At 53.6% G+C, this 57,671-nt stretch carries 57 protein-coding genes (2 of these 57 running past the window's edge); 39 read left to right on the top strand and 18 right to left on the bottom strand.

Features of this window, described 5'->3' with window-relative positions:
* On the top strand, positions 1-166 hold the 3' end of the coding sequence (locus A4308_RS11730; protein ID WP_063308531.1) for a glycosyltransferase family 2 protein. 1,292 nt of this gene lie to the left of the window's left edge; only the last 166 of its 1,458 coding nucleotides appear in the window; its start codon lies beyond the left edge, outside the window; its stop codon occupies positions 164-166.
* A gap of 133 nt (positions 167-299) precedes the next feature.
* Here A4308_RS11730 and A4308_RS11735 read toward each other — a convergent pair whose 3' ends face one another.
* The gene (locus A4308_RS11735; RefSeq protein ID WP_057992063.1) at positions 300-551 is read right to left on the bottom strand and encodes a hypothetical protein; all 252 of its coding nucleotides are present in this window, start codon (positions 549-551) and stop codon (positions 300-302) included.
* 163 nt (positions 552-714) lie between these two features.
* On the opposite strand from A4308_RS11735, the gene A4308_RS11740 reads away from it, so the two are divergent.
* The 23 genes from A4308_RS11740 to A4308_RS22765 all read left to right on the top strand — a co-directional run bounded on the left by A4308_RS11740 (position 715) and on the right by A4308_RS22765 (position 23,173).
* Positions 715-1,305, top strand: a complete 591-nt coding sequence (locus tag A4308_RS11740; protein WP_063308770.1) for a hypothetical protein — start codon at positions 715-717, stop codon at positions 1,303-1,305.
* The gene (locus A4308_RS21835) at positions 1,305-1,661 is read left to right on the top strand and encodes an HNH endonuclease (RefSeq protein ID WP_071890829.1); all 357 of its coding nucleotides are present in this window, start codon (positions 1,305-1,307) and stop codon (positions 1,659-1,661) included. Before A4308_RS11740 ends, A4308_RS21835 begins: the two co-directional genes overlap by 1 nt.
* A gap of 820 nt (positions 1,662-2,481) precedes the next feature.
* Positions 2,482-2,955, top strand: a complete 474-nt coding sequence (locus tag A4308_RS11750; RefSeq protein ID WP_045332660.1) for a phage terminase small subunit P27 family — start codon at positions 2,482-2,484, stop codon at positions 2,953-2,955.
* On the top strand, positions 2,955-4,691 hold the full coding sequence (locus A4308_RS11755) for a terminase large subunit (RefSeq protein ID WP_016063095.1): 1,737 nt from the start codon (positions 2,955-2,957) through the stop codon (positions 4,689-4,691). Before A4308_RS11750 ends, A4308_RS11755 begins: the two co-directional genes overlap by 1 nt.
* Positions 4,691-5,995, top strand: a complete 1,305-nt coding sequence (locus A4308_RS11760; RefSeq protein ID WP_063308532.1) for a phage portal protein — start codon at positions 4,691-4,693, stop codon at positions 5,993-5,995. The genes A4308_RS11755 and A4308_RS11760 overlap by 1 nt, the downstream gene beginning before the upstream one ends.
* A 13-nt stretch (positions 5,996-6,008) precedes the next feature.
* Positions 6,009-6,857 carry a head maturation protease, ClpP-related gene (locus tag A4308_RS11765; RefSeq protein WP_047717738.1) on the top strand — a complete coding sequence of 283 codons (849 nt, stop codon included), beginning with the start codon at positions 6,009-6,011 and terminating at the stop codon, positions 6,855-6,857.
* Positions 6,858-6,866: 9 nt separating this feature from the next.
* Positions 6,867-8,078 (top strand): phage major capsid protein, encoded by a 1,212-nt coding sequence (locus A4308_RS11770; RefSeq protein ID WP_063308533.1) that lies wholly within the window; start codon positions 6,867-6,869, stop codon positions 8,076-8,078.
* A gap of 40 nt (positions 8,079-8,118) precedes the next feature.
* On the top strand, positions 8,119-8,415 hold the full coding sequence (locus tag A4308_RS22420) for a DUF7210 family protein (protein WP_063308534.1): 297 nt from the start codon (positions 8,119-8,121) through the stop codon (positions 8,413-8,415).
* Complete coding sequence (locus A4308_RS11780) at positions 8,415-8,741, top strand: head-tail connector protein (protein ID WP_059362068.1); 327 nt, start codon at positions 8,415-8,417, stop codon at positions 8,739-8,741. Before A4308_RS22420 ends, A4308_RS11780 begins: the two co-directional genes overlap by 1 nt.
* Positions 8,738-9,082 (top strand): phage head closure protein, encoded by a 345-nt coding sequence (locus tag A4308_RS11785; RefSeq protein ID WP_032665834.1) that lies wholly within the window; start codon positions 8,738-8,740, stop codon positions 9,080-9,082. Before A4308_RS11780 ends, A4308_RS11785 begins: the two co-directional genes overlap by 4 nt.
* Positions 9,063-9,446, top strand: coding sequence for a hypothetical protein (locus A4308_RS11790; protein WP_032665836.1), 384 nt, complete (start codon positions 9,063-9,065; stop codon positions 9,444-9,446). Before A4308_RS11785 ends, A4308_RS11790 begins: the two co-directional genes overlap by 20 nt.
* A 2-nt stretch (positions 9,447-9,448) precedes the next feature.
* Complete coding sequence (locus A4308_RS11795) at positions 9,449-9,853, top strand: HK97-gp10 family putative phage morphogenesis protein (RefSeq protein ID WP_032665838.1); 405 nt, start codon at positions 9,449-9,451, stop codon at positions 9,851-9,853.
* A gap of 32 nt (positions 9,854-9,885) precedes the next feature.
* Positions 9,886-10,338 (top strand): major tail shaft subunit, encoded by a 453-nt coding sequence (locus A4308_RS11800; protein ID WP_032104401.1) that lies wholly within the window; start codon positions 9,886-9,888, stop codon positions 10,336-10,338.
* 63 nt (positions 10,339-10,401) lie between these two features.
* The gene (locus tag A4308_RS11805) at positions 10,402-10,764 is read left to right on the top strand and encodes a phage tail protein (protein ID WP_032665840.1); all 363 of its coding nucleotides are present in this window, start codon (positions 10,402-10,404) and stop codon (positions 10,762-10,764) included.
* 238 nt (positions 10,765-11,002) lie between these two features.
* On the top strand, positions 11,003-14,332 hold the full coding sequence (locus A4308_RS11810; RefSeq protein ID WP_032665842.1) for a phage tail tape measure protein: 3,330 nt from the start codon (positions 11,003-11,005) through the stop codon (positions 14,330-14,332).
* 2 nt (positions 14,333-14,334) lie between these two features.
* A complete protein-coding gene (locus A4308_RS11815) occupies positions 14,335-14,673 on the top strand; it encodes a phage tail protein (protein ID WP_032610603.1) in 339 nt (112 codons plus the stop codon).
* Positions 14,670-15,425, top strand: a complete 756-nt coding sequence (locus tag A4308_RS11820) for a phage minor tail protein L (RefSeq protein WP_032610602.1) — start codon at positions 14,670-14,672, stop codon at positions 15,423-15,425. The genes A4308_RS11815 and A4308_RS11820 overlap by 4 nt, the downstream gene beginning before the upstream one ends.
* 1 nt (position 15,426) lies before the next feature.
* A complete protein-coding gene (locus A4308_RS11825; RefSeq protein ID WP_032610600.1) occupies positions 15,427-16,137 on the top strand; it encodes a C40 family peptidase in 711 nt (236 codons plus the stop codon).
* A 28-nt stretch (positions 16,138-16,165) separates the two neighbouring features.
* Entirely contained in the window at positions 16,166-16,513 is a 348-nt protein-coding gene (locus A4308_RS11830) for a hypothetical protein (RefSeq protein WP_032610599.1), read from the top strand.
* 26 nt (positions 16,514-16,539) lie between these two features.
* A complete protein-coding gene (locus tag A4308_RS11835) occupies positions 16,540-17,130 on the top strand; it encodes a tail assembly protein (protein WP_032610598.1) in 591 nt (196 codons plus the stop codon).
* Between the two features lie 54 nt (positions 17,131-17,184).
* A complete protein-coding gene (locus A4308_RS11840; RefSeq protein ID WP_063308535.1) occupies positions 17,185-21,018 on the top strand; it encodes a phage tail protein in 3,834 nt (1,277 codons plus the stop codon).
* Position 21,019: 1 nt separating this feature from the next.
* The gene (locus tag A4308_RS11845) at positions 21,020-21,985 is read left to right on the top strand and encodes a DUF6453 family protein (RefSeq protein WP_063308536.1); all 966 of its coding nucleotides are present in this window, start codon (positions 21,020-21,022) and stop codon (positions 21,983-21,985) included.
* Between the two features lie 60 nt (positions 21,986-22,045).
* Positions 22,046-23,173, top strand: a complete 1,128-nt coding sequence (locus A4308_RS22765; protein WP_231867139.1) for a tail fiber domain-containing protein — start codon at positions 22,046-22,048, stop codon at positions 23,171-23,173.
* Positions 23,174-23,304: 131 nt separating this feature from the next.
* Here the strand turns inward: A4308_RS22765 and A4308_RS11855 are convergent, their stop codons facing one another.
* Positions 23,305-23,571 carry a DinI family protein gene (locus tag A4308_RS11855; RefSeq protein WP_023296458.1) on the bottom strand — a complete coding sequence of 89 codons (267 nt, stop codon included), beginning with the start codon at positions 23,569-23,571 and terminating at the stop codon, positions 23,305-23,307.
* A 424-nt stretch (positions 23,572-23,995) separates the two neighbouring features.
* Between A4308_RS11855 and pepN the strand changes: the two genes are divergently transcribed.
* On the top strand, positions 23,996-26,608 hold the full coding sequence (pepN, locus tag A4308_RS11860; protein ID WP_045281288.1) for an aminopeptidase N: 2,613 nt from the start codon (positions 23,996-23,998) through the stop codon (positions 26,606-26,608).
* A gap of 102 nt (positions 26,609-26,710) precedes the next feature.
* On the opposite strand, the gene ssuB is transcribed toward pepN, so the two are convergent.
* The 5 genes from ssuB to ssuE are packed head-to-tail and all read right to left on the bottom strand — an operon-like array spanning position 26,711 to position 30,951.
* On the bottom strand, positions 26,711-27,481 hold the full coding sequence (ssuB, locus tag A4308_RS11865) for an aliphatic sulfonates ABC transporter ATP-binding protein (RefSeq protein WP_014883237.1): 771 nt from the start codon (positions 27,479-27,481) through the stop codon (positions 26,711-26,713).
* The gene (gene ssuC, locus A4308_RS11870) at positions 27,478-28,269 is read right to left on the bottom strand and encodes an aliphatic sulfonate ABC transporter permease SsuC (protein WP_014883238.1); all 792 of its coding nucleotides are present in this window, start codon (positions 28,267-28,269) and stop codon (positions 27,478-27,480) included. The genes ssuB and ssuC overlap by 4 nt, the downstream gene beginning before the upstream one ends.
* Before the next feature lie 9 nt (positions 28,270-28,278).
* The gene (gene ssuD / locus A4308_RS11875) at positions 28,279-29,424 is read right to left on the bottom strand and encodes an FMNH2-dependent alkanesulfonate monooxygenase (protein WP_032637061.1); all 1,146 of its coding nucleotides are present in this window, start codon (positions 29,422-29,424) and stop codon (positions 28,279-28,281) included.
* The gene (locus A4308_RS11880; protein WP_014883240.1) at positions 29,421-30,383 is read right to left on the bottom strand and encodes a sulfonate ABC transporter substrate-binding protein; all 963 of its coding nucleotides are present in this window, start codon (positions 30,381-30,383) and stop codon (positions 29,421-29,423) included. The genes ssuD and A4308_RS11880 overlap by 4 nt, the downstream gene beginning before the upstream one ends.
* Positions 30,376-30,951, bottom strand: coding sequence for an NADPH-dependent FMN reductase (gene ssuE / locus A4308_RS11885; protein WP_045281287.1), 576 nt, complete (start codon positions 30,949-30,951; stop codon positions 30,376-30,378). Before ssuE ends, A4308_RS11880 begins: the two co-directional genes overlap by 8 nt.
* 249 nt (positions 30,952-31,200) lie before the next feature.
* Between ssuE and pyrD the strand changes: the two genes are divergently transcribed.
* Together pyrD and zapC are read left to right on the top strand one after the other, a co-directional pair.
* Positions 31,201-32,211 (top strand): quinone-dependent dihydroorotate dehydrogenase, encoded by a 1,011-nt coding sequence (gene pyrD, locus A4308_RS11890; protein WP_014883242.1) that lies wholly within the window; start codon positions 31,201-31,203, stop codon positions 32,209-32,211.
* A 165-nt stretch (positions 32,212-32,376) separates the two neighbouring features.
* Entirely contained in the window at positions 32,377-32,919 is a 543-nt protein-coding gene (zapC, locus tag A4308_RS11895; protein WP_014883243.1) for a cell division protein ZapC, read from the top strand.
* Here the strand turns inward: zapC and A4308_RS11900 are convergent.
* Entirely contained in the window at positions 32,916-34,025 is a 1,110-nt protein-coding gene (locus tag A4308_RS11900) for a YcbX family protein (protein ID WP_045281286.1), read from the bottom strand. The two genes, zapC and A4308_RS11900, sit on opposite strands and share 4 nt — an antisense overlap.
* 98 nt (positions 34,026-34,123) lie before the next feature.
* Here A4308_RS11900 and rlmKL point away from each other — a divergent pair, with 98 nt between their 5' ends.
* The 6 genes from rlmKL (at position 34,124) to rmf (ending at position 42,051) form a co-directional block, all read left to right on the top strand.
* Positions 34,124-36,232, top strand: coding sequence for a bifunctional 23S rRNA (guanine(2069)-N(7))-methyltransferase RlmK/23S rRNA (guanine(2445)-N(2))-methyltransferase RlmL (rlmKL, locus tag A4308_RS11905; protein ID WP_063308537.1), 2,109 nt, complete (start codon positions 34,124-34,126; stop codon positions 36,230-36,232).
* Positions 36,233-36,244: 12 nt separating this feature from the next.
* The gene (locus A4308_RS11910) at positions 36,245-38,152 is read left to right on the top strand and encodes an ABC transporter ATP-binding protein (protein ID WP_014883246.1); all 1,908 of its coding nucleotides are present in this window, start codon (positions 36,245-36,247) and stop codon (positions 38,150-38,152) included.
* A 13-nt stretch (positions 38,153-38,165) separates the two neighbouring features.
* Positions 38,166-39,419 (top strand): membrane integrity-associated transporter subunit PqiA, encoded by a 1,254-nt coding sequence (pqiA, locus tag A4308_RS11915; protein ID WP_014883247.1) that lies wholly within the window; start codon positions 38,166-38,168, stop codon positions 39,417-39,419.
* Between the two features lie 4 nt (positions 39,420-39,423).
* The gene (gene pqiB, locus A4308_RS11920) at positions 39,424-41,064 is read left to right on the top strand and encodes an intermembrane transport protein PqiB (protein WP_014883248.1); all 1,641 of its coding nucleotides are present in this window, start codon (positions 39,424-39,426) and stop codon (positions 41,062-41,064) included.
* The gene (pqiC, locus tag A4308_RS11925) at positions 41,061-41,627 is read left to right on the top strand and encodes a membrane integrity-associated transporter subunit PqiC (RefSeq protein ID WP_014883249.1); all 567 of its coding nucleotides are present in this window, start codon (positions 41,061-41,063) and stop codon (positions 41,625-41,627) included. The genes pqiB and pqiC overlap by 4 nt, the downstream gene beginning before the upstream one ends.
* 256 nt (positions 41,628-41,883) lie before the next feature.
* Positions 41,884-42,051, top strand: a complete 168-nt coding sequence (gene rmf, locus A4308_RS11930; protein WP_013097261.1) for a ribosome modulation factor — start codon at positions 41,884-41,886, stop codon at positions 42,049-42,051.
* Between the two features lie 71 nt (positions 42,052-42,122).
* Here rmf and fabA read toward each other — a convergent pair whose 3' ends face one another.
* A complete protein-coding gene (fabA, locus tag A4308_RS11935) occupies positions 42,123-42,641 on the bottom strand; it encodes a bifunctional 3-hydroxydecanoyl-ACP dehydratase/trans-2-decenoyl-ACP isomerase (protein WP_000227926.1) in 519 nt (172 codons plus the stop codon).
* 68 nt (positions 42,642-42,709) lie between these two features.
* Positions 42,710-44,470, bottom strand: coding sequence for an AAA family ATPase (locus A4308_RS11940; RefSeq protein WP_014883250.1), 1,761 nt, complete (start codon positions 44,468-44,470; stop codon positions 42,710-42,712).
* 186 nt (positions 44,471-44,656) lie between these two features.
* On the opposite strand from A4308_RS11940, the gene matP reads away from it, so the two are divergent.
* On the top strand, positions 44,657-45,109 hold the full coding sequence (matP, locus tag A4308_RS11945) for a macrodomain Ter protein MatP (protein WP_023332611.1): 453 nt from the start codon (positions 44,657-44,659) through the stop codon (positions 45,107-45,109).
* A 64-nt stretch (positions 45,110-45,173) separates the two neighbouring features.
* Here matP and ompA read toward each other — a convergent pair whose 3' ends face one another.
* Both ompA and sulA read right to left on the bottom strand, forming a co-directional pair.
* Positions 45,174-46,229, bottom strand: a complete 1,056-nt coding sequence (gene ompA / locus A4308_RS11950) for a porin OmpA (protein ID WP_014883252.1) — start codon at positions 46,227-46,229, stop codon at positions 45,174-45,176.
* Between the two features lie 355 nt (positions 46,230-46,584).
* Positions 46,585-47,094 (bottom strand): SOS-induced cell division inhibitor SulA, encoded by a 510-nt coding sequence (sulA, locus tag A4308_RS11955; protein ID WP_014883253.1) that lies wholly within the window; start codon positions 47,092-47,094, stop codon positions 46,585-46,587.
* A gap of 217 nt (positions 47,095-47,311) precedes the next feature.
* Here sulA and A4308_RS11960 point away from each other — a divergent pair, with 217 nt between their 5' ends.
* On the top strand, positions 47,312-47,938 hold the full coding sequence (locus tag A4308_RS11960) for a TfoX/Sxy family DNA transformation protein (RefSeq protein WP_032637053.1): 627 nt from the start codon (positions 47,312-47,314) through the stop codon (positions 47,936-47,938).
* On the opposite strand, the gene yccS is transcribed toward A4308_RS11960, so the two are convergent.
* Both yccS and A4308_RS11970 read right to left on the bottom strand, forming a co-directional pair.
* Positions 47,895-50,057, bottom strand: a complete 2,163-nt coding sequence (gene yccS / locus A4308_RS11965; protein ID WP_023332614.1) for a YccS family putative transporter — start codon at positions 50,055-50,057, stop codon at positions 47,895-47,897. The two genes, A4308_RS11960 and yccS, sit on opposite strands and share 44 nt — an antisense overlap.
* A 19-nt stretch (positions 50,058-50,076) precedes the next feature.
* A complete protein-coding gene (locus A4308_RS11970) occupies positions 50,077-50,523 on the bottom strand; it encodes a YccF domain-containing protein (protein WP_014883256.1) in 447 nt (148 codons plus the stop codon).
* 123 nt (positions 50,524-50,646) lie between these two features.
* Between A4308_RS11970 and helD the strand changes: the two genes are divergently transcribed.
* Complete coding sequence (gene helD / locus A4308_RS11975; protein WP_045281285.1) at positions 50,647-52,701, top strand: DNA helicase IV; 2,055 nt, start codon at positions 50,647-50,649, stop codon at positions 52,699-52,701.
* Positions 52,702-52,759: 58 nt separating this feature from the next.
* Here helD and mgsA read toward each other — a convergent pair whose 3' ends face one another.
* Positions 52,760-53,218, bottom strand: a complete 459-nt coding sequence (gene mgsA, locus A4308_RS11980) for a methylglyoxal synthase (protein ID WP_008499922.1) — start codon at positions 53,216-53,218, stop codon at positions 52,760-52,762.
* 80 nt (positions 53,219-53,298) lie between these two features.
* On the bottom strand, positions 53,299-53,961 hold the full coding sequence (csgI, locus tag A4308_RS11985; protein WP_023332617.1) for a curli synthesis inhibitor: 663 nt from the start codon (positions 53,959-53,961) through the stop codon (positions 53,299-53,301).
* A 173-nt stretch (positions 53,962-54,134) separates the two neighbouring features.
* On the opposite strand from csgI, the gene A4308_RS11990 reads away from it, so the two are divergent.
* On the top strand, positions 54,135-54,548 hold the full coding sequence (locus A4308_RS11990) for a CoA-binding protein (RefSeq protein ID WP_014883259.1): 414 nt from the start codon (positions 54,135-54,137) through the stop codon (positions 54,546-54,548).
* Positions 54,549-54,584: 36 nt separating this feature from the next.
* Here A4308_RS11990 and hspQ read toward each other — a convergent pair whose 3' ends face one another.
* Positions 54,585-54,902, bottom strand: a complete 318-nt coding sequence (gene hspQ, locus A4308_RS11995; protein ID WP_008499919.1) for a heat shock protein HspQ — start codon at positions 54,900-54,902, stop codon at positions 54,585-54,587.
* A gap of 60 nt (positions 54,903-54,962) precedes the next feature.
* Positions 54,963-56,153, bottom strand: a complete 1,191-nt coding sequence (gene rlmI / locus A4308_RS12000) for a 23S rRNA (cytosine(1962)-C(5))-methyltransferase RlmI (RefSeq protein ID WP_045134648.1) — start codon at positions 56,151-56,153, stop codon at positions 54,963-54,965.
* A gap of 174 nt (positions 56,154-56,327) precedes the next feature.
* Between rlmI and A4308_RS12005 the strand changes: the two genes are divergently transcribed.
* Complete coding sequence (locus A4308_RS12005; RefSeq protein ID WP_032637048.1) at positions 56,328-56,885, top strand: kinase inhibitor; 558 nt, start codon at positions 56,328-56,330, stop codon at positions 56,883-56,885.
* Between the two features lie 70 nt (positions 56,886-56,955).
* Positions 56,956-57,671: the 5' portion of an AraC family transcriptional regulator gene (locus A4308_RS12010; RefSeq protein ID WP_198923225.1), read on the top strand. Its footprint extends 13 nt past the window's final position; only the first 716 of its 729 coding nucleotides appear in the window; the start codon lies at positions 56,956-56,958; its stop codon lies off the right edge, out of view.

Here is a 57,671-nt window from a genome sequence, read left to right on the forward strand (position 1 = left end):
TCGTTTCTGGAAGAAAGAACAGGCTGGCGCCGCGGTAGGTGACATGCTGGCGTTCGGTATCGTTGCGCAGTCATTTGCTGACAGGCTGGTCACCGGCCCTCTGGTTCACACCGTTTTCAAAACTGAGGGCATCGGCACAGAGTGCGCCTGGTGGAAACATAAATAAGTGAGGATAGTTATGAAGCAAAACAAAGATATTGATGTATCTAAAAAAAATGAACATCCGCAAAAAGCGGTCCAGGATCGGACCGCTTGCATGCAAATCTCTAAAGATGAGATTTTAATCAAAATTAACAGTGTTAATTTTGTCCGTCTGTTAAGGTTTTAATCATAAGTCCAATTTGAGCTAATACATTTTGTGTTGCTGCCTGACCTTCATTCTGAACGTATACACGGTCAATATTGGTTAAAAGTTTCTCAGCAAACCCTGGCATCTCGTCATTTAATGTTCTTGCCAAGACTGCGTAAGCAGCTTGCATAGAATATATGGCGGTTTCGTTATCGGGCAGAGGCATTGTGGTGGAAATTAATTCTTCAAACCTGTAAGTCATTTCATTCCCTTAAAAAGAGGTAATCAGCCATCCCTCTTCATTGAGTGCGCCAGTGTCCCACCACTGACGGGCTGAATGCTTACCTTAACCAGGGTTAATGCAAAGTAACACCCTGATATTCAAACAGTAGCCGCCATCGTGCGGCTTTTTTTATGGAGATTTGCTGGTGGCTGAAGAGATTAAGTTTGTGGTGGTAGGTCATCACGCCAGACGGCAGCAGGCTGAGGCGTTGGCCTCGGCTTTAGGCGCACATTTGCTGATTGATGACGGTAACCACGGTGCGAACTGGAATCATCGGCGTGCGCTTGAGTGGACAGCAGAACAAACCTGCCGGGTAGTTGTTGTTGAAGATGATGCGATGCCAGTGGACTTGTTCTTCACTTCAGTCACGAGCTGGCTTAACCGCTTCCCGGAATCGCTGGTGAGTTTTTACCTGGGCACTGGCCGACCACCACAGTATCAGATGCAGGTAGCCGAACGTCTGATTGTTGCTGACAAGACACGGTCTGACTTCATCACGCTGCCGCGCCTTATACACGGCGTGTGCTACAGCGTACCGCCTCAGCATATTGAACGAGTCCTTTCTCGATGGGACAGCAGTAAGCCAGCCGACTATGCAGTCGGGGATGCCTATGGCGGCGCGGTGGTTTATCCGTGTTACTCGCTCGTGGATCATGCTGATGGTGAGCCTGTTGAGCGTCACCCTGACTCAGCGCCACGTACAGAACGCCGCCGGGCGTGGAGGTTAGCTTGATGCCTGCGTTAATACCGAGAGCATGCCGCAAGCGTGGCTGCCCTGGCACAACCACTGATCGCTCAGGCTATTGTCCCCAGCACCTTAACGAAGGCTGGCAGCAGCATCAGCGAGGACAGAGCAGACATCAGCGAGGCTATGGCAGCAAATGGGACAGGCTGCGCCCAATCGTTCTCGACAGAGACAAATACCTTTGTCAGGAATGCCTGCGAAATGGAAGGTATACACCCGCTGAGACGGTGGACCACATCAAGCCGAAAGCTCACGGCGGTACTGACGATCTCTCTAATCTGGAATCAATTTGCCGCGGCTGCCATAAAGCCAAGACAGCACGCGAGCGCCTGAACAGAAATTAAGTAACGAGGTGAAGATGACTGAATCGAAACATGGTTCAGGGCTTCCGCACGCCCATGCTGCCTGCATAGTGGATGGATGCGAATTATCGGTACGATCCCGTAACAGCCACTACTGTGAAAAGCACTACATGCGCGTCCGGCGTCATGGAACGACAGAGAAGCTCAGCACAAGAAAGGATGGCAAGCTGGAGCACACTGGCGGATATCTGCTGGTGTATGCGCCCGATCATCCTTTGGCATGTGGGAGTCCTCGTGTTTACGAGCACCGGAAAGTCTATTACGACAAACATGGGGCTGGACCGTTCCGTTGTCACTGGTGTGCAAAAACCGTTGGCTGGGACACCCTTCACATCGACCACCTCGATGACTGTAAGACCAATAACGAGCCTGACAATCTTGTGCCAAGTTGCCCTGTGTGCAATCAGAAGCGAGGCGTAGACAAGATGAGAAGGACAATGCGAGAGAAATCCGATCGCAGATATACCGCTCATGGTAAGACGATGTGCCTTAACGAATGGGCTGATTACCTGGGGATTTCGAGAAACTCGATTGAATATCGACTGAAGGCGGGCTGGGACATCAGTAAGGTGTTCAGCCCACGGATTGGTAACAGTGGTCCCCCGAGCCGGAAACTGGCGAAAATCGTGCCTGAGTCGGTTAAATGATATCAGCTCTCATTTGCGCAGTCTGGGGGAGGGCGGGTAAAAACCTCAGGGAAATCAGCCTAAAGGACCGCCGCCTAACCTCTTTTCACATCGCCGCAGGTTAGAAAACTTTTTTATGGGGTCCCCCATTCGATGATTAATAGGAGTTTTCGATTATGTCTGGACCACCGAAAACCCCGACCCATCTACGTTTGGTGAGGGGTAACCCATCTAAACGCCCGATCAATGAGAACGAACCAAAACCCCCTTCAGGGGTACCCCCAACGCCGAAGCATTTCGACAAGCAGGGCAAATACTGGTTTAAACGGATGGCCGACGAGCTTGATGCTATCGGTGTGATGTCTCAGCTTGATGCCAGAGCCCTTGAGCTGCTGGTTGAGGCCTATACCGAATACCGGCATCACTGCGACACGCTTGAAGTTGAGGGCTACACCTACCGGACCGAAACGCAGAACGGTGATGTGCTGATCAAGGCTCATCCCGCCGCCATCATGAAAGCTGATGCCTGGAAACGTCTGCGCGCCATGCTTGGTGAGTTCGGTATGACGCCCGCCAGTCGCTCGAAAGTGAATGCAAAAGGCCCTGATGCGGTTGATCCGCTGGCCGAGTTTATGAAAGCGAGGGATTAATGGCTAAGGTTGCAGAAGGCATCCGCTACGCCGAGAGGGTAGTGGCGGGGGAAATTATTGCCTGTGAGTATGTGCGCCTTGCCTGTCAGCGTTTTCTTGACGATCTGGCACACGGCGAAGAGCGCGGTATTTTCTTCAGTGAACCGCGCGCGCAGCACATTCTGAATTTCTATAATTTTGTACCTCACGTAAAAGGCGCACTGGCAGGGCAGCCTATTGAGCTGATGGACTGGCACGTTTTCATCCTGATTAATATTTTTGGTTTCGTGATCCCGCTGGTTAACGAGGAAACGGGAGAAACCGTTTTACGTAACGACGGCAGCGGTCGTCCAGTAATGGTTCGGCGCTTCCGTACAGCAGATGTTGAGGTGGCCCGTAAAAATGCCAAATCAACGCTTTGCTCCGGCGTGGGGCTTTATATGGCTGGTGCCGACGGCGAGGGCGGTGCGGAGGTTTATTCCGCTGCAACCACCCGTGACCAGGCACGAATTGTTTTTGAAGACGCGAAGAATATGGTCAAGAAGGCGAAAGCCACGCTTGGGCGGATCTTCGAATTCAACAAGCTCGCTATTTACCAGGAGCAAACGGCCTCTAAGTTCGAGCCATTGTCATCAGATGCGAACAACCTCGATGGTCTGAACATCCACTGCGCTATCGTCGACGAGCTGCATGCTCACAAAACCCGTGACGTCTGGGACGTTCTGGAGACGGCAACCGGCGCACGTCTGCAATCGCTGCTTTTCGGTATCACCACCGCCGGTTTCAACAAAGAGGGCATCTGCTACGAATTGCGTGATTACGCCATCAAGGTGCTGCGTGGGCTGGTAAAAGACGATACGTTTTTTGCCATTATCTACACCTTAGATGAAGGTGACGATCCCTTTGATGAAAAAGTCTGGCAGAAGGCGAATCCGGGGCTGGGTATCTGTAAGCGCTGGGATGACCTGCGCCGCCTGGCTAAAAAAGCGAAAGAGCAGGTTTCGGCCAGAATTAACTTTTTCACCAAGCACATGAATATCTGGGTTACCGCTGAGTCAGCCTGGATGGACATGATGAAATGGGAGAAATGCGAGTTTATCGCCCCGCAGCACGAACTTAAAACCTATCCTTCCTGGGTGGGCGTTGACCTGTCAAACAAAATTGATATCTGTGCGGCCGCGAAAGTCTGGCGGGCGCCAGATGGCCACGTTCATGCGGATTTCAAATTCTGGCTACCGGAAGGACGCCTTGAGAAATGTTCACGCCAGATGGCAGAGCTCTATCGTAAGTGGGCCGGGATGGACAAGCTGATCCTTACCGACGGTGATGTAATCGACCATGCTCAGATTAAGGAAGAGCTACAGCTGTGGGTTGCTGGCGAGAGCCTGAAAGAAATTGGCTTCGACCCGTGGAGTGCGACGCAGTTCAGCCTTGCGCTGGCAGAAGAAGGGTTGCCGCTGGTGGAAGTGCCGCAGACGGTTCGCAATTTCTCTGAGGCGATGAAAGAGGTCGAAGCGCTGGTATACGGTGGCCGCTTCCATCACAGCGATCACCCGGTGATGAACTGGATGATGTCCAACGTAACCGTCAAACCTGACCGGAACGAGAACATTTTCCCGAATAAGTCCACACCAGAGGCCAAAATTGATGGCCCTGCGGCTTTGTTCACAGCAATGAGCCGCGTTCTGGTTAACGGTGGCAACGACCAGCAGGATCTCTCCGGATTCTTCAATAATCCCATCATGGTAGGTTTCTGATGAAAAAAAACAAACGGCCAGGCAGGGTTAAAAGTGCTCTGCTTAACTGGCTTGGTGTGCCTATCAGCCTGACTACCGGCACATTCTGGGAGGAATGGTTTGGTACCAGCAGCAGCGGAAAGGTGGTAACGGCCGATAAAGCCATCCAGCTATCGGCTGTGTGGGCATGTGTAAGACTGTTAAGCGAGTCTATTTCAACCCTTCCGCTGAAAATATACGTTCGACAGCCTGACGGTTCGCGTAAAGCGGCAACCGATCATCCGGCCTATTCGATACTGTGCCGCCGACCCAATTCAGAAATGACACCATCACGCTTTATGTTGATGGTGGTCGCCAGTATTTGCCTGCGCGGGAACGCCTTCATTGAGAAGAAATTCATCGCAAACCGCCTGGTTTCGCTGGTGCCTTTGCTGCCGCAGAACATGGTGGTTAAACGTCTCACGACCGGGGCGCTGGAATACAAATACACTGAAAACGGTAACGAGCGCGTCATTCCCGTCAAAAACATCATGCATATTCGCGGGTTCGGTCTGGATGGCGTTTGCGGCATGATGCCGATGAAGACTGGACGGGATGTGATCGGTTCTGCGATGGCGGTAGAAGAGTCTGCGGCAAAAATATTCGAGCAAGGGTTACAGAGTTCTGGCTTCCTGACAGCGGAGCAAGCATTAAACGATGAGCAGAGGGAAAGGCTCCGGAAATACATGGCAAAGTTCACCGGTTCAAAGAATGCCGGAAAAATAATGGTGCTGGAGGGAGGGCTCAAGTACCAGGGCGTTACCATGAATCCTGAAGACGCCCAGATGCTGGAAAGCCGCTCATTCAGTATTGAGGAAATCTGCCGCTGGTTTCGGGTGCCTCCTTTCATGGTTGGCCACACCACGAAACAAAGCAGTTGGGCATCTAGCCTTGAGGGCATGAACCTGCAGTTCCTGACTCATACTCTTCGACCGCTGCTGGTGAATATTGAGCAGGAAATTGGCCGGTGTTTACTCGACAGCGATGATGAAGTGTTTGCAGAGTTCTCTGTTGAAGGTCTACTGCGAGCCGATAGTGCAGGTCGCGCGGCATACTATACCAGCGCGCTTCAGAATGGCTGGATGTCCCGTAATGACGTTCGTCGTCTTGAGAACATGCCACCGATTGAAGGGGGCGACATTTACACGGTTCAGCTCAACCTGACGCAACTGAAAAACCTTGAAAGCAACAACCCTGCTGTTCAGGCCCTCGCCCTGCGAGAGCTGCATAACCACGTATTCCCTGACATTTCCTTTGAACAATCTCCGCTGAAACAGGCCGCTTAGGAGCACTTTCCTGATGAGCAAAAAACAACTTCCGGTAGCACCGGCGGGTCGCCCCTGCGCGCGCGTTACCTGTGAAACATTACCGTCCGCACTGGACCGCTGGGACGGCGGAATCAAAGCGGCGGCCACCGACGATAACAGCATTTCTGTTTTTGATGTTATCGGGCAGGACTACTGGGGCGAAGGGGTAACAGCTAAACGTATTGCCGGTGCGCTTCGGGCAATGAACGGTGCCGACGTCACGGTGAATATCAACTCGCCGGGCGGCGACATGTTCGAGGGGCTGGCTATTTATAACCTGCTCCGCGAATACGAAGGCCGTGTAACGGTGAAGGTGCTGGGCATTGCCGCCAGCGCCGCCTCAGTCATTGCGATGGCCGGGGATGATATTCAGATCGGTCGTGGTGCCTTCCTGATGATCCACAACTGCTGGGTCTACGCGATGGGTAACCGCCATGACTTTGCGGAACTGGCACAGTCTCTGGAGCCATTCGATAACGCTATGGCAGACATCTACGCGGCGCGTTCCGGCCTTGATATGGCAGCTGTTCAGAAACTGATGGATGCCGAGAGTTATATCGGTGGCAGTGACGCTGTGGCGAAGGGACTGGCAGACAGCCTTCTTTCTGCTGATGCGGTCAGCGATGGCGATGAATCACCCGCGGCCGCGCTTCGAAAACTTGATGCGCTGCTGGCTAAAACCAACACCCCGCGCTCTGAGCGCAGAAAACTCATTAAAGCCTTATCCGGTGGCATGCCTGGCGCTGTCACCACCAACGACGGTACGCCGGGCGCTGCCGAAGATATCAAACCTGAAACCCTCAATTCACTTGAAAGCGCTCTTGCGGCGTTAGTCAAATAAGGACCCTTTATGTCTGAAGTAAACGAAATTCTGAAAAAAGTCACTGCCAGCATTGAAGATGCAACCAGCAAATTCAACGCGAAAGCAGAAGAGGCACTGACCGAAGCGAAAAAGAATGGTCAGCTCTCAGCTCAGACCAAAGATGTTGTAGATAAAATGGCGACAGAGCTCAATGCTCTTAAGGAAGCTGAAAAAACCCTTAAGGCCAGCCTTGGTGAGCTGGAACAGCATGTTGCCCAAATGCCATTGAACAACGCTGCTAAAGTTACCGAAACTGTTGGACAGGTGGTGATTAATAGCGAGGCGTTGAAGGCCTTTGCCGCGAGCGTTGAAGGCAATAAGCGCGTAAGCGTCCCAGTTCACGCGGCCTTGCTTTCTACAGATGTTGCAGATGGCGTGGTTGAACCACAGCGACTGCCTGGCATCGACACTGCACCAAAACAGCGTCTCTTCATTCGTGATCTGATTGCGCCTGGACGCACATCTTCACCGGCTATTTTCTGGGTGCAGCAAACGGGCTTTACCAATGCAGCGAAAGTCGTTGCAGAGGGGACTGCCAAACCTTACAGCAATATTGAATTCGCGACTAAAATCACGCCGGTGACAACCATCGCGCACATGTTTAAGGCATCCAAGCAGATCCTTGACGATTTCGCTCAACTCCAGTCTACGGTTGACGCTGAGATGCGTTACGGCCTGAAATATGTTGAGGAACAGGAAATCTTGTTCGGCGACGGAACTGGTGTGCACCTGCACGGCATCGTTCCTCAGGCCTCAGCATTCGACCCGGCATTTTATGTTGAGAGCCAGAACGGGATTGATGATCTGCGCCTGGCAATGCTTCAGGCTCAACTGGCTCGTTTCCCTGCATCTGGCCACGTTCTGCACTTCATCGACTGGGCGAAAATTGAGCTCACGAAAGACAGTCTGGGCCGCTATATCCTGGCTAACCCGGCATCTCTGACTGGCCCTACGCTTTGGGGGCTTCCGGTGGTAGCAACTGAGGCAGCAGCTTTCCAGGGCAAATTCCTGACAGGCGCATTCAATGCCGCAGCTCAACTGTTCGATCGTGAAGATGCCAACGTGGTTATCTCCACCGAAAACGCCGACGACTTCGAGAAAAACATGATCTCCATTCGCTGCGAAGAACGTCTGGCGCTGGCTGTGAAACGCCCTGAGGCGTTCGTGTACGGTTCATTCAGCACCGGTTCCGGTAGCTAATAAACACTGCGGCCTTCGGGCCGCTTTTACAGGTGGGAAAATGAAACTGATTGCACTCAAACCGATTTATTTCGGCGGTACCGTCGTTACTGAAGGGCTTCCGCTGGAAACTCTGGAACAGCACGGGCGTGAACTCATTAAAAAAGGTTATGCGATGCTCGATGAATCAGATAATCCTGCAGAGCAGGAACAGCAGCAGGAACAGCAGCAGGAACAGCAGCAGGAACAGCAGCAGGAACAGCAGCAGGAACAGCAGCAGGAACAGCAGCAGGAACAGCAGCAGGAACAGCAGCAGGAACAGCCGGAAGTAAAAGTGGAAAAGAAGGCGAAAAAATAATGGTCGATCTTGATGTGGTGAAACAGCACTGCCGCATTGATACCGATTTTTCCGGAGACGATGCCCTGCTGACTTTATACACCGGTGCGGCTGCGCGTTACGTCCAGACATGGACAAGGCGAACGCTCTATGAAAATCAAAGTTCCCCTGGCTACGCAGACGACCCGGACCCGATTCTACTGAATGATGATGTTAAAGCGGCCATGTTACTGCTGATAGGTCACTGGTACGCGAATCGTGAATCTGTGGTTATCGGTGAGACAGTGGCTCAGGTTCCCTTCGCCGTAGAAGCTCTTCTTCAGCCTTACAGGATTTATGGCCTATGAGTTCTTTACGTGCTGGCGAGCTTAACAAACGCATCAGATTAGAGAAACTGGAAATTCAGCGAGGGCCGCTTGGCGAACCTCTCCCGTCAATCGCGGTGGTGGTTGCGACTGTATGGGCAAAGGCTGAAAACGTATCCAATCGAAAAATCCGCACAATCGACCAGCAGCAAGTAGTTGAAACCTGGCTATTCACGATCCGGGTTCGTCCAGACATTCAGGCTGACTGGAAAATAACGTGGAATGAAGAGGTCTTCACCGTACGCGCTGTTGACCGTAGCAATCCTGATCGATGTGTAATTACGGCTGAAAGGGATATACGACATGATAGAACAGGCAATTAAAACTTCGCTTGAACGTCTGTCCGGAATGGCTGTTTATCCTCTCCTGCTGCCAGACAACGAGCAAAACGGCATTACTTTTCAGCTGATTTCAGATCCGGATATCGAAAACGGCATGGTGCGCACAGGACTGATAGCTGGCCGCTTTCAAATCTCTATGTACAAAGTGGGTGATTACACCGGGCTGGTAAAACTGGATAAAGCTATCTGGACTCACTGGAAAGGCATTATCCACGGAGAGCTTGAAGGTTATCCGGTTCAATATGTTCAGCGTGGAAATATTCTGCAGGACAAGGTGACCCTTACCAGCAACCAAGTTCAGTACAGGCTCATCCGCGATTACGTACTTTATTTTTATGAGGAGTAATCATGATCCGCATGGAGGTGAAAGGGCTTCATGAACTCGAACGTCAACTCCTTGCCCTTGGTGAAAAGGTTGGTACGCAGGTTTTGCGGGATGCCGGGAAAGCGGCTCTTGAGCCTGTTCTTGAGGATATGAAAGCGCATGCTGGTTATGACGAATCAGCAAAAGATGAGCACATGCGCGATTCAATAAAAATCCGCTCATCTTCTTCGAAAGCTAAAGGCAATGCGGTTGTTTATCTTCGTGTTGGCCCGAGCAAAAAACACTTCATCAAAGCGCTGGCGCAGGAGATGGGGACCGTTAAGCAGGTCGCCAACCCCTTCATTCGTCCAGCGCTGGATTATCAGAAAGCGAAAGTTCTACGCATCCTTGCGATAGAAATACGCGACCGCATTGAAAACCATCGGTAGCGCTCGCTGCCACCTTCAAAGAGAGAGAAATTATGGCTGACAAAACTTCGCCAGAGTACGCGATGCTGCCTGCTGGCACCGTCGTTATGTGGGGCGCCGCGGGCAGCGACGTAGCAACAATGAAACCCCTCATCAACTGTAAAGCACTGGGTGCTACAGGTCAGACGGGCAGCTTTGTAGACTGCACTACGCTGATTGATACCAGCAAACAGTTTATTTCTGACCTGCCTGAAGGCCCGGAAAAATCGCTGGGCTTTATCGACGATCCAGCCAATCAGGACTTTGCCGATTTCCTCAACGCAGCAGAAAACCGAGAAACCGTACAGTTTTACGTTGAACTGCCAAACGGACGAACAGCGAATATGATCCTGGCGCTGTCCGGCTGGCAGATGAATGAAATCACCGCCCCGGCAAGTGAAGTCATTCAGATTACCGTTCAGGGAAAACAGAACAACATCACCTGGGGTACTGCAGCGGGCAGCTGATTACCAAAATTTTTATTGGCCGCCTTCTGGCGGCTTTTTATTATCTAACTCTCAGGAAAAACTATGTCTACTATCGATGTTTCTGCACTGAAATCAGCTCTTCTGAAGCCTAAAAGCGCCGTTGTTACCACAGAAATTTTTGGGACCACCGTTCATCTTCGCCGAATGACTGCTGGCGAACTTATCGATCATGAAGAAGCGCTGCGTGACAGTCAGATCGCTGAAGATGCCCGCAAAGCTTCAGAGCTCAGCGTACAGCTGATTGTCGACTGCCTCGTTCAGCCTGACGGCAGCCTTATCGCAACTGAAGACAAACCAACTGCAGCAGAGCTGCTGCAAGCGCACGACAACGTGGCGCTGCTGGACGCAATTGCCACCGTTAAAAAGCATGCTCTGGGCAAGCTTGAGGATGCGGAAAAAAACTAACCAACTCGCCCTGGCTTGAGCTGATTTTCTGGCTGGCTGACCGCTGGGGCGAGCCCGATCCGTCAAAGATAGCTTCACTCCCGGTAGAAACTCTCTACCACTGGCGCGCGTATTTCCTGCGTACCGGTGCTATTAGCCGTCCAGGCGAGGAGAGTGGGCCACCCCCTGAAACCCCGCCTCCCGCTGCAGTCAGTAATGTTGACGATCAGTGTGCGGCCGTTATGAGAGCATTAATGTAATGGCTGACGTTGCCTCCCTTGCCGTCGGGCTGCATCTCAACGCAGCCAATTTTAAATCTCAGCTGATGGGCGCATACGGCGATGCTGAGAACTCCTCAAAGCGTTTCAACCGTAACGCGCAAGAAGATGCTAAAAAGACAGACGAAGCCTATGCCAGGATGGGTAAAACCATTACCGGTGTTGCTGGTCGTCTGGCAGGTTTTGCTGGTGCCGGTTTGTCTCTTGGCGCAATCATCACGACAACCCGGGAATACGGGCAGGCTCTGTCCGATCTGTCAGCCATCACTGGTGCGACGGGAACTCAGTTAAAGACGCTCGATGAAGCGGCTCAGGAAATGGGGCGCAGCACTGAATACAGTGCGAGCCAGGCTGTGGAAGCTCTGAAGTTGATGGCGTCCGCTAAGCCTGAACTTCTTCAGACCGCAGGCGGGCTTACTGCGGCGACAAAGAGCGCGCTTACGCTTGCTCAGGCCGCAGGCTCAACTTTGCCTGACGCAACCCGTACTCTCGCCCTTTCACTTAATCAGTTCGGAGCAGGGGCTCAGGAAGCTGACCGTTATATCAACGTGCTGGCAGCTGGCGCCAAGTTCGGGGCATCCGAAATCGCAGATACAGCCGCAGCCATCAAAAATGGCGGTGTGGCCGCTGCACAGGCAGGAGTCGGCTTTGAAACGCTGAACGCAGCGATTCAGGTTCTTGCAGAGCGTGAAATCAAAGGCGGTGAAGCTGGTACCGCGTTAAGAAACGTGATCCTGTCCCTTGAGAAAGGCACTGACAAAACACTGAAACCTTCAGTCGTAGGTCTCAGTGGCGCGCTTGAAAACCTGTCGAAGAAAAATCTTTCTACCGCACAGGCTGTAAAGCTTTTCGGGGTTGAGAATATCAATGCGGCCTCCGTGCTGGTGGACAACCGCAGCAAACTTGATGCATTAACCCAGGCCCTCACCGGCACCCAGACTGCGCATGAGCAGGCCGCTATTCGCGTAAATAACCTGAATGGCGACATCATGGGACTGACCAGTGCGTTTGAAGGCATGATCATTAAGATTGGTCAAAGCAGTACTGGCCCCCTGCGCTCAGGCATTCAGTCAGTAACCGATGGAATAAACCTGCTCACAGATAATTTCAATGCTGTTGCAAGCGTAGCTTTGTACACATTGATCCCCGTTCTCTCGACAAAACTAACTGCAGGTCTTCGTGAAAACGTAAGCGCCTGGCAACAAAATCAGGCAGCTGTAAGAGCTGCGGCTGCGGCCCAGGCTGACGGTGCACGCAAAACGCTTGAAGCAACTGCCGCCACACTTAAGCGCAATGATGCCGAGTTTGGGTACTACCGCCAGATGGAGAAGACCGCCAGGCAACAAGGCCTGAACGTTAATTACCAGGGGGAGTTTAACCGGTTAATTCGAGAAGAAACCGAGCAAACGAATCTGGCAACCCGAGCGAAAATGCAGCTGGCTGCAGCAAATCGCCAGGTCTCAGTATCTGCTCGGGCTGCCTCGGTTGCCGTTGGACTTGCTCGCGGGGCTTTAGCACTGGTTGGTGGACCGTTCGGCGCAGCAATGCTGGCGGGTTCGGCGCTACTGTATTTTCATCAGCAGGCGAAGGATGCCCGGCAGTCAGCAATTAACCTCAAGGATGCTGTTATTGAGACTACTGCTGCGCTGATGCAGATGTCTGATAAACAACTGGCCGTTAAGCAGATTGACCTGCAAGACCAGTATGAAAATCAGGTCACCCAGCGCAACCAGCTGATCAAGGAGATTCAGGACGCAGACAGCAGGCTTGATAGTCTCGGTGGTTTTGACCCATTCCGACAGAAAAAAGGCGTAGAAGACAGTAAAAAACGAGCTGAAGCTGATCTCGAATCTGTGAATAAGGGGTTAGAAACTACGCAGTCTAATCTCGAGAACGTCAGCAAGGCGCGATTTTTGGTCCAGACAGGGATTGCAGATCAAGCCAAATCGCTTGCAAGTGATATCAAAACTATTTCTGCGGAGACGGCAAAGGCCGGTGAGGGTGTCACTACTCCGTGGACCGGTGAGGATACTCAAAAGGCCAAGAAGGGAACGGTTAATCAGTACCTTCAGTTGCGCAGGGAGATAGAAGAAGCTCATGCAACCAGCCTTGGGAAAATTGATCTTCAGGAAAAAGCCAGCCAGGAAAAACTGATCGCAGCTGCCCGTAAAAATGGAGCCACTGAGCAGGACCTGCAGCGCACGCTGCTGATGAATGCTGAGAATTACCAGAAGCAACGCGCAGAACTTGCTGAGCAGTACTCACCCGCGCGCTCGGCAATCAATCAGGAAAAGGAAGCAAGTCAGGAGCTGAAGTCTCTCTTTGATGCACGCTTGCTTACTGAAAAAGAGTACATGGCTGCGCGTGTCACACTTTCACAGGAAACATCCCGACAAATCCTACAGGCCCAGGCTAATGCTCTATCAGCGCCACGGCTTGAGCTTGCCGGGGACGTTGACCCGCTAGCCCAGCAAAGAAATCAACTCGTACAGCAGCAAAGCTTGATCGAGACCTATTATCGCAATGGAGCAGTAAGTAAGCAGCAGTACGAAATGCTGATGCAGAAGAGTAGTAAAGATTCTGCTGATGCTCAGTATCAGACCGCGCTGGAATTATATCGCTCACAGAGTGACTTCAATAATCTGGCGATCGGTCTGGTGGATGCTACCCGGGAGCGTACCACTAATGTTCTGACGGGGCTGTTGACTAAAACGCAGACCTTTAAAGAGGGCATGATCAACCTCTTCTCCACGCTTACTCAGTCGATAATTCAAAACCTCGTCGACATGGCAGCCCAGGCGTTGCTAACTAATACGATTCTGAGCTCAATCATGAGCGTAGGTTCGAGTGTGTTTGGAGCTGTTGGAGGCGGTGCGGCGGCCAGTTCAGGAACAGCCATTGCCGACTATGGCAGTAACTTCCAGTTCAACGCTAAAGGAGGCGTTTATTCCTCCTCAGATTTGAGCGCTTACAGCGGTCAGGTCGTAGATAACCCTACGTTTTTCGCATTCGCGAAAGGGGCTGGGGTAATGGGGGAGGCGGGACCAGAAGCGATTATGCCTTTGACCCGCGCAGCTGATGGTTCACTTGGCGTGCGTGCTGTAAATAGTGGTGCAGCGGGAGGTGACACGGCACCGAAGGTTTATATAAGCATCGATTCAAACGGTAACACATCGACACAGGCACCTGCAGGTCTGGAACAATTCGGTACCGATGTAGGCCGTTACGTCGATCAGCGATACAAGCAGAATGTCATGCGTGATATCCGACCTGGTGGTGATATCTGGAACGCAATGAAAGGAACCCGATAAACATGGCTATCGAAACTTTTACCTGGAGCCCCAGAGTCAGTCCGACACAAACCGTCTCATTCAGGACGAGAAGCGCCAAGTTTGGGGATGGCTACGAGCAGATCTCCGGCGATGGCCTCAATCCTCGCAGCCAGCAGTGGGAACTGAATTTTGTTGGGACTGAAGAATACGTTCAGGCGATCAAAACCTTTCTTGACAGGCATGGAGGAACAAAATCATTCCAGTGGAAACCTCCGCTTGAGCCGCTTGGGTTATATCGTTGTGCCGAGTATAAGCCCACTCCGATGGGAGGTGAGAACTACTCCCTTTCCGCAACTTTCCAACAGGCATTCAAACCATGAGTCTAAATGAAGATTATCAGAAGCTTGAGCCTGGCGATGAGGTCAGGCTTTACGAGGTCGATGGAACGGCCTTTGGAACAGGCGAGGTTCTGCGGTTTCACAGCTACAGTCTGGCACATACTGAAGCTGAAATTGTCGCGGCCGGGGGTGATGAAGATAAGCTTCCAGCTAAATCAATTTGGTGGCAGGGGGAGGAATACAATGCATGGCCATGTCAGATTGAGGGGATCGAAGCTTCTACTAGCGGGAGCAGCGCGCAACCAAAATTATCGGTAGCAAACCTTGATAGCTCCATCACAGCTCTTTGTCTTGCCTATGACGATATGCTGCAGGCGAAGGTGACTATCCATGACACGTTAGGCAAATATCTTGATGCAAAAAACTTCGCGGATGGCAATGCGACAGCCGATCCCACGCAGGAAAAATTGAAGATTTTCTACATCGATTCAAAGAGTAGTGAAAGTAATGAAGTTGTTGAGTTCACACTCTCAAGCCCGATGGACCTGCAGGGGAAAATGATCCCGACGCGACAGCTTCATTCCCTGTGTACCTGGTGCATCCGGAATAAATATCGCACCGGCGACGGCTGCGACTATGCCGGCACCCGCTATTTCGATAAAAACAACAACCCGGTGAGCGACCCGTCTCTGGACGAATGCAACGGCACGCTGACGGCCTGCAAACTTCGGTTCGGTGAAAATAACGAGCTTTCGCATGGTGGTTTCCCGGGCACGTCTTTGATCAGGAGTTAATATGCGTCAGAAAACCATTGATGCAATTATGGCGCATGCTGCAGCAGAATATCCTCGCGAGTGCTGTGGCGTGGTGGTGCAGAAAAGCCGTGTTGAACGATATTTCCCTTGTCGTAACCTCGCTGCAGAGCCGACGGAACATTTCCACCTCTCGCCAGAGGATTACGCAGCTGCTGAGGACTGGGGAACAGTGATCGCCATAGCTCACAGTCACCCTGATGCCACGACTCAACCGAGCGAACTGGATAAAGCGCAATGCGATGCAACGCTTTTGCCGTGGCACATCGTGAGCTGGCCGGAGGGGGATTTACGCACCATCCAGCCACGCGGAGAACTGCCGCTGCTGGAGCGTCCGTTTGTGCTTGGACACTTCGACTGCTGGGGGCTGGTAATGAGTTATTTCCGGCAAACGCATGGTATTGAGCTCCACGATTACCGGGTGGATTATCATTGGTGGGAAAACGACTATCCGGACAACTTCTACCAAGATTGCTGGTATGAGTGCGGATTCCGTGAATTCGACGGGCCGCCGAAACCCGGCGATATGGTGATCATGCAGGTCCAGGCTGATAAGTGGAATCATGCGGGAATTCTGCTGGAGGGAAATATGCTGCTGCACCACCTTTACGGACACTTGAGCCAACGCGTACCGTATGGAGGCTACTGGCAAGAGAGAACGATGAAGGTACTTCGCCATAAGGACCTGTGCTAACCTTTGCTCAAAACAAAGGAGCGAAACCATGAAACTTGCCTTGAGCATAATATTATTATCAACATCTCTGAATTTATTTGCAGGAACTGTAAACGATTACCTTGATCGCCACTCAGAAATTAAATCTAATTCAGTTGCAGCCACTTACGTTAACCATTACGCATTTATGATTGCGATGATGGAAGCGCAACAGAAGCATAATAGATCTGACAATGAGTTTATCACCGGATTAGTTTCAGACAACGGTGATGTATATGCAAAGCTAGCGGTTAAAAAGCTTGCTAATGACTGTTTAATACAGCGAAGTATCGGTCAATCTGGAGAGTTAAATAATAAAGAATGTAATATTATGATTCGAGCGAATAAAGCGGATTAATAAGCATTTAAAGAATAGAGGGTACGATGCAAGAGGTAATGACGCGAATTGAGCTAAGTGGCGAGCCGGGTAAAATTTTTGGAAAGATCCACCACCGCCTTATCAATAAAGTATCTGAAGCTGGAACGGCCCTCGCTAAAACCATTCCGGGCTTTGAAAGTTATATGATTAGTAGTAAAAGTCGTGGTCTAACCTTTGCCGTTTTCAAAGGGAAGAAAAACATAGGAGTAGATGACCTTGGCTTCCCCGTTACAGGTGAAGTGATCAGAATTGTACCTGTAATCATTGGGGGGAAAAAAGCTGGTGTGCTGCAAACAGTTTTAGGTGCTGTGTTGGTGGCCGCTGGTGCTGTGCTTAGCTTCACTCCATGGGCTGCAGCCTCACCATTTTTATATAAATTTGGTGCTGCAATGATGCTAGGCGGAGTTGTACAGATGCTTTCTCCTCAGCCATCAGGCATAGCCAGCAAACAAAGTGCAGATAACCGCGCATCCTATGCATTCGGTGGTGTTACAAACACTGCGGCACAGGGGTACCCGGTCCCTCTGCTATATGGTAAGCGTCTTATCGGCGGAGCGATTATTTCTGCCGGAATTTATGTCGAAGATCAGCAGTAGATAACTAACCTTTTTTCTGGCCACCTTCGGGTGGCTTTTTTTTATGGGCGCAATATGGCTACAGATAAAGTGTTAAAGGGCCGCAAGGGCGGCAGCTCCAGTTCACGAACCCCTACCGAACAGCCTGATGATCTGCAATCTGTAGCGAAGGCAAAAATCCTCATTGCGCTTGGCGAAGGGGAGTTTGCAGGGCAGCTAACCGGCAAAGATATCTACCTGGACGGAACGGCCCTGGAGAATGCTGACGGCTCCCAAAACTTTAGCGGCGTGACGTGGGAGTTTCGCGCGGGAACGCAGGCGCAAAAATATATTCAGGGTATTCCCGGTACCGAAAACGAAATCAGCGTAGGAACTGAGGTATCAAGCGCTACAGCCTGGACGCGCACCTTTACCAATACGCAGCTTTCAGCAGTTCGCCTGCGTCTGAAATGGCCCTCGCTTTTCAAACAGGAGGACGACGGCGATCTGGTGGGTTATTCGATCAATTATGCGATTGACCTGCAGACGGACGGCGGCACATGGCAGACGGTACTCAATACCAGCGTGACCGGCAAAACGACGTCTGGTTATGAGCGCAGCCACCGTATCGATTTACCGCAAGCTGGCAACACCTGGACAATCCGCCTGCGTAAGATTACCTCTGACGCCAACAGCGCGAAGATCGGCGACACGATGACGCTGCAGAGCTTCACCGAGGTGATTGACGCCAAACTACGTTACCCGAACACCGCGCTGCTCTACATCGAATTCGACTCAAGCCAGTTCAACGGCTCTATTCCCCAAATTTCATGCGAACCGCGCGGCCGCGTTATCCGCGTTCCAGATACCTACGACCCTGAAACCCGCACTTATAGCGGAACATGGACCGGTGCGTTTAAGTGGGCATGGACGGATAACCCTGCGTGGATTTTTTACGATCTGGTTGTTTCTGACCGGTTCGGCCTTGGGCACCGTTTGACCGCTGCGAATATTGATAAATGGACGCTTTATCAGGTTGCCCAGTATTGTGATCAGATGGTACCAGACGGCAAAGGAGGCAACGGTACCGAGCCACGTTACACCTGCAACGTGTACATTCAGGACCGGAACGACGCCTACACAGTCCTGCGCGATTTTGCTGCTATCTTCCGTGGCATGACCTACTGGGGCGGGGATCAGATTGTGGCCCTGGCTGACATGCCGCGCGATGTTGATTACAGCTACACGCGCGCTAACGTTGTTGGCGGTCGATTCACATATTCGAGCAGCACCACGAAAAGCCGCTACACCACAGCGCTAGTTTCATGGTCAGACCCGGGTAACGCTTATGCCGACGCGATGGAGCCGGTATTTGAGCAGGCGCTGGTGGCGCGATACGGCTTCAATCAGCTGGAAATGACAGCTATCGGCTGCACCAGGCAGTCAGAAGCGAACCGAAAGGGGCGCTGGGGTATTCTAACCAACAACAAGGATCGCGTTGTTTCGTTTGATGTTGGGCTGGACGGAAACATTCCGCAGCCAGGCTACATCATCGCCGTGGCAGACGAGCTGCTTTCCGGAAAGGTTATGGGTGGCCGCATCAGCGCCGTTAACGGTCGCGTTATCAAACTTGACCGCGTGGCAGATGCAGCAGCAGGTGATCGCCTTATTCTCAACCTGCCTTCCGGAGCGTCGCAGAGCAGGACCATTCAGGCCGTGAACGGGGAATCAGTCACAGTCACCACGGCATACAGTGAGACGCCACAGGCAGAAGCTGTTTGGGTGGTTGAATCTGACGAGCTCTACGCGCAGCAGTATCGAGTTGTCAGCGTTTCCGATAACAATGATGGCACTTTCTCCATTACCGGTGCGTGGCATGACCCGGATAAATATGCCCGTATCGATACCGGCGCCATCATTGACCAACGGCCGGTGAGCGTGATCCCGCCGGGCAACCAGTCGCCGCCTGCGAATATCGTGATCAGCTCGTTTTCCGTGGTTCAGCAAAATATCAGCGTCGAAACAATGCGCGTGAGCTGGGACCAGGCGCAGAACGCTATCGCCTATGAAGCGCAATGGCGCCGCAACGACGGGAACTGGGTTAACGTGCCGCGCAGCTCCACCACGTCATTCGACGTCCCGGGGATTTATGCAGGGCGCTACCTGGTGCGCGTGCGCGCAATCAATGCCGCAGAAATCTCCTCCGGGTGGGGCTATTCAGAAGAGAAAACTCTGACGGGTAAAGTGGGCAATCCGCCGAAACCGGTCGGCTTCATCGCTTCCGATAATGTGGTATTCGGTATCGAGCTGAACTGGGGATTCCCGGCGAATACCGACGACACGCTGAAGACGGAAATTCAGTACAGCCTGACCGGTACCGAAGACGATGCGATGCTGCTGGCCGATGTGCCTTACCCGCAGCGCAAATATCAGCAGATGGGCCTTAAGGCTGGGCAGATTTTCTGGTACCGCGCTCAGCTGGTGGACCGCAGCGGCAACGAATCAGGTTACACAGAATGGGTGCGCGGGCAGGCCAGCATCGATGTATCCGATATCACCGATGTGATCCTGGAGGAGATTAAAGATTCTGAGGTATTCAAGGATCTGATTGAGAGTGCCGTAGAAAGTAGCGAGAAACTGGCCGAACTTTCTGATGCGATTAAGGAGAACGCCGATGGTCTGGCTGCAGCAGTAGGTTCGAATAAGCAGACAGCAGAAGCAATCATTGGCAACGCCCTGGCTATTGCTGATGTTGTTGTGCGCCAGACTGCGCAGCAGGGGGCTAACTCTGCGAAATTCGAACAGCTCCGGGAGGTGATCGCTACTGAGACGGAAGCGCGCGTCACGGATGTTACTCGTCTAGAGGCGAAAACTGCACAGAATGAAGCGGGTATTACTGATGTTCGCCAGGCGTTAGCAACGGAAACTGAAGCTCGCGCTTCTGCGGTAAGTCAATTGACGGCTGCCACTCAGGCCGCATCTGACAAAGCTGATTCAGCAGCTGCTGTAGGTGCTCAGAATACAGCATCAATCACTGACCTTAGCCAGGTTGTCACGGACCTCGATTCCTCAATGGCATCACGCCTGGAAGAGCTGGGTGCACAAACTGATAAGGCCAGCGGCGGTATTCAGAACAATGCTATCGCGCTGATCACCAGTACGCTCGCGCAGGTTAACCAGCGTAACCTTCTGAGCGTGCAATATGGTGATAACAAAGCCAGTATTGAGCGAGTCGACAATGTCATGGCAGATGCAAGTAAAGCTGTCGCTGAGTCGCTGCGCACACTGGATTCCAGCACCGGTGGAAACACCGCGAATGTCACTGACTTGTCAAAGACGCTCGCTGACTTCACTCAGGTGTCTGCTACGCAAATCAACTCGCTGAAGGTCACGGTTAACGGTCAGTCTGCGGCTATTATCCAGAACAGCCAGGTATCAGCGGACATCAATAACAACCTGAATGCGATGTACAGCATCAAGGTCGCTGTTGATTCTAATGGTAATCAGTATGCAGCAGGGATGGGGATTGGTGTTCAGAATACGCCGTCCGGCATGCAATCACAGGTACTGTTTGTGGCTGACCGATTCGCTGTAATGGCGCAGGCTGGCGGTACAGTTACGCTGCCATTTGTGATCCAGAACGGGCAGACCTTCATCCGGGATACGTTCATCCAGGACGGTACCATCAGCAATGCCAAAATCGGCAGCTATATTCAGTCTTCAACCTGGGACGGAACCGGGAACGTTGGCTGGCACATCAACAAATCTGGCTACGCGACGTTTAACAACGTGACCGTTCGCGGCTCGATTTACGCCACAAACGGTAATTTTTCTTTCAATGGCTCCGGCAACACAACGGTGATTAATGGTAATGGCGTAACCATTAATATTCCGGGTGGAAGTCGCATCGTACTGGGGACATGGACATAAAATGCCGACAGGATTATTGATAGAACTTAATGACGGTGGAAAACGAATGGAGATAACGGCGGGCCTGCGGTGCCCGTCATTTGGAGCAAGTTTTGACAGTGGCTATCAGAAAGCGAAGTACGCTGATATTGCCGGTTATGTTTCAGGGGCACAGGTACTCTTTATACCACACGCGACGGCTTATCTTGATTCAGGGCTGCTGCATAAAATGAATTCGGTCACCATATCGGGTGGCCGAGTCACGCAGAACTCGACGATGAAAGATAACAGTATCAGCGAACGGGATAGCACTTACACATTTCCCGGAAGTCTCTGGCAGATATTTCCAACAGGTCAGCGTAGTGGTGTGGGCTTGCTCATAAGCGACAGCTCAGATTTCACATCTATAACTAACGCTACTCAGTCAGGCCAGTGTATCTGGAAAGGTACTGTGAATGTTCCAACCGGGGGCTGGGCGGTTCCGACGATAGCAGGTTATGACAAGTCGAAATATATCGTTTTCGGACGCTGTAATAGCGGTAATACGATTGACTTCGACGGCAACACAGTAAGATTCTTCAGTCCTCCGTCAACTAATGATGACGCTCCCACAACCGGCACGATAGACATCGTTATCTTCGCCAGTGGCGTAGCGCCGCAGCCTGGTACTGGCCTCAATATTTTTAACGCTGAAGGGGCCTGTACGTTTTCAACTACAAAGCGACCTTTCGTATACCTCAATCAACTCTGGTCACCTTCCACAAGTGCCGTGAGCATCGGCAGCGGCTATGTACCGCTGGGCAGATTTGGTCTGATGATTCATATGGTAAATGGCATGTACGTGTATCGGATGTTCGGAATAAAGATACAGAACGGTAGCGCTTCAGTTCAGGGCGGGAAATACCTTGGACGCGAGCAGTATGCCATATTCGGTAATAACACGATTACTCCGCTCAGCCTTCCCGTCTTGCCTGATATGTACGTCTGAATTAACTTTCTATTCAAATCAACCTCGCTCCGGCGGGGTTTTTTATTGTCTGGAGATAATATGATTTATACCACTGGCACTATTGCCATTAGCGGAAATACCCTTACAGGTACGGGAACAAACTTCACTGCAGCTGGCTCGCTGATTCGTAACGGCTGTACCGTCATCGCGCTGACCAGCCCGGCGCAGGTTTTCCAGATCACCGTTATCGGCGGGGCAACAAGTCTCACAGTGACTCCTGCGGCAAGTCCTGCAATACCGGCGGGAACGAAGTATTCCATTTTGCTGAGCGACAGCCTGAGCGTTGACGGTCTGGCGCAGGACATCGCTGAAACCTTCACTATGTACCAGCGTTACATGAGCGGTTTCGCTGATGTGATGAACGGTACTACAGACGTCACTATCACGATTAACGGTGTGGCCGTTACCGTACCGGGCCAGAAATCACTGGCGAAGAAAGGGGCTAACAGCGATATAACCAGCCTAAGCGGCCTGACTACCGCGCTCAGTATCAGCCAGGGCGGTACAGGTGCAAAGAATGCTGCTGACGCTCGCACAAACCTCGGTTTGGGAAATGCCGCCACTAAGGATGTTGGCCCTAATACTGGTAATGTCTTAGGAGTTGGATATTTTGGTTTCGGAACTCCAACTGTTAACGTTTTAGGAAGTACCGAATCAGGGTTTTATGGCATTGATGGCTCTGGTACTGCCTGGGCGCCGCAAGCTGGATCAGGTATTGTATGCGGGTATGACCCAACGCGCCGGCAGCAAATATTTACAGGAGCATCCGGGAATCTTTTTGTCCGGAACCTTAGCGCATCTGCTATGAATACATCTTCGTCCACCATTCCATGGACACAGATGCAGTCTGTTGGAACATCAGATATTAATTTTAAACACGTCAACGGCGATCTCGATGTTGCTGATTCTCTTGAAAATATCTGTCAAATGGAGTTTAAGCGATTCTACTATCTTGATGATGATGAGCAGACAGAGCGCCGTGGCGTAATTGCTCAGCAGATCGAACAAATCGACAAGCAATATGTTCACTCTGCTGAGGGCGTAGGGAAAATGACGCTTGACCTTAACCCACTGATGATGGATGCCCTGGCAGCCATAAAGGCACTTAATGCAATGGTAGTTGAACTTCGTGAACAGGTTGATGAGCTGAAACGGGGGGGAGCTTGATATACCTGAAGACAGCATATTGAAACGGCTTCGCTAAGAAAACCGCCGCCCATCTTAAGAAAGAACGGGCGGCGGCTGGTTGCTCAGTGTTCATGCCCGAGCAAACGTGGGGAATATTACACGATAGATAGTTAAAGCCCAACCTGGCGAACAGTAGGAGACTCAGAGGTCAGCCACATGTCAGAATCTTCAAACATCTCCTCCAGCATGCGGTTCAGTTTTTCCCGATCGCTTTTGCTGGCGTCGCTATTCAGGCCGTTTGCCTGCATCGGCTTCACCTTCACTTCGGCATCAGGGAAAATCTGATGCACCCGCTTCGTCAGCTCTGCCAGTATGATTTCTCTGGCCCCTTCTAGCCCCTCAACATTACGCTTGTCATAAACCAGTTCTACGAACATAAATGCTCCGCTAATCACTGTTTGAATATACAGTATTTTTGCTTTGGCGGTTTTATCTGTCAAGGCATGAACAACTTGTTTTTAAATTTTGGGGAACATACTGCTGGCGTGTTTGTTATCGATTAGCCCTACAGGGCTGATGTGGTCTGGCGCTGACTAAAATTATGCGTGGGGCATGGATGGGGCAAAAGTGGTCTGTGAAGTTCGTTAAAGTTCGTTAATCATGCATTTCCTCGATCTCGCCCATCCCTTGTTTAATGCGCTCCTGGACGATCTTTATCGATTTTAAAAATTATGAGTTCATATTATACAAATGTAGCGAAAAAGGTGTTTCTGCCTGAAAAGATGAACATTCTGCATAGCGCGTTTTGCGCAACAGGAATATATTGAAACGTTACTCGACAAACGATGCATAAGGTTTTCTATGACACAACAGCCACAAGCCAAATACCGCCACGACTACCGTGCGCCGGAATACCTGATTAGCGATATCGACCTGACGTTTGACCTGGATGCCACAAAAACCGTCGTGACGGCGGTGAGTCAGGTGACGCGCCACAGTGCGACTGCCGTGCCGCTGCGTCTCGATGGCGAAGACCTGACGCTGGTCTCCCTGCATATTAATGATGAACCCTGGTCAGAGTATAAAGAAGAAGGCAACCAGCTGGTCATCGACAACCTGCCGGAACGCTTTACGCTGCGCATCGTGAATGAAATCAGCCCTTCAGCCAACACGGCGCTGGAAGGGCTTTACCAGTCAGGCGTGGCTCTGTGTACCCAGTGTGAAGCCGAAGGTTTCCGCCATATCACCTGGTACCTGGACCGCCCGGACGTCCTGGCGCGCTTCACGACGAAAATCATCGCCGATAAAACGCTTTATCCGTTCCTGCTCTCCAACGGTAACCGCGTCGGTGAGGGCGAACTGGAAAATGGTCGTCACTGGGTGCAGTGGCAGGATCCGTTCCCGAAACCGTGCTACCTCTTTGCGCTGGTGGCGGGTGATTTTGATGTGCTGCGCGATACGTTCAAAACTCGCTCCGGGCGTGAAGTGGCGCTGGAGCTGTTTGTTGACCGTGGCAACCTTGACCGCGCACCGTGGGCGATGACCTCGCTCATCAACTCCATGAAGTGGGACGAAGAACGTTTCGGCCTCGAATACGACCTCGACATCTATATGATCGTCGCCGTCGATTTCTTTAACATGGGCGCGATGGAGAATAAAGGTCTCAACATCTTTAACTCCAAATACGTACTGGCACGTACCGACACCGCTACCGATAAAGACTACCTTGATATCGAACGCGTCATCGGCCACGAGTATTTCCATAACTGGACCGGTAACCGCGTCACCTGCCGTGACTGGTTCCAGCTGAGCCTGAAAGAGGGACTGACCGTCTTCCGCGATCAGGAGTTCAGCTCCGATCTGGGCTCTCGTGCGGTAAACCGTATCAACAACGTCCGCACTATGCGCGGCCTGCAGTTTGCGGAAGATGCCAGCCCAATGGCGCACCCAATCCGTCCGGATAAAGTCATTGAGATGAACAACTTCTACACCCTGACGGTGTATGAGAAGGGCGCTGAAATTATCCGTATGATCCACACCCTGCTGGGCGAAGAGAACTTCCAGAAAGGGATGCAACTCTATTTTGAGCGTCATGACGGCAGCGCGGCGACCTGTGACGATTTTGTGCAGGCGATGGAAGATGCTTCTAACGTGGATCTCTCTCACTTCCGCCGCTGGTACAGCCAGGCCGGGACGCCGATTGTCACCGTTAAAGACGACTACAACCCGGAAACCGAGCAATACACCCTGACCATCAGCCAGCGCACGCCGCCAACCGCCGAGCAGGAAGAAAAACATCCGCTGCACATTCCGTTCAGCATTGAGCTGTATGACAACGAAGGCAAAGTGATCCCGCTGCAGAAGGGCGGTCACCCGGTACACCACGTACTGAACGTAACCCAGGCAGAGCAGACCTTTATCTTCGATAACGTCTATTTCCAGCCGGTGCCTGCGCTGCTGTGCGAATTCTCCGCCCCGGTGAAGCTGGAGTACAAGTGGAGCGATCAGCAGCTGACGTTCCTGATGCGTCACGCCCGCAACGATTTCTCCCGCTGGGATGCCGCGCAGAGTCTGCTGGCGACCTACATCAAGCTGAACGTGAACCGTTACCAGCAGGGCCAGCCGCTGACGCTGCCGGTGCATGTAGCAGACGCGTTCCGTGCGATCCTGCTGGATGAATCTATTGATCCGGCGCTGGCGGCTGAAATTCTGACCCTGCCGTCGGCAACTGAAATTGCCGAGCTGTTTGACATCATTGACCCGATTGCCATCGTGGCCGTGCGTGAAGCGCTGACCCGCACGCTGGCTGCTGAACTGGCGGACGAATTCCTCGCCATCTATAACACCAATAAGCTTGATGCTTATCGCGTTGAGCACGCGGACATTGGTAAACGTTCTCTGCGTAACACCTGCCTGCGTTATCTGGCGTTTGGTGAAACCGAGCTGGCGAACACGCTGGTGAGCACGCAGTATCATAAAGCGGACAATATGACCGACGCGCTGGCCGCGCTGGCGGCGAGCGTTGCCGCTGAACTGCCGTGCCGCGATGCGCTGATGCAGGAGTACGACGACAAGTGGCACCAGGATGGTCTGGTGATGGACAAATGGTTCATTCTGCAGGCGACCAGCCCGGCGGCCGATGCGCTCAGCAAAGTCCGCAGCCTGCTGAAGCACCGTTCGTTCACCATGAGTAACCCGAACCGCGTGCGTTCCCTGATTGGTGCGTTTGCCAGCAGCAACCCGGCCGCGTTCCACGCGGAGGACGGCAGCGGTTATCAGTTCATGGTGGAAATGCTGACCGAACTGAACAGCCGTAACCCGCAGGTGGCGTCGCGTCTGATTGAGCCGCTGATCCGTCTGAAACGCTACGATGCGAAGCGTCAGGCGAAAATGCGTGCCGCGCTTGAACAGCTGAAAGGGCTGGAAAACCTGTCCGGCGATTTGTACGAGAAGATCGCGAAAGCCTTAGCGTGATGTAAAAAAGCCCGGTGGGCAGGTAAAAGCAAAACGGCAACCCAGGTTGCCGTTTTTTGTGTTTTCTCCCTCTCCCTGTGGGAGAGGGCCGGGGTGAGGGCATCAGGCATTAGCCTTAACTCGCTGTAACTCCGTTCCCCCGCGCTTCATCACCCGATCCAGCACTTCTGCCTCCAGTTCCGCCAGTCTTGCCGAACCGACACGACGAGGACGTGGAAGATCCACCGTCAGATCCAGACCAATTTTTCCGTCTTCTATTAACAGCACCCGGTCGGCCATCGCCACGGCTTCGCTGACGTCATGCGTGACCAGCAGAACCGTGAATCCATGCGTCTGCCACAGGGATTCAATCAGATCCTGCATTTCGATCCGCGTTAAGGCGTCGAGCGCGCCGAGCGGCTCATCAAGCAACAGCAGGCCCGGACGATGAATCAACGCCCGTGCCAGCGCCACGCGCTGCTTCTGCCCACCCGACAGCGCAGCAGGCCATTCACCGGCGCGGTTTTCCAGTCCGACGGCGGCCAGCGCCTGACGGGCTTCATCCCGCCAGTGTCCTTTGAGCCCCAGCCCGACGTTATCAATCACCGTCTTCCAGGGCAGCAGTCGCGCATCCTGAAACATCATGCGGGTATCGTCCTGAATAGTGGCCAGCGGCGTTGTCCCTGCCAGAATGTCGCCGCCGTTGGGGGATTCCAGTCCGGCCAGAAGGCGCAGCAGCGTACTCTTGCCGCCGCCGCTGCGCCCGACAATGGCCACAAACTGCCCGGCGGGAATATGCAGATCCAGCGCGTTAAGAATGGTGTTTTCGCCGTAGCGTTTGGTCACGCCGTTTAGCAGTAACGGTGTCCCCTGATTCAGTCGTGCCGTATTCATGCTTTCGCCTCCTGAAGGGTATACGCCGGGTTCCAGCGTAGCCAGCTGCGTTCCAGCCACTGGGCGCTGACGTCGGCCAGTTTGCCGAGCAGGGCATAAAGGATAATGGCAACCACCACGACGTCCGTTTGCAGGAACTCGCGGGCGTTCATCGCCAGGTAGCCGATGCCAGAGTTAGCCGAAATGGTTTCCGCGACAATCAGCGTCAGCCACATCAGGCCGAGGGCAAAACGCACCCCGACCATGATGGAGGGCAGGGCGCCCGGCAGGATCACGTGTAGAAAGAGCGAAAAACCCGACAAGCCATAGCTTCGCGCCATCTCCACCAGGCCGCGATCGATATTGCGGATGCCGTGCCAGGTATTAATGTAAATCGGGAACAGCGTGCCCAGCGCCACGAGGAAGATCTTCGCGCTCTCATCAATCCCAAACCACAGAATGACCAGCGGGATCAGCGCCAGATGCGGCACGTTACGCAACATCTGAATGGAGGTATCCAGCAGCCGCTCACCCCAGCGGGAAAGACCGCTGATCAACCCCAGCACCAGCCCGATGCTGCCGCCAATAGAGAACCCAATCACCGCGCGCCAGGAACTGATCGCCAGATGCTGCCACAGCTCACCGCTGACGCTCAGCGACCAGAACGCTTCTACAACGCCCTCAGGAGAGGGCAGAATACGGCTCGACAGCCAGCCGGTGGATGATGCGAGCTGCCAGAGAGCCACAATGCCGACGGGTAAAAACCACGGCGCGGCGCGCAGCAGCCATTTTTGTGAGGTGGCAGACATGGTCACTCCTTAGCTTTGCGCGGCTTTTCGAGGGATAAATTCGTTTGCCACCGCTTCTCCCTGCAGCTGAAGCTGCTGTGGCTGCGGTATTTCCGGGATGGCCACATCCAGATGCGGGAATAACAGCTCGCCCACTTTGTAGGCCTCCTCCAGGTGCGGATAACCGGAGAGAATAAAGCTGTCGATACCGAGGTCCGCGTATTCATTAATCCGCGCTGCCACGGTCGGGCCGTCCCCGACCAGCGCCGTGCCCGCACCGCCGCGCACCAGGCCAACGCCTGCCCACAGGTTCGGGCTGATCTCCAGCTTCTCGCGCTTGCCGTTGTGCAGGGATGCCATTCGGTGCTGTCCGACGGAGTCGGTTTTGGCAAACGCGGCCTGCGCCTTTGCGATGGTCTCATCGTCCAGATGGGATATCAGACGGTCTGCCGCCCGCCAGGCCTCTTCAGTGGTTTCGCGAACAATCACGTGCAGACGAATACCGAAGCGCACCTTGCGGCCATGGGCGGCCGCTTTAGCGCGCACCTGGGCAATTTTCTCTTTCACCAGCTCAGGCGGTTCGCCCCAGGTCAGATACAGATCGACCTGCTCGGCAGCCAGATCCTGGGCTACATCCGACGACCCGCCGAAATAGAGCGGCGGGCGTGGCTGTTGTACCGGCGGAAAATAGAGTTTCGCGTCGCGAACGTGGATATGCTTGCCTTCGAAGGTGACGGTTTCACCTTCAAGCAGGCGCCGCCAGACGCGGGTGAACTCGGCAGAAGCCTCATAGCGCTCGGTGTGGTCGAGGAACACGCCATCGCCTGCCAGTTCCTGCGGATCGCTGCCCGTCACCAGGTTAAACAGGGCACGGCCGTTGGAGAGTCTGTCCAGCGTTGCCGCCTGACGCGCTGCCACGGTGGGGGAGACCACGCCTGGACGTAACGCAACCAGGAACTTCAGACGCTGGGTGACCGGTATCATCGACGCGGCGACCAGCCAGGCATCTTCACATGAACGCCCGGTTGGGATCAGCACGCCGGTGAAACCGATGCGGTCCGCCGCCTGTGCAATCTGCTGCAGGTAGCCATGGTCAACCGGGCGGGAACCCTCTTCAGTGCCAAGATAGTGGCCATCTCCGTGGGTAGGTAAAAACCAGAAAAGATTCAGACTCATGATTTAGCTCCTTCTTTGCCTGCGGGTTGCCAGATGCGTTCGCGAATATCGACCTGTTTTGGCACCAGGCGGTTTTGATAGAAGAGGTCAGCGGTTTGTTGCTGTAGCGCGGCGACGTGCGCATCCACGGGTGAAATGGTGGTCGGCGGACGGTGGCTGAGGTAACTCGCAATCACCGGTTCAGGTAAGCCCATGGTTTTCGCCAGCAGCGCAATACTTTCCTGACGCTGGCTTTGGGTCAGCGTGTCGGCCTGCGTAAAGGTATCCAGTACGCTCTGAATAAATGCGCCATTCTTTTCCGCGTAAGGACGCGCGGCAAGGTAGAACGAGCCGGTCTGTTTCAGCGTCGTGCCATCCTTCAGCACACGCACGCCTCCTTGCAGTAATGCTGCGGAGTAGTACGGATCCCAGATAGCCCAGGCATCAACATTCTTCTGCTGGAACGCGGCACGTGCATCGGCTGGGGTCAGGTAAACAGGCTGAATGTCCGTGAATTTCAGCCCGGCCTCCTGTAAAGCGCGCAGCAGCAGGTTGTGTGAACTGGAGCCTTTCTGAAAAGCGACCTTATGACCTTTTAGATCGGCAACGCTTTTAATCTCGCTATTTTCAGGCACCAGAATGACTTCGGCCTTCGGTTTCGGCGGTTCAACGCCGACATAAACGAGGTCCGCCCCCGCAGCCTGGGCGAATATCGGCGGAATATCGCCTGTGCTGCCAAGATCGATACTGCCTACGTTTAAGGCTTCCAGCATCTGAGGGCCGGCAGGAAACTCGATCCAGGCAAATTTGGTGTCCGGGAAGCGTTTTTCCAGAAGCTGGTGACTTTTTGCCAGCACCATACTAACGCTGCCTTTCTGATAGCCAATGCGTAAACTGTCCGGCGCTGTTTCTGCGGCCTGAGCCAGCCCGGTCAAGGCCATCAGGCCAGCCAGCCCGAGGCGGGTTAAGGTTTTAAACATGTGCGACTCCTTGAGGCTGGCCAAACGCAGGTGCCTGGATATCCCGGCGATGCAGCGCGTGCCAGAAGGTTTCCAGCGCAGCATCGAGGCGCGTTTGCGGATTCGGCGTAAAGTGCGGCTTGTGTTGATAATCAATGACCTGCGAATCGTCCGCGAAAACCCCATGGAGAATCTCTTGTGCTTTCAGGGCATTCAGGACCGGTTTCAGGGCATAATCCACCGCCAGTAAATGGGCAACCGTTCCGCCCGTTGCCAGCGGCAGCACCACTTTGCCGTCCAGCGCGCGCTCCGGCAGTAGATCGAGCAGGGTTTTCAGTGCGCCAGAAAAAGAAGCTTTATAGATCGGTGTCGCCACGATTAAACCGTCTGCCTCTTTCAGTTGCTCTGTGAGGGTTTTCAGCGCAGGGCTGTCGAAACGGGCGTACAGCAAATCTTCGGGTTCGAAGTTATGCAGATTCCAGTGGCACACTTCCACATCCAGCGCATTGAGCTTTTCACGGGCATATTCCAGCAGGGCGCTGGAACGCGAAGGGAATCGTGGACTTCCGGCCAGGGTAATGACGCGCATACTTCCTCCTTATAACCAATTGTTTGCTTTTATCTAACATTCATAACAATTTTCAGGAGTGTGACACCGCGCGGTTATTCCACTAAATGATTTATCTGCAATTAAAATGCGAAAAAGTGCATAAGAAAGAGACCGGGAGGTAAACGTTTGCGTTTTACGCTGTTTTTTTTGCCGCAGGTCAATTCCTTTTCGCAGCGGGATCGCCCATAATCCCCTCCCGGTTTGCACACCGGGAATCCAGGAGAGTTCATGTACTACCCCTTCGTTCGTAAAGCCCTTTTCCAGCTCGACCCTGAGCGCGCTCATGAATTGACATTCCAGCAATTACGTCGCATTACCGGAACGCCTCTGGCGGCTCTGGTGCGCCAGAATGTGCCGGAAAAACCTGTGCAGTGCATGGGTCTGACTTTTAAAAACCCGCTGGGTCTGGCGGCCGGTCTGGACAAAAACGGTGAGTGCATTGATGCCCTGGGCGCAATGGGCTTTGGCTCCATTGAAATCGGTACCGTTACCCCGCGTCCACAGCCGGGAAATGATAAGCCGCGTTTGTTCCGCCTGGTGGAAGCCGAAGGGCTGATCAACCGCATGGGCTTTAATAATCTCGGCGTTGATCACCTGGTCGAGAACGTGAAAAAAGCCCATTTCGATGGGGTGCTGGGCATTAATATCGGTAAAAATAAAGACACGCCGGTTGAGCAAGGTAAAGATGACTATCTGATTTGTATGGAAAAAGTCTACGCCTATGCCGGTTACATCGCGGTGAATATTTCATCGCCGAATACCCCGGGCCTGCGTTCTTTACAATATGGCGAAGCGCTGGACGATCTTCTCAGCGCCATTAAAAATAAACAAAATGAACTGCAGGCGATCCACCATAAATATGTTCCGGTCGCGGTGAAGATCGCGCCGGATCTTTCGCCTGAAGAATTGATCCAGGTTGCCGACAGTTTAGTTCGCCATAATATTGATGGTGTTATTGCGACCAATACGACGCTCGATCGCTCCCTCGTTCAGGGAATGAAAAACTGTGACGAAGCGGGTGGGTTAAGTGGCCGTCCGGTACAATTAAAAAGCACCGAAATTATTCGTGCTCTGTCTGCAGAATTAAAAGGGCGTTTGCCGATTATTGGTGTCGGCGGTATCGATTCGGTCATTGCTGCGCGCGAGAAGATGGCGGCAGGGGCATCGCTGGTGCAAATCTATTCCGGCTTTATTTTTAAAGGACCGCCGCTGATTAAAGAAATCGTTACGCATATCTAATCTTTTCTCTTAATCAGACAACCAGGGCTTTATTTCCAGCCCTGGTTGTTTTATATTCCGTCACTGTTGCTTATTTAGACATTCTGGTCTTTTATTAATGATGTTATAAACGAAGCGACAATCAGGACATTTTTAGTACAGGACGTTTGGGGACGGGAGAGAAACATGCGAATTAAACCTGACGATAACTGGCGCTGGTATTTTTGCGACGAGCACGATCGTATGATGCTCGATTTAGCCAATGGCATGTTGTTTCGTTCTCGTTTTGCCCGCCGAATGTTAACCCCGGACGCGTTTTCACCCTCGGGCTTTTGCGTTGACGATGCTGCACTTTATTTCTCCTTTGAAGAAAAATGTCGCGATCTGGTGCTCTCTAAAGAGCAGCGTGCCGAGCTGGTATTAAATGCGCTGGTGGCGATTCGTTTCCTGAAACCGCAAATGCCGAAAAGCTGGCATTTCCTGCCGCACGACATGAACTGGACGCCAGCAACGGGTGATGCGGCCAGCGTCAATCTGAGCGATACCGCCGAAGAGGTGAGTTTGTTAGTGGTGGAGCCGGGCGAAAATGCTGCGCTTTGTCTGCTGGCACAACCCGGCGTGACGATTGCCGGGCGTGTAATGCAGTTAGGGGATGCGATCAAAGTCATGAATGACAGGCTGAAGCCACAGGTGCGTGTCGATTCCTTCAGCCTCGAACAGGCGGTTTAAGCTTCCAGCTGTACGGATGTTTTCGGTACGCAGCTACAGCACAGAATTGTGCCGTCGTTTCCCACTGCCGATTTCTTCAGCGCTGTCACTTCTCCCTCTACCAGCTTGATGCGACAGCATCCGCAGATTCCCGCACGACAAGAATACGGTACGCGAATACCGGCCTGTTCCAGTTGCTCCAGCAGCACCTGCTGATTGTTGCCACGAATAATTTTGCCCTGCCAGTGAATATCCACGGCAGAGGCGACGTTCGTCTCAACTTCAACGCTTTCTCCTTCCTGACCGGCACCGTACACTCTCGCAGGCCCGCGGGCGAGGATTTCGACCTCATCGCCCACGCGGATCACACCGCTGGAGCGGGGGATCAGGTTCTGGCCGAAATCGACATCGCCGTTATCCTGGGCGGTGCGGAACGATTGCAGCGTTTTCAGCGGTTCGCCAGAGGGGTGCTTTTGCCCTTTTTCCGGACTCACGGTAGTAAAGATACAGCGGCTGCACGGCTTGACGACATCAAAGATGACGCTACCAATGCGGATCGTTTTCCAGGTGTCTTCTTCCCACGCATCGGCACCGGTTACCACCAGGTTCGGACGGAACTGCTCCATCTGCACGCTGGCTTTACAGCGGTTTTGTAAATCACGCAGCGACGCCTCGTTGGTCAGCAGGAACGGGAAGCCGTCGGCGAAGGAGAGCGGAACGGCATCGTGGCGCTTCACGCGGCGCGTCAGTTCAGGCCCCACCCAGCGCAGCTGCACGTCGCGGGAAAAGAAGCCGCTTAGCCAGCGGTTAATCTCTTCCGGGGCGATGCGCGCGGTAAAATGGTTACCCCAGACTTCCGTTGGCGCGTCGACGGGCGCAAAATCAGCAAAGCGAATCACCGTGCTGGAACCGTCCGGCGCGGTCAAATGCAATCCGTCATGAAGCGGGGAAGGGGTAAAGCGAACCATCTGCGGGAACTGGCGCGCGGTGATGAACGTACCGTCAGGCTCGGTGACCATAAAAATACGATCGAAGGCAAATCCGCTCATGTCTGCCAGTGCGTGAGAAACGCCAATGCCGCGCATGGATTTCACCGGATGAATAAAAAGCCTGGATAACGTCGCCACTGCATACTCCCGCAAATGAAAATAAGCCTTCAACTTTATGACATACACGCCATATTAGCTATAATGCGCGACAATTTTCTAAGAGTAAAAGTGACGATATGAATTCTCTGTTTGCCAGTACGGCCCGTGGGCTGGAAGAGCTGTTAAAAACTGAACTGGAAGCCCTGGGTGCGCAAGAGTGCCAGGTAGTTCAGGGTGGTGTCCATTTTGAGGGCGACACGCGGCTTATTTACCAGAGCCTGATGTGGAGCCGTCTGGCGTCGCGCATCATGCTGCCGATGAAGGAGTGCAAGGTCTATAGCGACCTTGACCTCTATACCGGCGTACAGATGATCGACTGGACAGAGATCTTCACCCCAAATGCCACCTTTGCGGTGCATTTCAACGGCGTGAACGATGAGATCCGCAACAGTCAGTACGGTGCGCTGCGCGTGAAAGACGCCATTGTGGACTGCTTCACCCGCAAGAATAAGGAACGCCCTAATGTCGATCGCGAAAATCCGGACCTGCGTATCAACGTCTGGCTGAACGGCGACACGGCGAGCATTTCTCTCGATCTGAGCGGCGCGGGTCTGCATTTACGTGGCTATCGCGATCGCACCGGGATGGCGCCGATCAAAGAAACCCTTGCCGCAGCCATTGTGATGCGCTCCGGCTGGCAGCCGGGCACACCGCTGCTCGATCCGATGTGTGGTTCCGGTACGCTGCTGATTGAAGCCGCAATGCTGGCTACCGACCGTGCGCCAGGGCTGCACCGCGGTCACTGGGGCTTTAAAGGCTGGGCGCAGCATGATGAAGCCCTCTGGAAAGAGGTCAAAGATGACGCGCAGAGCCGTGCGCGTAAAGGCCTGGCAGAGTACACCTCGCATTTCTATGGTTCGGACAGCGACCCGCGCGTGATTGAACGTGCGCGAAGCAACGCCCGTCGAGCGGGTATCGGTGAGCTGGTCACCTTCGACGTGAAAGATGTCGCGAACCTGACCAACCCGCTGCCGAAAGGCCCGTACGGTACCGTCATCAGTAACCCGCCATACGGTGAGCGTCTGGACAGCGAACCGGCGCTGATCGCCCTGCACAGCCTGCTGGGCCGCAATATGAAAGACTATTTTGGCGGCTGGAATCTGTCTCTGTTCAGCGCGTCGCCGGAGCTGTTGAGCTGTCTGCAACTGCGCGCCGATCGTCAGTTTAAAGCAAAAAACGGTCCGCTGGACTGTGTGCAGAAAAACTACCATCTGGCAGAAAAAGCGGCGGACAGTAAGCCAACCGGCGTGGCGGAAGATTACGCCAACCGTCTGCGCAAGAACCTGAAGAAATTCGAGAAGTGGGCGAAGCAGGAAGGGATTGAATGTTACCGCCTGTACGATGCCGACCTGCCGGAGTACAACGTGGCGGTTGATCGCTACGCCGACTGGGTTGTCATTCAGGAATATGCTCCGCCAAAAACCATTGATGCACAAAAAGCGCGCCAGCGTATGCTGGACGTGATTGCGGCCACCATCGCCGTGCTGGGCATTGCGCCGAACAAGCTGGTGCTGAAAACCCGCGAGCGTCAGAAGGGCAAAAACCAGTACCAGAAGATGGGCGAGAAGGGTGACTACATTGAAGTGGGCGAATATAACGCCCGCCTGTGGGTTAACCTGACCGACTATCTCGATACCGGTCTGTTCCTTGACCACCGTATCGCCCGCCGTATGCTCGGCCAGATGAGCAAGGGGAAAGATTTCCTCAACCTGTTCTCCTATACCGGTAGCGCGAGTGTGCATGCCGGCCTCGGCGGCGCGCGCAGCACCACTACCGTGGATATGTCGCGTACCTACCTGGAGTGGGCCGAGCGTAACCTGCGTCTGAACGGTTTAACCGGGCGCCAGCATCGCCTGATGCAGGCCGACGTGCTGGGCTGGCTGCGTGATACTGATGAACAGTTCGACCTGATCTTTATCGATCCGCCGACCTTCTCCAACTCTAAGCGCATGGAGGATAGCTTTGACGTTCAACGCGACCACCTGCGCCTGATGACCGACCTGAAGCGCCTGTTGCGTAAAGGCGGCACCATTATGTTCTCGAACAACAAACGCGGCTTCCGTATGGATCACAACGGTTTAGCAGCCCTGGGACTGAAAGCACAAGAAATTAGCCAAAAAACGCTGTCTCAGGACTTCGCCCGTAACCGTCAAATCCATAACTGCTGGTTGATTACCGCGGTCTGAAAGGAATAATAAATGTCTTTAATTAGTATGCACGGCGCGTGGCTCTCTTTCAGTGACTCACCGCTTCTCGATAATGCAGAGCTGCATATCGAAGATAACGAACGCGTCTGTCTGGTTGGCCGTAACGGCGCGGGTAAATCCACGCTGATGAAAATCCTCAACCGCGAGCAGGGGCTGGATGACGGCCGCATCGTGTACGAGCAGGATCTGATTGTCTCCCGCCTCCAGCAGGACCCGCCGCGCCATGTCACCGGCAGCGTGTACGACTTCGTGGCGGAGGGGATCTCTGAGCAGGCCGAATACCTGAAGCGCTATCACGAGATTTCGCATCTGGTCATGACCGACCCGAGCGACAAGAATCTCAATGAGCTCGCAAAAGTGCAGGAGATGCTCGATCACCACGGCCTGTGGCAGCTTGAAAACCGCATTAATGAAGTGCTGGCACAGCTTGGTCTGGAAGCGGATATGGAGCTGTCTGCGCTCTCCGGCGGCTGGCTGCGTAAAGCGGCTCTGGGCCGCGCGCTGGTCAGCGGGCCGAAAGTGCTGCTGCTGGACGAACCGACGAACCACCTGGATATCGAAGCCATTGACTGGCTGGAAGGGTTCCTGAAAACCTTCAGCGGCACCATCATCTTTATCTCGCACGACCGTTCGTTTATTCGCAATATGGCGACCCGTATTGTCGATCTCGACCGCGGTAAGCTGGTCACTTATCCTGGCGATTACGATACCTATCTGCTGGAGAAAGAAGAAAACCTGCGCGTGGAAGAGCTGCAGAATGCTGAGTTTGACCGCAAACTGGCGCAGGAAGAGGTCTGGATCCGCCAGGGCATCAAAGCCCGCCGCACCCGTAACGAAGGCCGTGTGCGTGCCCTGAAAGCGATGCGCCGCGAGCGCAGCGAACGCCGCGAAGTGATGGGCAGCGCCAAAATGCAGGTTGAAGAGGCATCCCGCTCCGGCAAGATTGTCTTCGAAATGGAAAACGTTAACTATCAGGTTGACGGCAAAGTGCTGGTAAAAGATTTCTCTGCTCAGGTCCAGCGCGGCGACAAAATTGCGCTGATTGGCCCCAACGGCTGCGGCAAAACCACATTACTGAAGCTGATGCTGAGCCAGTTGCAGGCTGACAGCGGCCGTATTCACTGCGGCACCAAACTTGAAGTGGCCTACTTCGACCAGCACCGCGCGGAGCTGGATCCGGACCGCACGGTAATGGATAACCTCGCTGAAGGTAAGCAGGAGGTCATGGTAAACGGTAAGCCGCGCCATGTGCTGGGCTACCTGCAGGACTTCCTGTTCCATCCGAAACGTGCGATGACGCCGGTTCGCGCCCTGTCCGGCGGGGAACGTAACCGCCTGTTGCTGGCACGTCTGTTCCTGAAGCCAAGCAACCTGCTGATCCTCGATGAACCGACGAACGATCTGGATGTCGAAACGCTGGAATTGCTGGAAGAGCTGATCGACGGGTACCAGGGAACCGTGATGCTGGTCAGCCACGATCGTCAGTTCGTTGATAATACCGTTACCGAGTGCTGGATCTTCGAAGGGGAAGGGCGAATTGGACAGTATGTGGGCGGGTACCACGATGCAAAAGGGCAACAGTCACAGTCTCTGGCGCAAAAACAGTCAAAGTCCAAAACAAGTGCTGAACCTGCTGTAACAAAAGCAGAAACAGTCAAGAAAAGCTCGGCTAAACTAAGCTATAACCTGCAGCGCGAACTGGAGGGGCTTCCTCAGCGTCTGGAAGAGCTGGAGGCGGCGCTTGAAGATCTTCAGGCACAGGTTGCTGATGCCTCATTCTTTACCCAGTCGCATGACTATACTCAGAAAGTATTGGCTGAACTGTCCGCGGCTGAAAAAGCCCTGGAAGAAGCATTTGAGCGCTGGGAGTACCTTGAGTCTCTGAAGAACGGCGCATAAACAGGGATAACATATGTGTGACCAGCACCATGCCGACAGGCATATATTATGCTCGCAATGCGATATGCTCGTGGCGTTGCCAGAGCTGGGTCACGGACATAAAGCCCTGTGTCCACGTTGCGGCGCAACGCTGACGACCGAGTGGGACGCGCCAAGGCAGCGTCCCACTGCTTACGCACTGGCGGCATTATTTATGCTGCTGCTCTCCAATCTCTTCCCCTTCATCTATATGAAGGTGGGGGGGATGACAAGCCAGGTGGATCTGCTTGAAATCCCGGGCGTGATGTTCTCGGAAGATTACGCCAGCCTCGGCACCTTTTTTCTGCTGTTTGTCCAGATAGTCCCGGCGTTTTGCCTGGTGGTCATTCTTCTGCTGGTCAACCGCGTCAGGATGCCGACATCACTGAAAATCCGGCTCGCGCGTGTCCTTTTCCAGCTCAAAAGCTGGGGGATGGCTGAGATCTTTCTGGCCGGGATACTGGTCAGTTTCGTGAAGCTGATGGCGTATGGCGATGTCGGGATTGGCAGTAGCTTTGTGCCCTGGTGCCTGTATTGCGTCCTGCAGCTGCGCGCCTTCCAGTGCGTGGACAGGCGCTGGGCGTGGGACGATATCGCTCCTGCACCGACGCTTGCACAGACGGTGAAGGTCGGTGTGCCGGGTATCCGCCAGGGGCTGCGTTCCTGCCCGTGCTGTACCGCCGTGCTGCCCGCCGATCTCGACGTGTGTCCGCGCTGCGAAACGAAAGGCCACGTCCGTCGCAAGAACAGCCTGCAGTGGACAATGGCGCTGCTGGTGACATCCGTCATGCTGTATCTGCCCGCCAATATTCTGCCGATTATGATCACCGACCTGCTTGGCGACAAAATGCCCTCGACGATCCTCGCGGGGGTGATCCTGCTCTGGGGCGAAGGATCCTACCCGGTCGCCGGCGTGATTTTCATCGCCAGTATTATGGTACCCACCTTAAAAATGATCGCCATTGCCTGGCTCTGTTGGGATGCAAAAGGTCACGGAAAGCGCGACAGCGAACGCATGCATCTGATTTATGAGGTGGTCGAGTTTGTTGGTCGCTGGTCAATGATCGACGTGTTTGTGATTGCCGTTCTCTCTGCGCTGGTGCGGATGGGCGGTTTGATGAGTATTTATCCCGCGATGGGGGCTTTAATGTTTGCGCTGGTCGTGATTATGACCATGTTTGCGGCCATGACCTTCGACCCTCGTTTATCGTGGGATCGTGAGCCTGAATCAAGCCATGAGGAAGAGTAAGAGCATGGAAAATAAGAGTGGAGAGGCGAAAGTGCAGAAGGTCAAAAACTGGTCACCGGTGTGGATTTTCCCCATCGTGACGGCGCTGATCGGTGCCTGGATCCTGTTTTATCATTACAGCCATCAGGGACCGGAAGTGACGCTGATTACCACCAATGCCGAGGGGATTGAGGGCGGTAAAACGACCATCAAAAGCCGCAGCGTGGATGTGGGCGTGGTGGAAAGCGCAACCCTGACCGACGATTTAACCCATGTGGAGATCAAGGCGCGCCTGAATGCCGGCATGGAAAAACTACTGCATGGCGATTCTGTTTTCTGGGTGGTTAAACCGCAGGTGGGGCGTGAAGGGATCAGCGGCTTAGGAACGCTGCTTTCAGGTGCCTATATTGAACTCCAGCCGGGAACAAAAGGTAACCAGCCGGGGCAATATCAGCTTCTGGATTCACCGCCGCTAGCTCCGCCGGATGCAAAAGGTATCCGCGTGATTTTAGACAGTAAAAAAGCGGGTCAGCTCACGGCGGGCGATCCGGTGTTGTTCCGCGGTTATCGTGTGGGTTCGGTTGAGAAAAGCACGTTTGACCCACAGAAAAGGTCCATCAGCTATCAGCTGTTCATCAATGCACCTAACGATCGTCTGGTCACCAGCAATGTCCGTTTCTGGAAAGACAGCGGCATCGCGGTCGATCTGACCTCGGCAGGCATGCGAGTTGAAATGGGCTCCCTGACAACGCTGTTTGGCGGTGGCGTAAGTTTTGACGTGCCGGAAGGTCTGGATCTGGGGCAGCCGGTTGCGGAGAACACTGCTTTCCGCCTGTTTGACGATCAAAAAAGCATTCAGGATGCGCTCTACACCGATCACGTTGACTTCCTGATGTTCTTTAAAGACTCCGTTCGTGGCCTGCAGCCGGGGGCGCCGGTTGAGTTCCGCGGCATTCGTCTCGGTACGGTTGGGCAAGTACCGTTCTTTGTGCCTGGTCTGCAGCAGGTCCTGGATGATGATTACCGCATTCCGGTGCTGATTCGTATCGAACCAGAACGTCTGATCAACCAGATTGGCGAGAACCAGGATATTGCCACGCATATCTCTCAACTGATGGAACGTGGTCTGCGCGGGTCGTTGAAGACCGGCAACCTGGTGACCGGCGCGCTGTATGTGGATATGGATTTCTATCAGAAAGCACCGCCGATTACCGGCATTCGTGAATTCGGTGGTTATAAAATCATCCCAACCGTGAGCAGCGGACTGGCTCAGATCCAGCAGCGTCTGATGGAAACGCTGGATAAGATTAACAATCTGCCGCTGAACCCAATGATTGAAGCCGCGACAGGTTCGTTACATCAGAGCCAGGCGACGATGCAACGCCTGCAAACCACGCTGGATAACATCAATAAGCTCACTGCAAGCCAGAGCATGCAGCAGTTGCCGCAGGATATGCAGAAAACGCTGCGCGAGCTGAACCGCAGTATGCAGGGCTTCCAGCCAGGCTCGGCGGCGTACAACAAGATGGTGGCAGATATGCAGCGTCTTGATCAGGTCTTGCGCGAACTGCAGCCGGTTCTGAAAACGCTCAACGAGAAGAGCAACGCGCTGGTGTTTGAAGCGAAAGATAAAAAGGATCCTGAGCCGAAGAGGGCGAAACAATGAAAAAATGGCTAGCGATTGTAGGAGCGATGGTACTCACGGCCTGTAGCTCAGGAAGTGAAACGAAAAGCTACTATCAGCTACCGCTGATGGCGCAGGCAGGTACCCAGAGTACCGCTTCGCAAGGCAACCGTCTGCTGTGGGTTGAGCAAGTTGCCGTGCCGGACTACCTGGCCGGCAACGGGGTGGTCTACCAGACCAGCGATGTACAGTACACCATCGCCAACAATAATCTGTGGGCCAGCCCGCTGGATCAGCAGTTGCGCAATACGCTGGTGGCAAATCTGAGCAGCCAGCTTCCGGGCTGGGTTGTCGCTTCCCAGCCACTGGGTAGCGATCAGGATACGCTGAACGTCACGGTAACGGGCTTCCATGGTCGGTATGACGGTGCCGTTATCATCAGCGGAGAGTGGCTGCTGAATCATCAGGGACAGCTGATTAAACGTCCTTTCCATCTGGAACTGAAGCAGCAGAAAGATGGCTATGATGAAATGGTGAAAGTCCTTGCTCAGGGTTGGGCGCAGGAGTCAGCCAGTATCGCCAGGGAGATTTCCCGGCTGCCATAAGTAAAATTCATCATCAAAAACCGCAGTTAGCCTGTCGCTGATTGCGGTTTTTTTTTCGTTTTGGCTTCAGGTTGTTACTTGTGCCGGGTCACACTTTTTGTACAAATGATCTTCTGGCTAGCTCACAAATATGACACCCGTATGAATTTTGAACATTGACGCTGCAATGAATTCGGGGTATTCGTTATCTGTGCCTGTACATTTAGTGCAGACACTGTTTTCTTTCCACCAGACAAAAGAATGAGGGAAACGAGGCATGAAGAGACAGAAACGAGATCGCCTGGAACGGGCTCATCAACGTGGTTATCAGGCCGGCATCGCTGGACGTTCTAAAGAAATGTGTCCTTATCAGACGATAAATCAAAGGTCACAATGGCTTGGAGGCTGGCGAGAAGCCATCGGCGACAGGGCACTCATTGCCTGATAACGTCTCTTTAAAGAAAGAAACCTCCGCACTGCGGAGGTTTCGCCTTTCAGGGAGGGCTTAACGCAAAATCAGAATGCGGAAGTGTCCTGGAACAGGCCAACTTTCAGGTCGTTCGCGGTATAGATCAGACGACCATCTACCAGCACTTCGCCATCCGCCAGGCCCATAATCAGGCGACGGTTAACAATGCGCTTGAAGTGAATACGATAGGTCACTTTCTTCGCTGTAGGCAGAACCTGGCCGGTGAATTTCACTTCGCCCACGCCCAGTGCGCGGCCTTTGCCTTCACCACCCAGCCAGCCCAGATAGAAGCCAACCAGCTGCCACATGGCATCCAGGCCCAGGCAGCCAGGCATTACCGGATCGCCAATGAAGTGGCAACCGAAGAACCACAGGTCCGGGTTGATATCGAGTTCTGCTTCTACGTAACCCTTATCGAAGTTGCCGCCGGTTTCGGTCATTTTCACGACACGGTCCATCATCAGCATGTTCGGGGCCGGTAACTGTGGGCCTTTCGCGCCAAACAGTTCACCGCGACCAGAGGCAAGAAGATCTTCTTTTGTATAGGATTCGCGTTTATCTACCATGTTCTCAGTAAGCCTTATTTTAGTGAAGGACGCAGGATAGCTAACACGTGTACGCTGAACAAGTCCGATCAGTTTGAATTAAACCAGCCCAGCCAGCGTAACGGCCATGGATAACGGTGGCGAGCATCTTGCTGTGTCGCCTGAGCAATTCGCTCCTGAATGGTCTGCATCAGGGTCGTCTGCCCCTCGCCATCCCATACCAGGTTTGTCAGTAAGGGTAGTGCATCCTCAATCCCTTCGATGGCCCAGATGGCGAATTGTTCCTGCTCAACCGCGTCCAGAATAGCCTGGCTAAGGCTTAAATGGCGTACATTGGGTGCTGGAATAATCACACCCTGTTTGCCGTTTAAACCACGCTGCTGACAGATAGAGAAGAAGCCTTCAATTTTTTCGTTCAGACCGCCAACAGGCTGAGCACGACCGAACTGATCGACCGAACCGGTGATCGCGAGGTTCTGGTTGATCGGCACGTCTGCCAGGGCGCTGATCAAGGCGCAGAGCTCCGCCATAGAGGCGCTATCGCCATCCACTTCGCTATAGGATTGTTCAAACGTCAGCGAGGCGGAGAAGGGGATTTGCTGCTCAAGCTGCAGCTCAGACATCAAAAACGCCTGCATGATCATCATGCCTTTGGCGTGAATGTTGCCACCCAGCTCGGCTTTGCGTTCAATATCGGTGAACTCGCCATCGCCAACATGCACAACACAACTGATGCGTGAGGGTTCCCCGAACGCGCGCGGGTGGCCAGGGAATTCAATCACGGACAGGGCGTTAATCTGGCCGACGCGTTCACCTTCGGTCTCGACCAGAATTTGTTCCAGCAGAATTTCATCCTGCATACGGTCAGCAAGATAGCCTTCGCGCCACTCACGCTGCGCCAGCATCTGCGTGAGCTGTTCGCCAGTAAACGCACCTTTACCGCTGATCACACCCACTTCACGCAGCTGCTTGCCTATCCAGAGTGGACTGAGCGGCAGGGTTTCCTGGTCACCGGTATAACGAACCGCTTCGCGGATCAAACCCGGCCACGCGTCAGCGGCAGGCATTGGCAATGCAAAGCGTTCCGCAACGGCCAGCACCCACTGACACCACTGCGCCATGTCATCAGCATCGGCTACCTGGATGTTGTCTTCGTATTCGCTGTAAACCGCCAGCTCAGCCAGTTCCGGCTCCATTTCCTGGAAGTCAGCCAGCGATTCACGATCGCCCGTCAGCACGACGGTCAGCGACAGCGGCATTGAAGGCACGGAGACCGGCAGAGGACGAGACTCATCGTAACCGACCCAGTCAAAGCGTTGCTGGGTCACAATCGTTTTCAGGCGCATCCACAGCAGCGGCTGCGAGAGCAGAGTGCGCAGAGAGATGATCAGCACGCCGCCGTTTGCGCGATGTACCAGACCCGGTTGCAGTGAAAGCTCACCGTTGAACTGACGCAGACAGCCAAAGAGTTGTTCAGCCTCGACCCAGTTAGCGGTAATGACTTCACCTGTCGCTGCAAAACGGTCATCGGCCTGGTCCGCCGGTTCGAAGGCGATCTTATCTCCCGCGATACGATACTGGCCGCCAAAGACCGCGTTCGCTTCCGGGCGCAACTGGCGCATAGCGTCCCCGAGAAGCGTCAGATATTCCGCCTCTTCGGGGGCTTTCAGCAGCATGAAGGGCGATGTCGCCCATGGGCTTAACGCCTGCTCCAGCGCATAATGCAAACGGGGTTGCGTATCGCTAAGGATGAATGGATGTTCTGTTGCGAGTTCGGGCTGTGAAAACAGGTCCTGATAGCTCTCGGTATCCGGAACAAGGTCACGCCATGCAAGTTTCGTAATCGTCAAAGTTGATGTTTTTTAGTCAGATGTAAAAGCGTGGAGTATACCGTAAGCGGGGGGATCTACCCAAGCAGGATTGGGTATTTCGACAGCGGGAATGGCTGCATTGACTCACAGGATATGATTTCTTTTCAGCAGATTGCCAAAAAACTGATATTCTGAACAGAGTTACGTGGTAACACTGAGATCGCAATGAAATATCAACAACTGGAAAATCTCGAAAGCGGCTGGAAATGGAAGTACCTGGTCAAAAAGCACCGTGAAGGGGAGCTGATCACCTGCTACATCGAAGCCAGCGCTGCACAAGAAGCCGTGGATATTTTGCTGACCCTCGAGAATGAACCGGTACAGGTTAACGGCTGGATTGAGAAACACATCAATCCCGCGTTGTTAAACCGGATGAAGCAAACGATCCGCGCGCGACGCAAACGGCATTTTAATGCTGAGCATCAGCACACGCGTAAAAAATCAATCGATCTGGAGTTCGTGGTCTGGCAGCGTCTGGCTGGGCTGGCGCAACGGCGTGGTAAAACGCTGTCGGAAACCATCGTGCAGTTGATTGAGGATGCCGAACATAAAGAGAAGTATGCTAACCAAATGTCGTCGCTAAAAAACGACCTTCAGGCGTTGCTGGGCAAAAAGTAGATTTGTGTTTTTCTTCAGACAATAAAAAACCCCGCATTGCGGGGTTTTTTTATAAGACGATAACTTATGCCGCTGGCTGAGTTACAACGTCTTTAACGCCTTTAACTTCGATCTCTACGCGACGATCTGGAGCCAGGCAGTCGATCAGTGCAGCGCGAGCTTTCACGTTGTCACAGGTGTTGCCAGTAACTGGGTTAGATTCGCCCATACCACGTGGGGAGATCTTGTTAGCTGGGATACCTTTAGAGATCAGGTAATCAACAACAGACTGAGCACGTTTCTCAGACAGTTTCTGGTTGTAAGCGTCAGAACCGATACGGTCGGTGAAGCCCAGAACCACTACGGAACCGTCTTTAGGATCCAGGTTGCTCAACTGGGTGTACAGCTGATCCAGTGCCTGCTGGCCTTCTGGTTTCAGAGTCGCTTTGTTGAAGTTGAACAGAACGTCAGACTTCAGAGTGAAGTGCTTGGTCTGTACTTCTGGAGCTGGAGCCGGCGCTGGAGCAACAACTGGTGCTGCATCTTCCTGCTGGCCGAAACGGTAGGAAACACCTACGCTCAGCATGCCGTTGTCTGGACGAACGCCAACGGTAGCACCGTCGCCGATGTTGTTAACCCACTGGTATTCCAGACGGGTAGCGATGTCACGGGTCATAGCCCACTCAACGCCACCAGCGAATACTGGGGAAACACCGGTGTCATGGTCGTCGCCAGCGATGCTGTTGCTGGAGTCAGCGCGCCATACCATACCACCCAGACGGGTGTACACGTCCAGATCGTCAGTTACTGGGTAACCCAGTTTAGCGGTCAGCTGTACGCCTTGAGCTTTAAAAGCGCCATTAACGTTGTCGCCTTTGTATGGCATACGACCTAACCAGTCGTAACCCATTTCAAAACCAACATACGGGTTAACCTGATAGCCACCGAACGCACCTGCACCAAGCTGGCTCTCGTGAGTAGGGCCATCATTGTTCAGGCTGCTGTTGTACCAGCCGGTGTCGTGGAACTGAGACCAGCCCAGTTTACCACCTGCATACCAGGTATTATCTTTCGGAGCGGCCTGCGCTACGGTAGCGAAGCCAGCCAGTGCCACTGCAATCGCGATAGCTGTCTTTTTCATTTTTTGCGCCTCGTTATCATCCAAAATTCGCCATGAATGTCTCAAGTAGAGAATCACGGTTAAATCCTTCACCGGGGGGCGTGGTCAAATATAAATCTACCGATATCTTCGGCTTAGGCCGAGCACCCCTGGCGATGTAAAGTCTACAACGTAGCTGAAAACTTACAAGTGTGAAGTCTGTCAGGCATATGAAAAAAAAAGTTCCGTATACCTATTATTTAACATTTTTAGAACGAATTTTGTGCAGTAAAATTAAGGAGAACCGCTCCAGACGCGCCTTGCCGCAATTTTGACGCCGGGAACTAAATCCGTATCTTGCGGTCAAAAAAAATTCCAGGAAAAATCTTAATTTCGCTCAATGATACAAATTTGAGTGAATTTTTAGCCCAGAAAGTTGTCCTCTGCGATAAGAATCTGGACGAACCGGGCGCATGATGAACCCGATCGCATTCCCTTCTTCAGCCGCTTCAGTCAGACGAAAATGTTCCTCTTCCGTCAGTTCTTCGGGTAACCAGCCGATCACCACGCTGTAATTTCCGGTGCGCAACGCGCGAACCATAGACTCAACGGTATCGCAGGGAGAGAGTTGGTTAATCTGCATCACCTTAGCCAGCGGCAGGCCTGCGGACTGAACCCATTCACGGCTCAATTTTTGCTGTGGCGTCAGCCAGAGCTGCCAGCGCGATTGCTGACCAAGCTGCTGTAATAAAGGCAGTAGCAGGAGTTGGGTCAACAGAGGCTGGTCTTCACGATAAACCACTTCACTAATAAGCCCCGTCGAAACACCCCCAACGGTGTTGTGCGCGACAGTGCCCGCGGTAGAGGAGAGAGAAGTTGAGCGATTTGCATAGCCTGAAGTGTACATATTCATTCCAGCTCTGTAGTTACTGTATGGATATACAGTAACCCCTGTATGCATAAAGATCAACCTCATTTTCGGAAAGCGACTCGCAAAATTCGTTCAATGTTGATGCCCCTCGAAAAATCATCTTGCTCAACGGCGCTAAGTTGCCTATTTTCCTGCTAACGGATCCGCTAGTAAGAAATTTCGCTGTTACCTTATGATTTAGAAGGGAAATATCATGAAAAAGATATCTTATGAACGGATTTATCAATCCCAGGAATACCTCTCACCGCTAGGAGAAATTCATCATCGCGCACTGTTCGGTGGCTATACCCTGGCGATAGATGACGCGGTTTTTGCCATGGTGTCAGATGGCGAGCTGTACCTTCGCGCCTGTGAAGAAAGCGCGAAATACTGTGTAAAAAATGCCGCCTCCTTTTTGACGCTGATGAAACGAGGCCGCCCGGTACTTCTCAACTATTACCGTGTCGATGATGGACTGTGGCAAGACAGGGAACGGCTGCTTCAGCTCTCCTCTTTCGCGCTCAATGCGGCGAGGAAAGAGCGCTGTCAGCGCCATCAACGAAACCGGCTTAAAGATCTGCCAAACCTGACCTTTCAGCTTGAGGTATTACTTTTTGAAGCTGGCATTACTAACGAAGAGACGCTGCGGGCACTGGGTGCCAGGGAGTGCTGGTTAAAGATGCGGGCTAAAAATAGGGCACTCGGTATTAAAGTGCTCTTCGCCCTTGAGGGGGCTATTGAGGGTTTGCATGAGGCGGCACTCCCGGCAGGCACTCGCCGGGAGTTGACGGAGTGGTTTAATGCGCTGCCTGAGCCACAGAAGAATCACTCCTCCAGGTAGCGATTTGCTGTTGTAACCGGCAAATTTCTGGCAGCAGAGCGATAAGCAGGCCAATCTGCTGTAGCACCAGCGGCGCTTTGCTGTCGTTTCCTGGCTCAAGACGCGCGATACGTTGAGTCAGTTCATCCAGCGACTGTCTCACTTTCGGTTCATCGGCTGGCCGGTGATGCAGTGCATCATCGACGTAGCAGACCGCGTCATCCAGCAGGTTGAGTATGCCCGGGTTGACCAGTTTCTCGCGGTGTGCACCCAGGGTGGAAATATAGCTGGTGAAGGTATGGTTGAGGCAGAGCAACCGGAAAGCCGTCTCACGCATCTCGGCCGTGGCACGAGGCTCCGTTGACATGTTAGAGACAACCGAAGCCAGTTCAGCATCACTGTTGTGCGCGTCGCGGCGGGCTATCCGATAAGCCAGACGGTTATCGCGTCCCTGGTGGTACTGCTCAAGGATGGCATCCAGGTATCGACAGTTGGCGTTCAATGCCCTGTCTAACACCCGCGGTAAATTACGGAAACGCCAGTCCGGCCAGATAAAGCTCACCGCTGCCCAGGCAATCGCACAGCCGATCAGGGTATCGAGCACGCGAGGCAGGGCGACCTCGAACCCTTCACCCAGCAGGTTAAAGCAGAGCAGCACCAGCAGCGTGATAAACATGGTGGCATGAGCGTACTGCACGTTGCGAAACGCGAAAAACAACACGCCGGTAATCACAATCAGCACCAGCTGCCCTTCAACAGAAGGCACGAAGTACAGCACGGGAAGTCCAATCGCGACACCGACCAGCGTACCGATAATACGCAGCGCAAGGCGGTGCCGGGTGGCGTTATAGTTTGGCTGGCAGACAAACAGGCTGGTCAGCAGGATCCAGTAGCCATGCTGCAAACCGGTTATCTGGATAAAGGCATAACCGACGCATAGCACCAGAGACATTCTCACCGCGTGGCGAAAGAGCGCCGACTCTGGCGTAAAGTTGCGGCTCAGCCGTAGCCACATATCGCTAAAGCTATGCACGCTGTCATCAGCCAGCTGATTTTCCACATCATTACCCGGTTGCGCCATCGCCTGTTCGGATTCGATGGTCGCCAGCTGAGCATCTATAGCCCGCAGGTTGTTGAGCAGAAAACCCAGCGCTTTGATATGTTCCGGTGATGTTCCGCTGGCCTGAACGCGATCGAGCGCCGCATCAAGATGGCTAAACACGCGTTCGAAACGGGGGTCATGCTGATAGGGCGTGCGCAGCAGAATGGATCGCGAGAGCTGCTGGCAGGCCAGGGACTGCATGGACAGCAGGCGCTGGAAGCGGAACATCACGTCGCTGTAGCGAAACTTTTCACGCAGGGCGGCATACTGAACATGCGAGGAACTGGCGCGTTCATGAATGTCCTGGGCGGCAAAATAGTAGTGTAAGGTTCTTCGCGTTCCACGCTGACCGCGATCGCCGCGCAGACGGGTAAGCAGCGAGGCTTTCGTCTGGTTAAGGGTAGTGACCAGCTGACCGTTTGCCAGCGCCAGATCGTAAAGCGGCGCCTGGCTTTCTTCTTCAATATCCGGGTCAAACAGCCGGGATTTCAGTTCCAGATAATGGGCCAACTGCTCAAAGCTACGGGCAAGGTTATCCTGCAGCGGGCGAACCGGGAAGATAAGATGGCCGGTTAACGTCAGCAGGTTATACCAGATGGCGCCCAGCAACAGCAGTAGAGGTTGCTGGTACCACTGGTCGTAAAGTGATACGCCCAGCATGGTATAGATGGCGATCAGTAAGGCGCCGAAGGCGATGGTGGCGTAGCGCTGCCCCAGTCCACCCAGCAAAATAAACCCGCTGGTCGAAAGCGTCAGGCCCAGCGCAAACAGCCACGGCCAGGGGAAGAGCAACTCAACGGATGCTGACGCAATAAAAAAGCAGACGAGCGTAATCACCAGATTACGCAAACGACCGGCCAGGCGATCGTCCAGATCCGCAAGCGCCCCGGCCACCACCCCCAGCGTGAGCGGGATGGTGAGTTTGACGTCATTCAACCACCACGGCAGGGCTACCGTGCCGCAAAGCGCGATAAAAATCCTGACGTTGTAAAGCCAGGAACTGTTCCAGGTATAACGGCGAAGCAGTGGGCTTAGCATAAACGCGGCCAGTCCTTATTTACTGAAAACGACGGCGTGCGTTCGCTTCACGCGCCGCCTGGGCCACTTCAACCGGAACAACTCTGCGCCCGACGGGCCAAAGGGCGATGGCGGCGATCTTAAAGTTTGCGAGCCCTACCGGAATCCCAATAATTGAGATGCACTGTGCAATACCGGCAAAAATATGCATGATGCATAGCCACCAGCCAAAGAAAATCAGCCACAGAATGTTCAGCAGGGTTCCCCCCGTGTTCATCAGGGCGTTCTTACTTTCCGGATTCAGTTCGTCAACGTGGATGGCTTCGTTACCGTAGGGGATTAACGAGAGTTTGGTGATTTCCCAGCAGGAGCGGGTCAGGGGGAGTGTGAAAATCAGGACGATGCTCACCAGTGTGGCAAAAAGCCAGGAAAGGGTGGTGGCAAAACCGCCCAGCACAAAATTCAACACATTCAGAACGGTACGCATAAACCCTCACTTCCTTTCGATAAAATTAACGCCCAATGATTGTAACGTTTTTTTAGGCTGGAGCACCTTAAAACTGGCAGTTAAACTGTCAGGTAAATTATCTCTTCGTGGATTTGGCGGGACATGGAACTGAAAGCAACTTCATTAGGCAAACGCCTGGCGCAACACCCCTATGACAGCGTTGTTTTGCTCAACGCCGGGGTGAAAGTCTCCGGAGAACGCCACGAATACCTTATTCCGTTTAATCAGCTTCTGGCCATCCACTGTAAGCGTGGGCTGGTATGGGGTGAGCTGGAGTTTGTTCTGCCAGACGATAAAGTCGTGCGTCTTCACGGCACCGAGTGGGCGGAAACCCAGCGTTTTCATCACCACCTGAACGCCCGCTGGCAGCAGTGGAGTCACGACATGAGCGTGATTGCCGCCCAGGTTCTGCACCAGGTGCTGGACGAGATTGCCCAGAGCAACGCGCAACAAACGTGGTTGACCCGCCAGCAGACTGCCGGGCTGCAGCAAAAGATTCGCCAGGCACTCTCGGCCCTGCCGATTGCCGTAACGCGTCTTGATGAGTTCGACAACTGTCGCGACGCCTGGCGTCAGTGTCAGGCCTGGCTGAACGATAGGGATAAGAGTCGGCTGGCGCATAACCAGGCCTGGACAGATGCCATGCTGGCCCAGTACGCCGACTTTTTCAGTACGGTGGAATCTTCGCCGCTCAACCCTGCGCAGGCTCGCGCGGTGGTCAATGGCGAGCAGTCGCTGCTGGTGCTCGCGGGGGCAGGAAGTGGCAAAACGTCGGTACTGGTGGCGCGTGCAGGCTGGCTTCTGACGACCGGTGAAGCGGTTGCCGATCAGATTCTGCTGCTGGCTTTTGGCCGTAAGGCTGCTGAGGAGATGGACGAACGCATTCAGCAGCGTCTGCATACCCGGGACATTACTGCCAGAACCTTCCATGCCCTTGCGCTGCATATCATTCAGCAGGGCAGTAAAAAAGTGCCTTCCGTCAGTAAACTGGAAAATGACACGCAGGCGCGCCAGGCGCTGTTTATCAAAACGTGGCGTCAGCAGTGCAGTGAGAAAAAAGCGCAGGCGAAAGGGTGGCGTCAGTGGCTGGAAGAGGAGCTCAACTGGGCAGTGCCGGAAGGCAGTTTCTGGCAGGATGATAAACTGGCGCGTCGGCTGGGATCGCGTCTTGACCGTTGGGTCAGCCTGATGCGGATGCACGGTGGCTCACAGGCAGAAATGATTGAAGGTGCGCCAGAGGGGATCCGCGATCTATTTTCGAAGCGGGTCAAACTGATGGCACCGCTCTTAAAAGCCTGGAAAGCCGCGTTGAAGGCGGAAAATGCCGTCGATTTTTCCGGTTTGATCCATCAGGCGATCGTCATTCTTGAGAAAGGACGTTTTGTCAGTCCGTGGAAACATATTCTGGTGGATGAGTTTCAGGATATCTCACCCCAGCGCGCAGCACTGCTCTGTGCGCTACGGGCGCAAAATAAACATACCTCGCTGTTTGCGGTGGGGGATGACTGGCAGGCCATCTATCGCTTCAGCGGCGCACAGCTTTCACTCACGACCGCGTTCCACCACTATTTTGGTGAAGGGGATCGCAGCGATCTGGACACCACGTATCGCTTCAACTCCCGGATTGGTGAAATCGCCAACCGTTTTATCCAGCAAAACCCGCATCAGCTGACCAAGCCGCTTAACAGCCTGCGGCCTGGGGATAAAAAAGCCGTCACCCTGCTGGCGGATGACCAGCTGGAACCGCTGCTGGACAAGCTCAGCGGCTATGCGAAGCCCGATGAGCGTATCCTGGTGCTGGCGCGTTATCATCACCTTAAACCCGCAGCGCTGGAAAAAGCCGCAACCCGCTGGCCGAAACTGCAGCTTGAATTTATGACCATTCACGCCAGCAAAGGGCAGCAGGCCGATTATGTGATTGTGATGGGGCTGAAAGAGGGCAGCGACGGTTTCCCGGCTCCGGCCCGTGAATCGGTGATGGAACAGGTCCTACTGCCGGTGCCGGAAGATTTCCCGGATGCCGAAGAGCGACGTTTGCTTTATGTGGCAATGACGCGCGCACGTCACCGCGTCTGGCTGCTGTTCAATAAAGCGGAGCCATCCGTGTTTGTCGATATTCTGAAGAGTATTGATGTGCCGGTAGCGAGAAAGCCGTAACGACGACGAGCAAGGATGGGTAGGCCGGGTAAGGCGAAGCCGCCACCCGGCAAAAAAGCTACTTCAGTCTCTCAGAAAGATAACGCTGATAGTCCGGAATCAGGATATCAACTGGCGAATTGAACTGCGGTGATTCGATGATGAAATCCGCCGTCGAGAGGTTTGTCGCCACCGGAATATTCCACACCGTCGCCAGACGCAGCAGGGCTTTAACATCGGGATCGTGCGGAACCGCGTTCAGCGGATCCCAGAAGAAGATCAGCACGTCAATCTTCCCTTCGGAAATCTGCGCGCCGACCTGCTGATCGCCGCCCATCGGGCCGCTCAGCATCGCATTGACCTCCAGACCCGTTTCGCGCTGGATCAGGTTTCCGGTGGTGCCGGTCGCTGAAAGGGCATGCTTTTCCAGCAAAGACTGATGGCGGCGCACCCAGTTAAGCAGCATTTGTTTACAGTGATCGTGCGCCACCAGTGCAATGTGTTTGCGTTCAGGCAGCGTGCGTGTTGTCAGTTCCATAATCATATCCATCAGGTTAACTGACTACACGATGACGGGAAGCGCCTGACGCTGCAAGCGTCAGGCGAAAAAAATGTGGCTTAGGATGAAGGTTGTTGCTTTGCCCACTGTAAAAATCGGGCCCGCGTGTCGGGATCGGCCTGCTGGAACCAGAATTTCAGGCGCTGTTCCGTCAGCGTCTGGGACTGAGGCGGGATAACATCCAGTTCTGATACGCCGGAAAGCAGCGTACTGTCGTCGGCCATCAGGGTGGCAAACTGCGGAAGGGAGGCGCGTTTACCGGCTTTGTTATAAACCTGCGTAGCCGCCTCGTAATCCGGGCCTTTCGGGGACGTGGTTAATGCCAGAATATCCAGCTTCACCGGGATCGGCATCGCATCGCCGTCCAGCAGTTCAATGCGCGGCGAGGCGTCAAAGGCCGCCGATTCCTTTTCTGTTTCAAGGCGAGGCAGGGTAATGTTCACCTGACTGATTTGCCGGGTATTAAAGCTGATAATCAGCGGCGGAGAGATGTACAGTCGTTGCTCATGGTTAGCCAGGCCGATCGATTTTTCTACCCGAAAGACCAGTTGATGGGGGCCGTTATCTAATTCGATGCTGTCAGCACCGCGTAATAATGAGCTGGACACTTTTTTTCCGTCCAGTACCAGAAGATCAATGTCGCCAGAGAGCCGAAGCGTGGTAGCAAATACGCAAACCGGCATCACTAACGCAATCAGAGCCGTGGCAATACCGGTTTTCATAGGAGGCTCCCGTCAGACATACTGTCGCCGCATTAATGTATCTAAATTTTTCGATAATCACGTTTACTAACATATAGACATATTTTGCCGTTTTGCCCTCATGCATCTGTATGGGATGGATGGTTGAGATGTGCGCTTTGGCGTACACTTTTAAAAAAGCCAGGAGAAAAACCATGAAAGAGAATGATGTTGCTGAGATTTTGACATCCACGCGGACCATTGCGCTGGTGGGCGCGAGCGATAAACCCGATCGTCCCAGCTATCGGGTGATGAAGTACCTTCTCGATCAGGGTTATCACGTCATCCCGGTCTCGCCAAAAGTGGCGGGGAAAACGTTGCTGGGCCAGCAAGGGTATGCGACGCTCGCTGACGTACCCGAAAAAATTGATATGGTCGATGTCTTCCGTAATTCCGAGGCCGCATGGGGCGTAGCGCAGGATGCTATTGCCGTCGGGGCGAAAACCCTGTGGATGCAGTTGGGTGTGATTAACGAGCAGGCGGCCGTGCTGGCGCGTGAAGCGGGTCTGAAGGTGGTCATGGACCGATGCCCGGCGATTGAGATCCCCCGTCTGGGGCTGGCGAAATAATAAAAAAAAGCCCGTTATCGGGCTTTTTTTACACACTTAGTTCCGCAGGCGCGGAGCCTGTAGCTGTTTACGGATGGTCTGAGCAAGTTCATCCATCGTAGGTTGCTCCGGATGCTCTTCCTGCAACTCACTACTCAGCTGCGCTTCGGCAAGGTAGGTATGAACGGGTTGTCCGTCGTCACCTTCCATCACCACATGGTACCAGGGCGCAGCGCGAAGCTCGGCGTTAACCGCCAGCTCGTCTGCTGACGGTTCATCAAGGGAATACTCCGGGTCGATATCGACGACCACACCCAAATACCCTAGCAAAGTGTGGCGGACCTGCTGGCCGATACCGAATTTGCTGGCAATCATAGTCACCTCCCGGGAAATACGACTTACACGTTATGTGTGGTCAATATTTCTCTTTTCAAGTTACATGACGCGACAGGCAAACCCTTTCAGATACAGCCCTTCCGGGTAGGTAGCAATCACGGGATGATCGGCTGCCTGACGGAACTGCTCTATAAATTGTACATCACGACCAGCATCTATTGCGGCATCGGCGATGATTTTCTGAAATAAATCTGTGGTCATCAGACCGGAGCAGGAGAACGTCAGCAGAACGCCACCCGGGTTCAGCAGCTGGATGGCCAGCATGTTGATATCTTTGTACCCGCGGCAGGCGCCCATCAGCTGGCTTTTATTCTCCACAAACTTAGGGGGATCCATCACGATAACGTCGAACTTCTCGCCCTGATCGCGATATTTACGCAGCAGCTTGAAAACGTCGTCGCGTACAAACTCCGCTTTGCTCAAATCCAGCTTGTTTAGCTCGACGTTTTGTTTTGCCACGTCAAGCGCTTCCTGTGACGTATCAACGCTGACGACCTGCGCACAGCCACCCATCAGCGCCGAAACGGCAAAACCGCCGGTATAGGAGAAGCAGTTAAGTACGCGCTTGTCGGCGACGTACTGGCGTGTCGCCAGACGGCTGTCGCGCTGGTCAAGGTAATAGCCCGTTTTGTGACCGCCCTGAATATCCACCAGCAGCTTCATGCCATGTTCTTCAATGGGCAGCAGGGCTGGCGGCAGTTCGCCCGTTACTGGCCCCTGAGTCAGCTCCATGCCCTCTTTTTTGCGCACTGCCACATCGCTGCGGTCGTAAATGGCACACTGCGGGAACAGCGTTTGCAGCGCGCTAATCAGCGCGGCACGCTGGTATTCCGCTCCGGCGCTCAGGAGTTGCAGCACCAGGAAGTTGCCGAAGCGATCGATGGTCACACCCGGCAGGCCGTCGGACTCACCGGCGATCAGACGATAGCTGTCCAGACCGTCACGCTTTGCCAGCCACTCACGCCACTGCTGCGCCTGCTGCAGGCGGCGAATGAAGAAGTCGATATCAATGGTTTCATCTTTGTCGAAGGTCCAGACGCGAGCGCGGATCTGGGACGCAGGCGAGTATGCGCCTCGCGCTAACCATTTCCCCTGATGGTCAACGATATCAATGGTTTCACCGAGGCTGGCTTTGCCTTCCATGCGGGCAACTGCGCCAGAAAAAACCCAGGGATGACGGCGCAGTAAGGATTTCTCGCGCCCTTTGGCTAACACTAAACGTACACTCATAATTTGCTGTTCTGTCGATTTCAGGGAAATGGCGCGTAGATTATCACATTCAGCAAGTCGCAATCATCTGTGGATGCCTTTGAGCGTTTCGGCACAAAATCAAATCGCTTAAGCACATTACGGTATGGCCGCGTGCCTTACATTGGGGCTTCCCGTTCAGCAAAGGACTCCCCCATGAAAAAGCGCAATGTAATAGTAACAACCGCTCTGGCGGCGATAAGTTTTCAGGTTTTAGCGGCAACGCCTTTCAGTATCACCAGTCAGGATATCTCCAGGGAGCACCGTTTAGCGCAACAGCAGGTGTTCAACGGTTTTGGCTGCCACGGTGATAACCAGTCTCCGCAGCTTGCATGGAAACATCCGCCAGCCGGTACGAAAAGTTTTGCCATCACGGTATATGACCCCGATGCCCCCACCGGCAGTGGCTGGTGGCACTGGACAGTCGCCAATATTCCTGCGAAAACAATGGCACTGCCCGCGGGCGCGGGTAACCCAAAGAGTGAGAAATTACCCGCTGGCGCGGTGCAGGGGCGTAATGACTTCGGTTATTCTGGATTTGGCGGCGCATGTCCACCTGAGGGAGACAAACCGCACCGTTACCAGATTACCGTCTGGGCGCTGAACGTGGACACACTGCCCCTTGATAACAATGCCAGCGGCGCGCTGGTCGGTTATATGATAAACAGTCACGTTCTCGGAAAAACGCAGTTAACCGCAACGTACAGCAGATAAGGATGACCCGGTGCAGGAGTTTTACCTTCAACATAAACAGCTGACGGCGGGCGAAGTCAGTGCCAGCAAAATGCATCGCCTGCACCAGGTTAAACTTTTTTTTCCAGCCATTTGTCACATTACTCACGGCAGTAAGGTCATTGTTCAGGATGACAAGCGCCTGGTGGCAACGAGGGATGCGCTGATTATTATCCCGGCCAATACGTCAATGGAGATTATTAATCAGCCTGCGAACGGCATGTTTCGATCGGACTTGCTGATGTTGTCGCCAGAAATCCTGGCCGAGTTTAAAGCGCATTACCTGAAATCCTGGCCGGGCACGACGTTACATTCCCTTTGTGTCCCGTTGAGCGAGGGGCTGGCGTTTATGTGGGATAACCTGCTGCACGCCGTGCGTCAGGATTTACCGGAGGCGTTACAAAAACATCAGGCCTTCGGTCTTTTGCTGGCATTGCTGCATGAAGGCGTGGCAGGTCCGCTGCTTATTGAGCGAAGCAGTAACCTGACTGAGCAGGTGCGGCAGTTCATCATGCTATCGCCGGCCAGATCCTGGACTGCGCAGGATATCGCAAGCCGTCTGGCCTTAAGCGTGCCGACGCTGCGCAGAAAGTTGCGTGAAGAGTCGCAGAGTTTTCGCCAGATCGTGGAAGAGGTGAGAATGGCCGTTGCGCTGTCACAGCTGCAATCGACCCGATTACCCATTGGCGAAATCGCATTACAATGTGGGTATCTTTCCAGTTCTCGTTTCACCGCCCGCTTTCGGCAGCACTACGGCTGTTTGCCGAA

This window comes from Enterobacter sp. ODB01 (genome assembly GCF_001623605.1).
In the GTDB taxonomy this organism is placed as follows: domain Bacteria; phylum Pseudomonadota; class Gammaproteobacteria; order Enterobacterales; family Enterobacteriaceae; genus Enterobacter; species Enterobacter kobei.

Coding starts and splice junctions, on each gene's coding strand:
- A4308_RS11735 (WP_057992063.1), bottom strand. CDS start 551: ATGACTTACAGGTTTGAAGAATTAATTTCCACCACAATGCCTCTGCCC.
- A4308_RS21835 (WP_071890829.1), top strand. CDS start 1,305: ATGCCTGCGTTAATACCGAGAGCATGCCGCAAGCGTGGCTGCCCTGGC.
- A4308_RS11750 (WP_045332660.1), top strand. CDS start 2,482: ATGTCTGGACCACCGAAAACCCCGACCCATCTACGTTTGGTGAGGGGT.
- A4308_RS11755 (WP_016063095.1), top strand. CDS start 2,955: ATGGCTAAGGTTGCAGAAGGCATCCGCTACGCCGAGAGGGTAGTGGCG.
- A4308_RS11760 (WP_063308532.1), top strand. CDS start 4,691: ATGAAAAAAAACAAACGGCCAGGCAGGGTTAAAAGTGCTCTGCTTAAC.
- A4308_RS11765 (WP_047717738.1), top strand. CDS start 6,009: ATGAGCAAAAAACAACTTCCGGTAGCACCGGCGGGTCGCCCCTGCGCG.
- A4308_RS11770 (WP_063308533.1), top strand. CDS start 6,867: ATGTCTGAAGTAAACGAAATTCTGAAAAAAGTCACTGCCAGCATTGAA.
- A4308_RS22420 (WP_063308534.1), top strand. CDS start 8,119: ATGAAACTGATTGCACTCAAACCGATTTATTTCGGCGGTACCGTCGTT.
- A4308_RS11780 (WP_059362068.1), top strand. CDS start 8,415: ATGGTCGATCTTGATGTGGTGAAACAGCACTGCCGCATTGATACCGAT.
- A4308_RS11785 (WP_032665834.1), top strand. CDS start 8,738: ATGAGTTCTTTACGTGCTGGCGAGCTTAACAAACGCATCAGATTAGAG.
- A4308_RS11790 (WP_032665836.1), top strand. CDS start 9,063: ATGATAGAACAGGCAATTAAAACTTCGCTTGAACGTCTGTCCGGAATG.
- A4308_RS11795 (WP_032665838.1), top strand. CDS start 9,449: ATGATCCGCATGGAGGTGAAAGGGCTTCATGAACTCGAACGTCAACTC.
- A4308_RS11800 (WP_032104401.1), top strand. CDS start 9,886: ATGGCTGACAAAACTTCGCCAGAGTACGCGATGCTGCCTGCTGGCACC.
- A4308_RS11805 (WP_032665840.1), top strand. CDS start 10,402: ATGTCTACTATCGATGTTTCTGCACTGAAATCAGCTCTTCTGAAGCCT.
- A4308_RS11810 (WP_032665842.1), top strand. CDS start 11,003: ATGGCTGACGTTGCCTCCCTTGCCGTCGGGCTGCATCTCAACGCAGCC.
- A4308_RS11815 (WP_032610603.1), top strand. CDS start 14,335: ATGGCTATCGAAACTTTTACCTGGAGCCCCAGAGTCAGTCCGACACAA.
- A4308_RS11820 (WP_032610602.1), top strand. CDS start 14,670: ATGAGTCTAAATGAAGATTATCAGAAGCTTGAGCCTGGCGATGAGGTC.
- A4308_RS11825 (WP_032610600.1), top strand. CDS start 15,427: ATGCGTCAGAAAACCATTGATGCAATTATGGCGCATGCTGCAGCAGAA.
- A4308_RS11830 (WP_032610599.1), top strand. CDS start 16,166: ATGAAACTTGCCTTGAGCATAATATTATTATCAACATCTCTGAATTTA.
- A4308_RS11835 (WP_032610598.1), top strand. CDS start 16,540: ATGCAAGAGGTAATGACGCGAATTGAGCTAAGTGGCGAGCCGGGTAAA.
- A4308_RS11840 (WP_063308535.1), top strand. CDS start 17,185: ATGGCTACAGATAAAGTGTTAAAGGGCCGCAAGGGCGGCAGCTCCAGT.
- A4308_RS11845 (WP_063308536.1), top strand. CDS start 21,020: ATGCCGACAGGATTATTGATAGAACTTAATGACGGTGGAAAACGAATG.
- A4308_RS22765 (WP_231867139.1), top strand. CDS start 22,046: ATGATTTATACCACTGGCACTATTGCCATTAGCGGAAATACCCTTACA.
- A4308_RS11855 (WP_023296458.1), bottom strand. CDS start 23,571: ATGTTCGTAGAACTGGTTTATGACAAGCGTAATGTTGAGGGGCTAGAA.
- pepN (WP_045281288.1), top strand. CDS start 23,996: ATGACACAACAGCCACAAGCCAAATACCGCCACGACTACCGTGCGCCG.
- ssuB (WP_014883237.1), bottom strand. CDS start 27,481: ATGAATACGGCACGACTGAATCAGGGGACACCGTTACTGCTAAACGGC.
- ssuC (WP_014883238.1), bottom strand. CDS start 28,269: ATGTCTGCCACCTCACAAAAATGGCTGCTGCGCGCCGCGCCGTGGTTT.
- ssuD (WP_032637061.1), bottom strand. CDS start 29,424: ATGAGTCTGAATCTTTTCTGGTTTTTACCTACCCACGGAGATGGCCAC.
- A4308_RS11880 (WP_014883240.1), bottom strand. CDS start 30,383: ATGTTTAAAACCTTAACCCGCCTCGGGCTGGCTGGCCTGATGGCCTTG.
- ssuE (WP_045281287.1), bottom strand. CDS start 30,951: ATGCGCGTCATTACCCTGGCCGGAAGTCCACGATTCCCTTCGCGTTCC.
- pyrD (WP_014883242.1), top strand. CDS start 31,201: ATGTACTACCCCTTCGTTCGTAAAGCCCTTTTCCAGCTCGACCCTGAG.
- zapC (WP_014883243.1), top strand. CDS start 32,377: ATGCGAATTAAACCTGACGATAACTGGCGCTGGTATTTTTGCGACGAG.
- rlmKL (WP_063308537.1), top strand. CDS start 34,124: ATGAATTCTCTGTTTGCCAGTACGGCCCGTGGGCTGGAAGAGCTGTTA.
- A4308_RS11910 (WP_014883246.1), top strand. CDS start 36,245: ATGTCTTTAATTAGTATGCACGGCGCGTGGCTCTCTTTCAGTGACTCA.
- pqiA (WP_014883247.1), top strand. CDS start 38,166: ATGTGTGACCAGCACCATGCCGACAGGCATATATTATGCTCGCAATGC.
- pqiB (WP_014883248.1), top strand. CDS start 39,424: ATGGAAAATAAGAGTGGAGAGGCGAAAGTGCAGAAGGTCAAAAACTGG.
- pqiC (WP_014883249.1), top strand. CDS start 41,061: ATGAAAAAATGGCTAGCGATTGTAGGAGCGATGGTACTCACGGCCTGT.
- rmf (WP_013097261.1), top strand. CDS start 41,884: ATGAAGAGACAGAAACGAGATCGCCTGGAACGGGCTCATCAACGTGGT.
- fabA (WP_000227926.1), bottom strand. CDS start 42,641: ATGGTAGATAAACGCGAATCCTATACAAAAGAAGATCTTCTTGCCTCT.
- matP (WP_023332611.1), top strand. CDS start 44,657: ATGAAATATCAACAACTGGAAAATCTCGAAAGCGGCTGGAAATGGAAG.
- ompA (WP_014883252.1), bottom strand. CDS start 46,229: ATGAAAAAGACAGCTATCGCGATTGCAGTGGCACTGGCTGGCTTCGCT.
- sulA (WP_014883253.1), bottom strand. CDS start 47,094: ATGTACACTTCAGGCTATGCAAATCGCTCAACTTCTCTCTCCTCTACC.
- A4308_RS11960 (WP_032637053.1), top strand. CDS start 47,312: ATGAAAAAGATATCTTATGAACGGATTTATCAATCCCAGGAATACCTC.
- yccS (WP_023332614.1), bottom strand. CDS start 50,057: ATGCTAAGCCCACTGCTTCGCCGTTATACCTGGAACAGTTCCTGGCTT.
- A4308_RS11970 (WP_014883256.1), bottom strand. CDS start 50,523: ATGCGTACCGTTCTGAATGTGTTGAATTTTGTGCTGGGCGGTTTTGCC.
- helD (WP_045281285.1), top strand. CDS start 50,647: ATGGAACTGAAAGCAACTTCATTAGGCAAACGCCTGGCGCAACACCCC.
- mgsA (WP_008499922.1), bottom strand. CDS start 53,218: ATGGAACTGACAACACGCACGCTGCCTGAACGCAAACACATTGCACTG.
- csgI (WP_023332617.1), bottom strand. CDS start 53,961: ATGAAAACCGGTATTGCCACGGCTCTGATTGCGTTAGTGATGCCGGTT.
- A4308_RS11990 (WP_014883259.1), top strand. CDS start 54,135: ATGAAAGAGAATGATGTTGCTGAGATTTTGACATCCACGCGGACCATT.
- hspQ (WP_008499919.1), bottom strand. CDS start 54,902: ATGATTGCCAGCAAATTCGGTATCGGCCAGCAGGTCCGCCACACTTTG.
- rlmI (WP_045134648.1), bottom strand. CDS start 56,153: ATGAGTGTACGTTTAGTGTTAGCCAAAGGGCGCGAGAAATCCTTACTG.
- A4308_RS12005 (WP_032637048.1), top strand. CDS start 56,328: ATGAAAAAGCGCAATGTAATAGTAACAACCGCTCTGGCGGCGATAAGT.